56 protein-coding genes, 1 tRNA gene, 1 other RNA gene and 3 pseudogenes (2 of these 61 running past the window's edge) are annotated in these 57671 nt (G+C 47.3%); 40 read left to right on the forward strand and 21 right to left on the reverse strand.

The window, feature by feature from the left end; translation table 11 throughout:
* A protein-coding gene (locus tag IEW26_RS15105; protein WP_188593014.1) for an SDR family NAD(P)-dependent oxidoreductase crosses the window boundary here: on the reverse strand, positions 1 to 188 show its 5' end (the start). The gene continues 661 nt to the left of window position 1, outside the view; 188 of the gene's 849 nt are visible here — the first part of the coding sequence; the start codon lies at positions 186 to 188; its stop codon lies beyond the left edge, outside the window.
* A gap of 147 nt (positions 189 to 335) precedes the next feature.
* Between IEW26_RS15105 and IEW26_RS15110 the strand changes: the two genes are divergently transcribed.
* The 4 genes from IEW26_RS15110 to IEW26_RS15125 all read left to right on the forward strand — a co-directional run bounded on the left by IEW26_RS15110 (position 336) and on the right by IEW26_RS15125 (position 4290).
* Positions 336 to 770, forward strand: coding sequence for a MerR family transcriptional regulator (locus IEW26_RS15110; protein ID WP_229729877.1), 435 nt, complete (start codon positions 336 to 338; stop codon positions 768 to 770).
* Positions 771 to 789: 19 nt separating this feature from the next.
* On the forward strand, positions 790 to 1698 hold the full coding sequence (locus IEW26_RS15115) for a LysR family transcriptional regulator (protein ID WP_111273022.1): 909 nt from the start codon (positions 790 to 792) through the stop codon (positions 1696 to 1698).
* A gap of 45 nt (positions 1699 to 1743) precedes the next feature.
* The gene (locus IEW26_RS15120) at positions 1744 to 2478 is read left to right on the forward strand and encodes a spermidine synthase (protein ID WP_188593015.1); all 735 of its coding nucleotides are present in this window, start codon (positions 1744 to 1746) and stop codon (positions 2476 to 2478) included.
* A gap of 186 nt (positions 2479 to 2664) precedes the next feature.
* A complete protein-coding gene (locus IEW26_RS15125; protein ID WP_188593016.1) occupies positions 2665 to 4290 on the forward strand; it encodes a sensor domain-containing diguanylate cyclase in 1626 nt (541 codons plus the stop codon).
* Positions 4291 to 4518: 228 nt separating this feature from the next.
* Here the strand turns inward: IEW26_RS15125 and IEW26_RS15130 are convergent.
* A pseudogene (locus IEW26_RS15130) lies at positions 4519 to 4623 on the reverse strand (Gfo/Idh/MocA family protein); the annotation flags it as partial.
* Between the two features lie 232 nt (positions 4624 to 4855).
* Between IEW26_RS15130 and IEW26_RS15135 the strand changes: the two are divergent.
* Positions 4856 to 4940, forward strand: a tRNA-Leu gene (locus tag IEW26_RS15135).
* A gap of 520 nt (positions 4941 to 5460) precedes the next feature.
* Here the strand turns inward: IEW26_RS15135 and IEW26_RS15145 are convergent.
* Complete coding sequence (locus IEW26_RS15145; RefSeq protein ID WP_111273026.1) at positions 5461 to 6057, reverse strand: helix-turn-helix domain-containing protein; 597 nt, start codon at positions 6055 to 6057, stop codon at positions 5461 to 5463.
* Positions 6058 to 6525: 468 nt separating this feature from the next.
* Between IEW26_RS15145 and IEW26_RS15150 the strand changes: the two are divergent.
* The 11 genes and pseudogenes from IEW26_RS15150 to IEW26_RS15200 form a co-directional block, all read left to right on the forward strand.
* Positions 6526 to 6930, forward strand: a pseudogene (locus tag IEW26_RS15150) (phage holin family protein); the annotation flags it as partial.
* Positions 6931 to 7145: 215 nt separating this feature from the next.
* Entirely contained in the window at positions 7146 to 7433 is a 288-nt protein-coding gene (locus tag IEW26_RS15155; RefSeq protein ID WP_111273028.1) for a Dabb family protein, read from the forward strand.
* A 174-nt stretch (positions 7434 to 7607) separates the two neighbouring features.
* Positions 7608 to 8063, forward strand: a complete 456-nt coding sequence (locus IEW26_RS15160; RefSeq protein ID WP_111273029.1) for a DUF86 domain-containing protein — start codon at positions 7608 to 7610, stop codon at positions 8061 to 8063.
* A 17-nt stretch (positions 8064 to 8080) separates the two neighbouring features.
* Positions 8081 to 9004: a DUF4261 domain-containing protein gene (locus tag IEW26_RS15165; protein ID WP_188593017.1), complete on the forward strand. Its 924-nt coding sequence runs from the start codon at positions 8081 to 8083 to the stop codon at positions 9002 to 9004.
* Between the two features lie 185 nt (positions 9005 to 9189).
* Complete coding sequence (locus IEW26_RS15170; protein ID WP_145402917.1) at positions 9190 to 9639, forward strand: YtxH domain-containing protein; 450 nt, start codon at positions 9190 to 9192, stop codon at positions 9637 to 9639.
* A gap of 244 nt (positions 9640 to 9883) precedes the next feature.
* Positions 9884 to 10693 (forward strand): glutamate racemase, encoded by an 810-nt coding sequence (gene racE, locus IEW26_RS15175; RefSeq protein ID WP_145402916.1) that lies wholly within the window; start codon positions 9884 to 9886, stop codon positions 10691 to 10693.
* Between the two features lie 219 nt (positions 10694 to 10912).
* The gene (locus tag IEW26_RS15180; RefSeq protein WP_373288496.1) at positions 10913 to 12151 is read left to right on the forward strand and encodes a M14 family metallopeptidase; all 1239 of its coding nucleotides are present in this window, start codon (positions 10913 to 10915) and stop codon (positions 12149 to 12151) included.
* A 215-nt stretch (positions 12152 to 12366) separates the two neighbouring features.
* Entirely contained in the window at positions 12367 to 12669 is a 303-nt protein-coding gene (locus IEW26_RS15185) for a heme biosynthesis protein HemY (protein WP_090920458.1), read from the forward strand.
* A 21-nt stretch (positions 12670 to 12690) separates the two neighbouring features.
* Positions 12691 to 12912, forward strand: coding sequence for a YuzB family protein (locus IEW26_RS15190; protein ID WP_110893509.1), 222 nt, complete (start codon positions 12691 to 12693; stop codon positions 12910 to 12912).
* 82 nt (positions 12913 to 12994) lie between these two features.
* On the forward strand, positions 12995 to 13276 hold the full coding sequence (locus IEW26_RS15195; protein WP_111272767.1) for a hypothetical protein: 282 nt from the start codon (positions 12995 to 12997) through the stop codon (positions 13274 to 13276).
* Between the two features lie 131 nt (positions 13277 to 13407).
* Complete coding sequence (locus tag IEW26_RS15200; RefSeq protein WP_145402915.1) at positions 13408 to 14238, forward strand: aldo/keto reductase; 831 nt, start codon at positions 13408 to 13410, stop codon at positions 14236 to 14238.
* 219 nt (positions 14239 to 14457) lie between these two features.
* Here the strand turns inward: IEW26_RS15200 and IEW26_RS15205 are convergent, their stop codons facing one another.
* The 4 genes from IEW26_RS15205 to IEW26_RS15220 all read right to left on the reverse strand — a co-directional run bounded on the left by IEW26_RS15205 (position 14458) and on the right by IEW26_RS15220 (position 19154).
* Positions 14458 to 15189: a DsbA family oxidoreductase gene (locus IEW26_RS15205; RefSeq protein ID WP_188593018.1), complete on the reverse strand. Its 732-nt coding sequence runs from the start codon at positions 15187 to 15189 to the stop codon at positions 14458 to 14460.
* A 79-nt stretch (positions 15190 to 15268) separates the two neighbouring features.
* A complete protein-coding gene (locus IEW26_RS15210; protein WP_188593019.1) occupies positions 15269 to 15700 on the reverse strand; it encodes a cytidine deaminase in 432 nt (143 codons plus the stop codon).
* A 28-nt stretch (positions 15701 to 15728) separates the two neighbouring features.
* Positions 15729 to 17750, reverse strand: a complete 2022-nt coding sequence (locus IEW26_RS15215) for an LTA synthase family protein (RefSeq protein WP_188593020.1) — start codon at positions 17748 to 17750, stop codon at positions 15729 to 15731.
* Between the two features lie 252 nt (positions 17751 to 18002).
* Positions 18003 to 19154 carry a THUMP domain-containing class I SAM-dependent RNA methyltransferase gene (locus IEW26_RS15220; RefSeq protein WP_188593297.1) on the reverse strand — a complete coding sequence of 384 codons (1152 nt, stop codon included), beginning with the start codon at positions 19152 to 19154 and terminating at the stop codon, positions 18003 to 18005.
* A 290-nt stretch (positions 19155 to 19444) separates the two neighbouring features.
* Between IEW26_RS15220 and IEW26_RS15225 the strand changes: the two genes are divergently transcribed.
* Positions 19445 to 20077 (forward strand): O-methyltransferase, encoded by a 633-nt coding sequence (locus tag IEW26_RS15225; RefSeq protein ID WP_188593298.1) that lies wholly within the window; start codon positions 19445 to 19447, stop codon positions 20075 to 20077.
* A 187-nt stretch (positions 20078 to 20264) separates the two neighbouring features.
* Here the strand turns inward: IEW26_RS15225 and IEW26_RS15230 are convergent, their stop codons facing one another.
* A complete protein-coding gene (locus IEW26_RS15230; RefSeq protein WP_145402911.1) occupies positions 20265 to 21476 on the reverse strand; it encodes an asparaginase in 1212 nt (403 codons plus the stop codon).
* Between the two features lie 416 nt (positions 21477 to 21892).
* On the opposite strand from IEW26_RS15230, the pseudogene IEW26_RS15235 reads away from it, so the two are divergent.
* Positions 21893 to 23097 (forward strand): annotated as a pseudogene (locus IEW26_RS15235) (cytochrome P450).
* A gap of 150 nt (positions 23098 to 23247) precedes the next feature.
* On the opposite strand, the gene IEW26_RS15240 reads toward IEW26_RS15235, so the two are convergent.
* Entirely contained in the window at positions 23248 to 24456 is a 1209-nt protein-coding gene (locus IEW26_RS15240) for an MFS transporter (protein WP_145402909.1), read from the reverse strand.
* 309 nt (positions 24457 to 24765) lie between these two features.
* On the opposite strand from IEW26_RS15240, the gene hemE reads away from it, so the two are divergent.
* From hemE to IEW26_RS15270, 6 genes are all read left to right on the forward strand, one after another.
* The gene (gene hemE, locus IEW26_RS15245; RefSeq protein WP_145402908.1) at positions 24766 to 25830 is read left to right on the forward strand and encodes a uroporphyrinogen decarboxylase; all 1065 of its coding nucleotides are present in this window, start codon (positions 24766 to 24768) and stop codon (positions 25828 to 25830) included.
* Positions 25823 to 26773 (forward strand): ferrochelatase, encoded by a 951-nt coding sequence (gene hemH, locus IEW26_RS15250; protein ID WP_188593021.1) that lies wholly within the window; start codon positions 25823 to 25825, stop codon positions 26771 to 26773. The genes hemE and hemH overlap by 8 nt, the downstream gene beginning before the upstream one ends.
* Entirely contained in the window at positions 26773 to 28197 is a 1425-nt protein-coding gene (hemY, locus tag IEW26_RS15255; RefSeq protein WP_145402906.1) for a protoporphyrinogen oxidase, read from the forward strand. Before hemH ends, hemY begins: the two co-directional genes overlap by 1 nt.
* A gap of 210 nt (positions 28198 to 28407) precedes the next feature.
* Positions 28408 to 29811 carry a CapA family protein gene (locus IEW26_RS15260; protein WP_188593022.1) on the forward strand — a complete coding sequence of 468 codons (1404 nt, stop codon included), beginning with the start codon at positions 28408 to 28410 and terminating at the stop codon, positions 29809 to 29811.
* Between the two features lie 29 nt (positions 29812 to 29840).
* Positions 29841 to 30593 (forward strand): glycerophosphodiester phosphodiesterase, encoded by a 753-nt coding sequence (locus tag IEW26_RS15265; protein ID WP_145402904.1) that lies wholly within the window; start codon positions 29841 to 29843, stop codon positions 30591 to 30593.
* A gap of 59 nt (positions 30594 to 30652) precedes the next feature.
* Positions 30653 to 31285 (forward strand): fumarylacetoacetate hydrolase family protein, encoded by a 633-nt coding sequence (locus IEW26_RS15270; protein WP_188593023.1) that lies wholly within the window; start codon positions 30653 to 30655, stop codon positions 31283 to 31285.
* 116 nt (positions 31286 to 31401) lie between these two features.
* Here IEW26_RS15270 and IEW26_RS15275 read toward each other — a convergent pair whose 3' ends face one another.
* Positions 31402 to 31809 carry an SHOCT domain-containing protein gene (locus IEW26_RS15275; RefSeq protein ID WP_145402902.1) on the reverse strand — a complete coding sequence of 136 codons (408 nt, stop codon included), beginning with the start codon at positions 31807 to 31809 and terminating at the stop codon, positions 31402 to 31404.
* 354 nt (positions 31810 to 32163) lie between these two features.
* On the opposite strand from IEW26_RS15275, the gene IEW26_RS15280 reads away from it, so the two are divergent.
* From IEW26_RS15280 to IEW26_RS15315, 8 genes are all read left to right on the forward strand, one after another.
* Positions 32164 to 32721: a MarR family winged helix-turn-helix transcriptional regulator gene (locus IEW26_RS15280; protein WP_188593024.1), complete on the forward strand. Its 558-nt coding sequence runs from the start codon at positions 32164 to 32166 to the stop codon at positions 32719 to 32721.
* A gap of 73 nt (positions 32722 to 32794) precedes the next feature.
* Positions 32795 to 34243: an aryl-sulfate sulfotransferase gene (locus tag IEW26_RS15285; RefSeq protein ID WP_145402900.1), complete on the forward strand. Its 1449-nt coding sequence runs from the start codon at positions 32795 to 32797 to the stop codon at positions 34241 to 34243.
* Between the two features lie 72 nt (positions 34244 to 34315).
* The gene (locus tag IEW26_RS15290; RefSeq protein ID WP_188593299.1) at positions 34316 to 35311 is read left to right on the forward strand and encodes an ABC transporter substrate-binding protein; all 996 of its coding nucleotides are present in this window, start codon (positions 34316 to 34318) and stop codon (positions 35309 to 35311) included.
* A gap of 25 nt (positions 35312 to 35336) precedes the next feature.
* Positions 35337 to 36113 (forward strand): ABC transporter ATP-binding protein, encoded by a 777-nt coding sequence (locus IEW26_RS15295; protein ID WP_188593025.1) that lies wholly within the window; start codon positions 35337 to 35339, stop codon positions 36111 to 36113.
* Between the two features lie 17 nt (positions 36114 to 36130).
* Positions 36131 to 36904: an ABC transporter permease gene (locus IEW26_RS15300; RefSeq protein WP_145402898.1), complete on the forward strand. Its 774-nt coding sequence runs from the start codon at positions 36131 to 36133 to the stop codon at positions 36902 to 36904.
* A 224-nt stretch (positions 36905 to 37128) separates the two neighbouring features.
* Positions 37129 to 37938 (forward strand): DUF92 domain-containing protein, encoded by an 810-nt coding sequence (locus tag IEW26_RS15305; RefSeq protein ID WP_188593300.1) that lies wholly within the window; start codon positions 37129 to 37131, stop codon positions 37936 to 37938.
* A 13-nt stretch (positions 37939 to 37951) separates the two neighbouring features.
* Positions 37952 to 38530 (forward strand): TetR/AcrR family transcriptional regulator, encoded by a 579-nt coding sequence (locus IEW26_RS15310; protein WP_188593026.1) that lies wholly within the window; start codon positions 37952 to 37954, stop codon positions 38528 to 38530.
* Positions 38531 to 38610: 80 nt separating this feature from the next.
* Positions 38611 to 40554, forward strand: a complete 1944-nt coding sequence (locus IEW26_RS15315; RefSeq protein ID WP_188593027.1) for an ABC-F family ATP-binding cassette domain-containing protein — start codon at positions 38611 to 38613, stop codon at positions 40552 to 40554.
* A 158-nt stretch (positions 40555 to 40712) separates the two neighbouring features.
* On the opposite strand, the gene IEW26_RS15320 is transcribed toward IEW26_RS15315, so the two are convergent.
* The 5 genes from IEW26_RS15320 to IEW26_RS15340 form a co-directional block, all read right to left on the reverse strand.
* On the reverse strand, positions 40713 to 41756 hold the full coding sequence (locus tag IEW26_RS15320) for a M42 family metallopeptidase (RefSeq protein ID WP_188593028.1): 1044 nt from the start codon (positions 41754 to 41756) through the stop codon (positions 40713 to 40715).
* A 131-nt stretch (positions 41757 to 41887) separates the two neighbouring features.
* The gene (locus tag IEW26_RS15325; RefSeq protein ID WP_145402894.1) at positions 41888 to 42274 is read right to left on the reverse strand and encodes a LapA family protein; all 387 of its coding nucleotides are present in this window, start codon (positions 42272 to 42274) and stop codon (positions 41888 to 41890) included.
* 131 nt (positions 42275 to 42405) lie between these two features.
* The gene (gene pepF, locus IEW26_RS15330) at positions 42406 to 44196 is read right to left on the reverse strand and encodes an oligoendopeptidase F (RefSeq protein ID WP_188593029.1); all 1791 of its coding nucleotides are present in this window, start codon (positions 44194 to 44196) and stop codon (positions 42406 to 42408) included.
* 240 nt (positions 44197 to 44436) lie between these two features.
* Positions 44437 to 44622 carry a hypothetical protein gene (locus IEW26_RS15335; RefSeq protein ID WP_373288480.1) on the reverse strand — a complete coding sequence of 62 codons (186 nt, stop codon included), beginning with the start codon at positions 44620 to 44622 and terminating at the stop codon, positions 44437 to 44439.
* Between the two features lie 4 nt (positions 44623 to 44626).
* Positions 44627 to 44860, reverse strand: coding sequence for a hypothetical protein (locus IEW26_RS15340; protein WP_090924721.1), 234 nt, complete (start codon positions 44858 to 44860; stop codon positions 44627 to 44629).
* A gap of 163 nt (positions 44861 to 45023) precedes the next feature.
* Between IEW26_RS15340 and IEW26_RS15345 the strand changes: the two genes are divergently transcribed.
* Complete coding sequence (locus tag IEW26_RS15345) at positions 45024 to 45221, forward strand: cold shock domain-containing protein (protein ID WP_095288023.1); 198 nt, start codon at positions 45024 to 45026, stop codon at positions 45219 to 45221.
* A 135-nt stretch (positions 45222 to 45356) separates the two neighbouring features.
* Here the strand turns inward: IEW26_RS15345 and IEW26_RS15350 are convergent, their stop codons facing one another.
* Together IEW26_RS15350 and IEW26_RS15355 are read right to left on the reverse strand one after the other, a co-directional pair.
* Entirely contained in the window at positions 45357 to 46529 is a 1173-nt protein-coding gene (locus IEW26_RS15350; protein ID WP_145402892.1) for an MFS transporter, read from the reverse strand.
* A 34-nt stretch (positions 46530 to 46563) separates the two neighbouring features.
* Positions 46564 to 47898: a multi antimicrobial extrusion protein MatE gene (locus tag IEW26_RS15355; RefSeq protein WP_188593030.1), complete on the reverse strand. Its 1335-nt coding sequence runs from the start codon at positions 47896 to 47898 to the stop codon at positions 46564 to 46566.
* Positions 47899 to 48078: 180 nt separating this feature from the next.
* On the opposite strand from IEW26_RS15355, the gene IEW26_RS15360 reads away from it, so the two are divergent.
* Entirely contained in the window at positions 48079 to 49158 is a 1080-nt protein-coding gene (locus IEW26_RS15360; RefSeq protein WP_186322937.1) for a tetraprenyl-beta-curcumene synthase family protein, read from the forward strand.
* A 54-nt stretch (positions 49159 to 49212) separates the two neighbouring features.
* Positions 49213 to 50184 (forward strand): 6-phosphofructokinase, encoded by a 972-nt coding sequence (gene pfkA / locus IEW26_RS15365; RefSeq protein WP_111272739.1) that lies wholly within the window; start codon positions 49213 to 49215, stop codon positions 50182 to 50184.
* An 87-nt stretch (positions 50185 to 50271) separates the two neighbouring features.
* Here the strand turns inward: pfkA and IEW26_RS15370 are convergent, their stop codons facing one another.
* The 3 genes from IEW26_RS15370 to IEW26_RS15380 form a co-directional block, all read right to left on the reverse strand.
* Complete coding sequence (locus tag IEW26_RS15370) at positions 50272 to 51630, reverse strand: MATE family efflux transporter (RefSeq protein ID WP_188593301.1); 1359 nt, start codon at positions 51628 to 51630, stop codon at positions 50272 to 50274.
* 169 nt (positions 51631 to 51799) lie between these two features.
* A complete protein-coding gene (locus IEW26_RS15375; RefSeq protein ID WP_174812284.1) occupies positions 51800 to 51988 on the reverse strand; it encodes a hypothetical protein in 189 nt (62 codons plus the stop codon).
* A 172-nt stretch (positions 51989 to 52160) separates the two neighbouring features.
* A complete protein-coding gene (locus IEW26_RS15380) occupies positions 52161 to 52982 on the reverse strand; it encodes a YitT family protein (RefSeq protein WP_111273105.1) in 822 nt (273 codons plus the stop codon).
* A gap of 304 nt (positions 52983 to 53286) precedes the next feature.
* On the opposite strand from IEW26_RS15380, the gene cshA reads away from it, so the two are divergent.
* The 4 genes from cshA (at position 53287) to IEW26_RS15400 (ending at position 56735) form a co-directional block, all read left to right on the forward strand.
* Positions 53287 to 54861 carry a degradosome RNA helicase CshA gene (gene cshA / locus IEW26_RS15385; RefSeq protein WP_145402890.1) on the forward strand — a complete coding sequence of 525 codons (1575 nt, stop codon included), beginning with the start codon at positions 53287 to 53289 and terminating at the stop codon, positions 54859 to 54861.
* Positions 54862 to 55064: 203 nt separating this feature from the next.
* Positions 55065 to 55886 carry a YesL family protein gene (locus IEW26_RS15390; protein ID WP_145402889.1) on the forward strand — a complete coding sequence of 274 codons (822 nt, stop codon included), beginning with the start codon at positions 55065 to 55067 and terminating at the stop codon, positions 55884 to 55886.
* A gap of 51 nt (positions 55887 to 55937) precedes the next feature.
* Positions 55938 to 56128: non-coding RNA, 6S RNA (gene ssrS, locus IEW26_RS15395), on the forward strand.
* Positions 56129 to 56342: 214 nt separating this feature from the next.
* The gene (locus tag IEW26_RS15400) at positions 56343 to 56735 is read left to right on the forward strand and encodes a DUF1499 domain-containing protein (RefSeq protein WP_111273102.1); all 393 of its coding nucleotides are present in this window, start codon (positions 56343 to 56345) and stop codon (positions 56733 to 56735) included.
* A 75-nt stretch (positions 56736 to 56810) separates the two neighbouring features.
* On the opposite strand, the gene tpx is transcribed toward IEW26_RS15400, so the two are convergent.
* Positions 56811 to 57329 (reverse strand): thiol peroxidase, encoded by a 519-nt coding sequence (gene tpx / locus IEW26_RS15405; protein ID WP_188593031.1) that lies wholly within the window; start codon positions 57327 to 57329, stop codon positions 56811 to 56813.
* Between the two features lie 150 nt (positions 57330 to 57479).
* Between tpx and IEW26_RS15410 the strand changes: the two genes are divergently transcribed.
* Positions 57480 to 57671, forward strand: partial view of a rhomboid family intramembrane serine protease gene (locus IEW26_RS15410; protein WP_145403769.1) — the beginning only. The gene runs 435 nt beyond the window's last position; the window shows 192 of its 627 coding nt (coding positions 1–192); it begins with the start codon at positions 57480 to 57482; the stop codon falls past the right edge of the window.

Raw genomic sequence — 57671 nt, forward strand, 5'->3', positions numbered from 1 at the left:
TCGGATTGTACGGCGTACAGCTGGCCTGAGGCCAATGCGGCTTGAATGTCGGGGTGTTCAGGAAAGGCAGAGCGGTTCAGACCGATAACCTGCCACTGATCTGTTAGAAGCTTTCGTGTGAGCTCCAGGCCGATTCCTGATGTGGAGCCTGTAACAAGGGCTGTGCGTAACAAGTGAGTATTGTTCATAATAACCTCCATGAAGAATGTATTGTTATTTCGAAATACACTCTATAATTTGGAGTCGACTCCAAGTCAAGAGACAATTTTCGACTTGACTTGGAGCTGGCTCCAAATTGTATGATAGAGAGAACTATGTTTACAGGAGGGCTGATAATGAGTGGTCATATGATGTTTTCCATTCATGAGACGTCAGAACGATCGGGTTTATCCAAGGATACCATTCGTTATTATGAGAAGATCGGGCTTCTTCCCCGTGCCGAGCGGAAGGCCAGCCGTCACCGCGTCTATTCCGAGCAGGATATCCAGACGATGAGTCTGATTACTTGTCTGAAGAAAACAGGCATGTCACTGGAAGAGATGAAGCCATTTTTGCATATGTCGCTGGAGTCGAATCTTGATGATTTTCCGGATGAGCGGGAGATGCTGATCAATTATCAGCAAAAAGTAAAGGCACAGATCACATCGCTGCAGCAAGTGATTGATTTTATTGACGATAAGCTCGCTCAGCGCAGTATGTTCCCTGAAAAATGCGAGATTAATGATGAGCATCTGCTAACGGGATTGGAGAAAAAGAACACATTTTCTTAACTGAAAAAGGGGGCAGGCCATGACATTACAACAACTGAAGTATGTAATTGAAGTTGCTACACACGGTTCCATGAATGAAGCAGCCAAACGGCTCTTCATCTCTCAGCCCAGTTTATCCAATGCGATTCGCGATCTGGAGCAGGAGATGCGTATAACGATTTTTGAGCGCACGAATAAAGGCATTACCCTTTCCAAGGAGGGGGTAGAATTTCTGAGTTATGCACGACAGGTTGTAGAGCAGGCAGAGCTGCTGGAAAATAGATATTTGAATGCCAAGCCTTCACCTCAGCATTTCTCGGTATCTACACAGCATTATGCTTTTGCAGTGAATGCATTTGTACAGCTTGTTCAACAATACGGTCATGATGAATATGAGCTTGCCCTGCGCGAGACAAAAACGTATGAGATTATTCAGGATGTGAAAAGCCTTCGCAGCGAGATTGGCATTCTGTATCTCAATGAGTTCAATGCCAAGGTCATTAACAAATTGCTGAAGGACGCAGGTCTTGTTTTTACGAGCCTGTTTACAGCCAAGCCGCATATCTTCATCAGTGTCAACAATCCGCTTGCCAGACAGGCATCTGTCGCTATAGAACAGCTTCAGGATTATCCTTACCTGTCCTTCGATCAGGGGGAGTATAATTCTTTTCATTTTTCAGAGGAAATTCTAAGCACGTTATCACATCCAAAGAGCATTCAGGTGAATGATCGGGCAACATTGTTCAATCTGTTAATTGGTCTCAATGGATATACCATCTCCACAGGCGTGCTCAGTGCAGATCTGAACGGTAACGAGATTATCCCGGTTCCGCTTGAATGTGAGGAGTCTATTAATGTCGGCTGGATCAGTCATAAGAGCACTTCACTTTCCAATCTTGGTGTTGCTTATGTGCAGGCATTACATGAGGCTACCCGGTTACAGATATGATTCGCAAGTTACGTCAAATGGTTTGGATAGAAGGGGAGTTAGAGGTTGAAAGTATTATATCGGGATAAAAGTGAACAGCATGAGCTGACGGTATATGATACAAGGAGACTCTACGGGGAGCAGGGGAAGTTCCGTGTACTGCAGTTCTCGGACGACGCGGTTCAGGGAGCGCTTGATCTGGAGCGGCCTTCAAGAATTGTGCTGGAGTATCCGCGGGCGATGCTGCATCTGATGGAACGTAATGATCCGCAATATCATCGTGTTTTTGTGGTGGGGCACGGAATTGGCACCATCCCTGCTTATCTATCCGATCGACAGGTCAAGGTGGCTGAGCTTGATGCCGAGGTTGTCCGGCTGAGCCGACACTTTTTTGGCTATACAGGTCCGGATGTGCGAATCGGGGATGGTCGCGAGCTGCTGGAGCAGGAGGAGTCCGGAACATATGATTATATTGTCATTGATGCTTTTTCTGCAGCTGGCACACCAGAGCAGTTTACAAATCAATCCTTTTTTGCATTGGTGAAGGACAAGCTTGATGCAGATGGTGCTGTGCTGCTGAATGTGTTTGGCCGTTCCGGAAATGACAAGCTGGTCAATGCGATCTACACAACGCTAGGCACACAGTTTACCTATACTCGTGCCTTTGCACTTCCGGCGGAGCCGAATGACGTACAGAATCGCATTCTGATCGGCAGCCATCGTCCGATTGATGCTCATATAAAGCAAATGGCCGGTTTTGTAGAACAATGTCTTGAGGAAGGTTATATCATTGAGGGGTGAGTGATACTCTAGTCAGGGGTGAGCGAGTCTTGGTCATTGGTGAGACGCCCGGATTGTCTTTTGTCATGAAATTGTCAATCGTATAAATAATATGTGAAGATATCATATGTTCTTTATTGATTCTTAACAACTTTAATATAAGATAGAATGGATATGCCTTTTTATGAAAATCCGGGGGAAGCAAACATGATTGTGAACAAAACAATATCCAGATTAAGCAGAAAAGTCAAAAGATTCAAAAAAGTTAAAAAAATCAGTCTTACCGTTTTGATGAGCGGGCTCGTCACGATTTCGGTGTTGATGACGTTGACCATCATGGTGATTACGTCATATACCACTCAGAAACAGGCGCTGATTGACAGTACTCTTTCGCTGAATTATGCAAGTGCAGTGCAGATGAGTCAAACGTTAAACTCCTTGTTTGAATCTATGCAAAAGAGCTTGAAGCAGGGGGCAGACTATCTTAAAAATGTTGATTATACGGATAAGGAGCAATTAAACAACACATTGGATTTAATCCGCAAAAGCAGTGATTATTTCAACGCTGTTTCACTAATAGATGAGACTGGGCTGATGTTATCCATGTCACCGTACTCTCAGGTTAGTGTGGGTAAATATGTTAGCTCTGAAGCTGCTAAAGCGGCCGTTAAAGCAGAAGCCTCATACATATCAGATGCTTATCTGACACCACGTACGAAGCGGAGAATCGTCTTTCTCAGCGAACCAGTCTTTGAAAAGACAGGGAAATACCATGGCGTGCTTAGTGGAAGCATATATTTGCAGGAGAATAATATACTTGATTTATTGTTTGGAAGTCAACTGAAAACCAACAACGGATCATATTTCTTTATTGTTGATCATAGGGGAAACACGTTGTTTCATCCAAATATTAGCCGGATCGGAAAAAATGTTAGTGAAAACACAGTGGTCCGTAAACTCCTGCAAGGTCAGACCGGTAAGGAGCAGTATATAAATCTGGAGGGGGTTAGTTCTCTGGCCGGGTACTACAAAGTTCCTGCGACCGATTGGGGAGTAGTTATCGTATCGCCAACTCAAATGGTATATGATCAGTTGAATCGTCAGATCGGACTGATGCTGCTCTACACCGCTATACCGTTTGTATTTCTGGCTCTCCTTGTGCTGAGGGTTGGCCGCAAGCTTGTACAGCCTTTTGTGTTTCTGGCTGATCTGGTGCATCAGGTAGACAAGGGACAGACAGAATTGCCTGTTGTAAAGCCGCACTGGAACCGCGAGGCTGATTTGATTACCCGTGCCATGCTCGGAGCTATAGCTAACTTCAGAAATAAGACTGATCAGCTCGTGTATGACGCGAGAACGAACATGTTAACCGGTTTGAATAATCGGAGAACCTTCGAAGAGGTTATACAAAACTGGATTCATGAGCACATTTCATTTGCCATCGTTGTGCTGGATATTGATCGTTTTAAGTTAATTAATGATACCTTTGGTCATTCAACCGGAGATGAGGTTCTGAAACAGATCGCCAGACTGATCCAGCTGTCTGTTCGACCTGAGGATGTTTGTTCCCGCTTTGGCGGGGAAGAATTTGTAGTGCTGCTGCGGAATTATGATTCGAAGATGGCCTATGAGACAGCTGAACGCATCCGGATTTCTGTTGAAGAAAGTGTATTGGCAGTTGATCGCACCGTAACTATATCGGCAGGTATTGCTGAATTTCCGCTGCATGCCCAGTCTGAAGCCGAATTGTTCCACTTGGCGGATAATGCGTTGTATATAGCGAAGGAAGAGGGACGTAATCGTACGGTTGTGATTCAGTCGGTAGAAAAATAGATCACGGATAAGCAGGAAACAGAAATAGAAGCAGGCCCTTAAAGCAGGGTCTGCTTCTATTTGTAAACCTTCCTGACAAGAGTGGGCAAGAGCTTCAGATGAAAGAGGAGAGAATTCGATCACATAAAGCCATGGTACGCACATTATCCCGGGCACTGGAGAGAGGAGCGGACTTTGTCGACACCTTCACATGTTTCTCGTTCCAGCATGAGCCCTGCATCATCGTAGGCGTGTAGCTACAGCCTGGATGTATGCGCCTGCTTCAACTGCGACAGGGTATATATTTGTGGTGGCGTGAAAGCCGGCTCCGGCAAAGCAAAGTTGTGATTTCATCTCATGCAGGCCTCCTATCGGCTTTTAGAATAACTGTAAGTAAATCCAGTTGTACGTTCCTAAACATAGGCGGTTTGCAAAGAACAAAAAAGGGCAAATGTCCCAATAAGAAAGGAGTATAAAAAAGTTGTTGCAATCTATTTCTGGAACATGTATACTCTGAATTACGGTAAAACAAGGAATTGCTTCACCGGGTGCAAATTTTCATCGTTGATGAGAAGCTGCAATATATGCGGTCGTGGCGGAATTGGCAGACGCGCACGGTTCAGGTCCGTGTGGGCTAACCCCCCGTGGAGGTTCGAGTCCTCTCGACCGCATCAGATAAAAAAGGTTTGTACAATACCCTATGTGGTGGTGTACAAACCTTTTTTTGTTTTCATGACTTATGCTCCTGGATACGACTCTGCCGAATTATGGCGGTGAGCAAGCCGAATAACATTCCGACCACGCCGCATAAGGAAACACAGTACATCAGAGGCAACGGAGCGAAGCGAAACAGAAACGCAATACCGCTTCCGAATGTGGTACCTGCAAGAAAGCCGAGTGAGAGGCTGATCGGTTTGAGTGACTTCAATGGTTTCACCTGTTTCTTTGAATGAGAGTATACAGCAGCTGTACAATCTTCTGACTTATATGTGGAGATATGAAGAAAATGTAAGCAGAAAGTCGCTGTATGATATCATTTTGTGGTAGTTGGTGGGAAACTATGCATCGCTATATGTAAAATCTTTGAGATCAGGCAGGTTAATCTGTGGCTATTGGATTGTTTATATCTAAAAAGGCTTTGTCTTCCCTGGGGGAGACAAAGCCTTTTGGCTGTTCGGCTGTTTTAGTAAATTATTGGTTCCGGTGATCTTTCAAAATGACATCTGCGAACAAGATAGTTTTCGGGATGCGGAAAAATTGCTCCGCTTGTTCCTGAAACGCGGCAGAAGGCAGCGTTCCCTGATGCAGCCATTTGCGGAAAGTGCCGGGATGAACCCCGATCCAGTGGCTGACATCTGTCACCGACAAATCATGGACCATACACAAGCCAGTCAGAATACGGTTACTCACCGGGGAGCGGGTGACCGTTCGCTTCATAAAGCGAGATGGCTCGGGTTGACAGATAACAGGACTGTTACGCACAACTTCTTCATTGAAGAGAATATGGCGCGGATAGCCAAGCAACTGACAGGTTTTGTCCAGATTGGTGCTGCCGGGTATTCGCCCTTCATACACCCACGCGCTTACACTGCGTGAGGAGATCGAAAGATCTTCGGCGAGCTGAGACAATTTAATATCGTTGGCCATCAGCACGGCAAGAAGAACACGATTGCGGATTTGACAGCGTGTCGGTTTACGGAACCGCTTGACACGGACACCTTTTCCCAAATATTTACGGTTGATCAGAGACCACGCCTGGATGGAATGTTGTTCTGGTTGATTAGGCATATTTCCTCCGATTTTTTTTTAACCAAATACTACAATAAAAAAAGAGGCACTTCAAGTGTCCCCGTTACCTGATTTAAAACCGAAAGTGCGTGATGTCGGATGAAAGAGGGAACTATGAACTAGACTTCACGCTAAACGCATCCTAGTATATTCCTAGATTACAATGATTCACTAAAAATGATGGAATGATTTGTGCAGTATTCAAGAATAAATGATTCTAAAGAACTATTCATGGGTCTTTGGGACTTTTATGTGTTTTTTGCTGACATCACGCTATTTATGTCTCTGAACTCTCCTTTGTAGATCATTTTTTATTCATTTGAAATGAGTCTGATATGCGCAAATCTGAAATGATAAATCCGCATTCTCAGCAAGGCAGTTGAACTGTCACATTCTCTCATTCTCTCATATATTGTAGGGTACTCCAAGTGAAGCTGAAGGGTACTCGAAGAAAAAAACAAGGGAGAGGTGAGGAACGTGAGTCCAGCGGTGAGTACGTTTACTGCCATTTCAGGTGCGTTTGTAACATTTGCTTTTGGAGGCTGGGATCAGCTGCTTAGTTTGCTTGCAATCGCTATGGCTGTTGATTATGTTACAGGTCTGGCGGCGGCTGTGAGGACGGGAACGGGACTCAATAGCAATATTGGCTTCTGGGGGATCGCGCGTAAGGGATTGATGTTGACGGTTGTTCTGCTGGCTCACCGAATTGATCTGATTATGGGAACCGACATTATCAAAGGAGGGGCTATTTACTTTTATCTGGTGAATGAATTGATCTCGATAACTGAGAATTACGCCAAAATAGGATTGCCCCTGCCGAACAAGCTTAGACAGGCCATAGCTGTGCTAAAAAAACAGGAGGAAGAGGGGCGTTTGCCTGACCGAGAATGGGCCAAGCCGGGACCGTCTTCCACAAATACGTCTTCACATGCAGAAACGGGTACAGGACAGGTTATTGAAACACCCCCTGATGAAGGTGAGAAAACAGAGGCATCCTTTCGTATTAGAGAGTGATATGATATATTTTGGATACACGAAACATTGCAATAACATCCAACTATATCAAATCAAACGAGGTGTTTGGCCAGATGATTAAACATATTGTCCTTTTCAAAATGAAAGATCGCTCTGCGGAAAGTATTGAAGCTGCTGCTCAGGTTCTTCGTAATCTGGAAGGCAAGATCGATGTTCTGATCTCACTTGATGTAGGGATTGACGTCCTGCGCTCAGACAGATCATTCGACATTTCCTTAACTGCGGAGTTTGCTTCGCTGGAAGATCTTCAGGCGTACCAGGTTCACCCGCTTCATCAGGATGTAATCAAGTATATGAACGAGGTTAGAGAGCAATCCATTGCTGTTGATTATGAGTTCTGATCAGTTAGACATTTTACTACGGGTTTAAAGGGGAATCTGCATGAGCGATTTAAGAGACGTTATGGAATTTCTATATATTTTTATCGTTTTTCTGATCGCTTGCCCTGTTATGATCTTCTGGCTCAAGCGCAGAGGCAAACGAAATCGATAACTCACTGAACGGGAAGTGAATGAATGTATTATGTGAACAGGGAACAGATCGCTCGCCGGCTTCAGGCAGTACCGGAGGTGGCTGAAGGCCTCAGGCATGCTGTACAAGCTTGGGACGGTGGTCTGGTGTTAGGAATGGTACAGGAGCGCTGTCTGCATCTGGCTATCGAAATTGTGACCGATGTGGGCAGTTATCTCATTGACGGCTTCATTATGAGAGATGCGAGCAGTTATGATGATATCATTCAAATTAACTACGAAGAAAAGGTGTTTGATGAATCTGCGTATGAGGTTTTGCGCGAGCTTGTGTTATTGCGTAAACCGCTCGTACAAGATTACTTTAGCTGGCAGCGTGAAGTGCTGCATCCGCTAAGCGCAGTTTTGCCAGAAATTTTGGAACAATTTTCTGATCAGGTCAGCGTTTATGTGGAAAAAGAACTTGGCCCTTTTCAGGGGAATGAAGGCCAAGGGCCAGAGTAAGGAATGAGGGAAGCGCTATGGGAAATGAAGAATTCAAAGAATCCAAAGAAACTAAAGAAACCATTTCGGGCAATCGTGAAGGGGATGAGCTGTCTTCAGGTTTTCACCCCGTATACATGGTAGAATTGCTGTTCAGAGAGCAGCCGGAAATAAATCGGGATGTGCTTCAGGAGGCATTGATTAAACGCACGGGACAAGGACGACTGGATGTCAAGCAGGGGGAGAACGAGCAGGATTTGCAAGAGATGCTCCTCTTCTATCATCTGGACCATAAGGTTGCTTTTCAGGAAGGCAGCATTCCGGCTCAGACCTGTATTCTTCCGGCGCATGAGATTAAAGAGCGCAAGCGTTTTGCCGGGGCACTGCAGCAAGCCTGGCATTGGCCTGAGGCGGGACAAGCTGTAGCTTCTGCAAGATATGCCATTCGTATCCACGATCTGTTTACGGCTGCCATGCCGCACAAGAAACGTTTGGATCTGTTCCAGAAGGCGGTACTGGCTGTATTGGATACGTTAGATTGTGATGCGCTTTACTGGTATGGCAGCGACAAGCTCGTCGAGCCTGAAAGTTATGTCGAGTCGCAGGACCGTGAGGAGCACCTCTATGCAGCGATGAATGTGCGGATGTATCAGGCCGGGGGCACGGGGGAGCAGCGCGAACTAGTGATGGACACGGTAGGTTTATCGGCTCTCGGTGTGCCGGATGTACAGTGCCACTTCACGGGCCTTGAGCCGGATACAGTTGCTCAGACGCTTCTTGGCGCTGCGTATTACATATTTGATCAGGGAGATGTGCTTCAGGATGGCCAGACATTAGGCTCATCCGGTGGGCGTCGCTGGCGCTGTGAGCATCAGAGTGCTTTAATCGCACCGGGAAGATATGTCATTGATCTGAATCCGGGAGAAGAGCATGCTGTGCCTGTACAGCAGTCAGCCCGATAAAATGAAATAGCAATGGGCAGTCTAAGCCAAAGCAGGATAAGTTCACTTTTTTTCCTATTCGGAGTGTCAGATCAAGCCCTTCATGCTTATAATGCATCAACAGGGTAGGCATTAGCCCAGAGAAGCGGTACATCGTGCTGCTGTGCAGACCGATGCCTAAATCAAACTTTAAGGAGAGATGAATCATGAAGGATTCGAACAAAAGCTTGTTATGGGGTGCTTTGATTGGCTCGGTTGTCGGTTCAGTTACTGCACTGCTGCTTGCACCGAAAACAGGACGTGAGCTTCGCAAGGACATTACGGACGGCGCTCGTCAGGTATCGGATAAAGGGCAGGAGCTGGCTTACAAAGTTGGGGAGCAAAGCTCGCACCTCGTATCCAAAGTGAAGGAAACGGCAGATGTGGTTATCAAGGATATTCAATCCTGGCGCTGCTCTTCGGATGGCAAGGAAATCCGAATCTCAGCCACAATCACGGATACGGACAAAGTAGATGAGTTGGCTCAACCTCAGTCTGAGGAGAGTCAAGCTCAGGAACAAGCACAAAGTCTGGCTCCTGAAGCTGTATCGGAAGAGCGGGAAACAGGTAATGTTGTTCAGCTTCCTGCAGCTGATGAGTCCAAAACCGAGAAATAAGAAGCTTGATTGGATATGAACAGGCTTTCCCCACTGCGGAGGAAAGCCTGCTTTGTTATGTGCTGGCTGCCCCGCATGACAGCGGGCTGTGCGGATTGAAATTTGAACACGGCGATGAAATCGGGTAAGATGTAGGTACCTTTTTGCCGATAATTTCATAGACTAGTTTGTAGGCTTTTTGGTATGTGTAATAGAAGGATTTTTGGCATGTGTTGAATTTAATGAAGAAGGAAGCGGTGTGTTCGTGCAGCAAGCTATTGCTATATTAGACTCCGGTGTAGGGGGATTGACGGTTGCAAAGGAAGTGATGCGTCAGCTCCCGCGGGAAAAGATCATTTATTTTGGGGATACTGCCCGGACACCGTACGGACCCCGTTCGTCCGAACAAGTGAAACAATTTACGGAGCAAATCGTTGATTTTTTGATCCAGTTCGATCCGAAAGTGATCGTTATCGCCTGCAATACCGCGACAGCCGCCGCACTGGAATATATTCGGGCCAAGGTGAATGTGCCTGTAATTGGTGTGATCCATCCTGGGGCAAGAGCAGCCATTATGGCAACCCGAACCGGGCGAATTGGTGTAATTGGAACGGTAGGTACCATCGGAAGCGGAGCATATACATCGGCACTCAAGCAGCTGTCCCCATATGTGGATGTGGTCAGTCAGGCTTGTCCGGCGCTGGTGCCGCTGGTGGAGCAAGGTGAATTTCGTTCCGAACATACAACCCTTACGGTGGATCAGGCACTCGGAGATATTAAAAGGCAGCCTATCGACTGTCTGATTCTTGGCTGTACACATTATCCGTTTTTGATGGATACCATTCAGGATGTGATGGGGCAGGAAGTGAAGCTTATTAGCTCAGCGGATGAAACTGCGAGGGAAATCAGTACGATATTGTATGATAAACGCAAACTGGCCAGCGGGGATGAAACGCCTGTGCATCAATTTTTCTGTACAGGTGATCCACGGATGTTCCAGAACATTACGAAGCAATGGCTCGGGGAACAGATTTCCAAGACACCTGTCGTCTGGCAGGTTACGCAACTGTCATAATATATATTTGATACATGCTTCAGCTATTTTCGGACCTGTCTAGCAGGTCCGTTTTTTTTTGTTTTCAAGTGGTGCTCGTGTTTTCTAAGTTCGTAATGTCCCTAAAGAAGTCTGCGAACGATGTCACATGACGGACAACCGGGCGCGCATACGTATAATACAGAAACGGTCGGGCAAGAACCTAGCAGGGAGAATCAGGTCCGTGGGAAGGGGAACGATATGGAACTGCAATGGATTATCGTGAAAACAGGAGATACACTGCCGCGGATTGCTTCCGCATATCGGATGACCGAGGAATTGTTATGTGCGCTGAATCCTGAAGCTTCTGCTCAGCCCTATCTGCTTGCTGGTCAGATGCTGCGTGTGATGCCAGGGACGGGGCGCAGATATGCTGTGCCGCCAGGAGAGTCTGTGCACCAAACGGCGCAGCGTTTCGGGTTAACGGAGTATCAGCTGCGTGAGCAGAACCCCGAACTTGCTGGTATACAGGATTGGAGCGGCTGCTGCATCCATATTCCTGAAGCCGGGGGAGACAGAATTGTGAATATCAAGGGCGAATATGGATATCGCGAACTGATGAAAGACATACAGCGATTGGAGGCACGTTATTCCTGTATTCAATCAGGCTCAATTGGTACTAGTGTGATGGGAAAAGAGCTGCCTTATCTGCGAATCGGTAATGGCCCGCGTCACGTTCATGTGAATGCCTCCGTGCATGCCAATGAATGGTTGACTTCACCGGTGCTGATGAGATGTGTAGAAGAATATGCTGCTGCTTATCATTCAGATGAAATGTGGCATTCATCGGATCCGAAGCGCTGGATGCAGGAAACGACGTTGTGGGCCGTGCCTATGGTCAATCCGGATGGGGTGGAGCTGGTTCAGGAGGGTGTGGTGAATCATCATATGTATGCGTCCCGATTACTCGAATGGAACGGCGGCCGTGCGCACTTCACACATTGGAAGGCCAATATCCGCGGAGTGGATCTTAATGATCAGTTTCCGGCTTATTGGGAAGAGGAGGTTGCGCGCAGAGGGGTTGCCTCGCCTGGACCTCGGGATTATGCGGGTACTGCACCGCTAACGGAACCGGAGGCACAGGCGCTTGTGCAGTGGACACAGCAGCATGATTTTGCAGCTGTGGTTTCCCTGCATAGTCAGGGGCAGGAGATCTACTGGAATTACCGGGATCTGGAGCCGAGAGAGAGTGCGCCCCTGTCACGCAAGCTTGCCAAAGCCTCAGGTTATAAAGCTGTGAAGCTTGGCGGCAGTGATGCCGGGTATAAGGACTGGTTTATTCAGGCGTTTGGAAAGCCAGGTTTTACGGTAGAAGTAGGTCTCGGTGTGAATCCGCTGCCTGTGGAGCAGTTCGATGACATTTGTGTGGAAGTAGGCAGGCTGCTGACAGCCCTGTTATCCCATGGGTCACGTGAAGAAGGGAGCTCTGATAGGAGATGAGCGGAGAAAGAGATGTACTGCCTCGGACAGCAACGGACGCCGTGAACGGTGTTCGTTGTTTGTTTTTTATAATGAATGGAATTCTGTAGTTTATTCACAGCTATTCACATCAATGTTATTGCGATTAGCTGCAACTTTCTTTACAATAGATGCTGGAGTCTAAATGAATGCTGAAATTGTTGAAACCAGCAATGACAATATAGGAGATGAATCGAATGAACTGCAAAATTACTCGTAACGCAGCGAAAGTGTTGAAGCTCGAACTGGACAAGCCGGAGAACGAAGGTAAATTATTGCGTGTTGTAATTACACATGCACACGGAGATCACGCACACTACGGACTTGATCTGGATACGCCTGGAGATAACGATACCGTGGTATCTACAGATAAAGGCATTGACGTTATTTTGGAAAATGGTCAGCCTATGCTGGATGGCGTCAAAATTGATTACCTCTACTTGCCTCAGGAAGGGTTTGTGATCACAAATCCATCCAAAGGTAACCACGGCGACCACTAAGGGAGCAAAGAAGGGGAAATCATGGCTAACGATATCCGCGTATGCGAAAAATGTAATCATATTCGATTGAAGTCGATCGTGCCCAAGCTGGAGAAAATGGCGCCAGGCACAGAGATCAAGATCGGTTGTAAATCTTATTGCGGTCCGTGTGCGAAGCGTGCCTTTGTATTCATTAATGGCCGCTACATCAGTGCTCCTTCGGAAGAAGAGGTACTGGCGAAGGTCGCTAAATTTGTGAAGTAAGTTCTAAATAAGGAATATGGCTGGCATGTACTACCCATGCTAATGGGGTAACAGGAACAATGATTCCGAGGAGGAATAACTCATGCCAAAGCGTTATGATTCCAGTTTGCAGGCGGGTACGACCGTATCTCAGGCGCAAAATGCGGTGAACAAGCTTCACTATGCGGTTTCTCAGGCCATGTCACATCCGACACTGCAGACCATTGTACAGGCGGAGCAGCGCCTCGCGCATACCGAGCAGGCGATGCGTCAGGCAGAGCTCTCTCTGGGAGGGCAGGGTTTTGAGTTGGCACAGGAAATGTTCATTGAGGAGAAGAAGAGATTGAATTCTATCCAGAATCAGCACGGGCAAGGGAAAAAATAAACTGTTTCTGTTACAAGGAACCTGCAGGCTATTGGCCTGCAGGTTTTATTTTATTGGGGACACACGCTTAAAATTTTGTCAGAAGGTTAATAGAGCAGAGAGCAGGCAAAAATCAATACGGGAGGTACAGGATGACAAAACATATTACGGATTGTACAATTCTGAACAACGGAGTGACGATGCCATGGCTTGGAATCGGGACCTATAAGGCAAAGGGCAAGGAAGTTCAGCAGGCGGTAGAAACTGCGTTGGAGGTTGGCTATCGGAGTATTGATACTGCGTCGGTCTATGGGAATGAGGAGGAAGTGGGACAAGCTATTGCCAGCAGTGGCGTTGCCCGTAACGAGCTCTTTGTAACAACAAAGCTATGGAATGATGACCAGGGCTTCGATTCTACGCTTCGAGCTTTTGAAGCCAGCCAGAAGGCGCTTGGCCTGAATGTCATTGATTTGTATCTGATTCACTGGCCTGGGCGGGATCAGTACAAGGAGACGTGGAGAGCATTTGAACGTTTATATAGTGAAGGAAGTGTGCGTGCTATTGGTGTAAGTAATTTTCAGGTGCACCATCTGCGCGATCTGATAGATGAGGGCGGTACGGTGCCTGCAGTGAATCAGGTGGAATTGCATCCGGGTCTGATTCAGCAGGAATTACAGGATTTCTGCGGAGAACAGGGGATTCAGCTGGAGGCCTGGAGCCCGATTATGAAAGGCAAGCTGAATCAGGATTCGACACTCAAGGGTCTGGCCCAGAAGTATGGCAAAACACCAGCTCAAATCATTTTGCGCTGGGACATTCAGAATCAGATTGTGACCATTCCCAAATCGGTAACGCCTGAACGGATACGGGAGAATGCAGATATTTTTGATTTTGAGCTGACGCCGGATGAGCTGAGACAGATTGATGCGCTGGATGCAGACAAGCGTACAGGACCACACCCGGATCAGTTATTTTGGGATTAAGGAGCGAAGTTAATTATCCAATATGGATGGACATTGGTGGAGGTTCCGGGCACGAATCGTTCTTTCGATCGCTCTGCTTCTACAGAATCGATTTCGTTCCCTCCGCAGCAACGCTTCATCGGAGAGGCCCGTAAAGATTAAACTTCGACAGGTCAGGGGCGGTAACAAAAAAAAGCAGCAGGCTCTAGGGTTTGTTTCCCGGACCTGCTGCTTTTTTTGTTAGTTAGACGGTTTGTTTGGCGGGATTTCACAGCCCTCGTCTGTGCATACACCGCCATCTGCTGTGGTATCTGCAGATTCAACGATCGTGAATGGGGAGTGCTCATCCCATGCTTTCTGCAGCGCATTCAGGAACACTTCATCAGGCTGTGCGCCGGAAACGGCAAATTTGCGATCCAGTACGAAAAACGGGACACCCTGAATCCCGAGCTGTGCACCTTCTGCTTGATCAGCACGAACGTTTTCAGTGAACTCGTCACTGGACAAGACGGCAGCTGCGGCATCCCGATCCAGTCCCACCTCCTGAGCCAGATCAGCTAATACCTCATGGTCACCTGCGTGTTTTCCTTCAATAAATATGGCCTGGAACAAGCGTTCACTCAGTTCAAGTGCTTTGCCCTGCGTGTCCGCCCAATGAGTCAAGCGGTGAGCCGCAAAGGAGTTCGTAGGGATCATGGCATCAATGTTGTATTCAAGACCAGCAGTGCGGGCGTTGGCATTCATCTGTGCGTTCATTCCCCGAGCCTGCTCCTCGCTGATGTTGTACTTGGAGGAAAGGTACTCTGTGTTCGTTTTGCCGCTGTTCACTTCCGCGTTGGGATCAAGCTCAAAGCTTTTGAACTGCAGCTTCACTTTATCCCGGTGAGGGAATTGCTGCAGCACATTTTCCAGACGGCGTTTGCCAATATAACAGAAAGGGCACATAAAATCGGACCATACTTCAATATTCATTATATTTATAACCTCCATTATGTTCGAAAATGAAACAATTATAGTTACAATTATAAAGCGGCTTTCAACATTTCGCAAGTTAATCGTGTTTATTGCGATAAGCCTTGGACCAATGATCAGGCTGGAGTTCATTTAGTGTTTTGAAAATAAGCTGTCCGGCGGGATCGTATACGGCTGCTTTTACTTCCTCACCCCAGAAAAAGAGGCGCTCCTGACAGATACCGCAAGGTGTTAGTACCTTGAATGCGGAGTGTTCATCATCACGTGCAATGCAGAGGGAGTGAGTAACACGCTCATTTAATTTGTGAGCCTCCAGGTATGCTCCGGTTTCCATACATAGATGTACAGCATCATTAATGACTTCCGGTGCCACGCTGATCAGCAATGAACCGGCATCCGTGTATACAGCACCCGCTCCGCCCCATCCCTGGGGATAGCGCTGCTGAACAAATTCGGCGGCGGCATCAAACAGTTTCTGTTCTATTTCATGTGATTGGATATTGGATGTCATGTAGTGATATTCTCCTTTTTGGTGCGTATTAATGGCTTTCCTCGCGGAACTGTCGAATCAGGTCATAGGTAATCAGGGTGTCGGAAACATGCAGACGTTTCGTGGCTTGATCAAAACCGGCTTTGCAGGCATTGATATCCGTAGCTTCGTGTGTAGACAGATCATAACAGGTCCCGCTTGTGTAGATGTAATCATCTGAGGGAATGTAGAATACCTTGCCATCCGTGAACGAGCCGTTACGCAGAACGACCATGCGTTCCGAGCCATCGTATATGTTGTTCCCCATATGGTAATAGGATTCATCTGATATTCCAAGCAAATGCAGCACTGACGGTGTAATATCCAGCTGTCCGGCGGGCTGTTCGAACGTGCCTGCTTCCGCTCCGTCCGGTAAATGAACCAGCAGAGGCACTTCATTCATAATCTGGGCCATATCCAGATCATTCAGCTGGCGTCCGAAAAATTTTTCGTATAAAGGCTTGTCATTGATGGAGTTGTCGTGGTCACCGTAGAACATGAAGATGGTTTTCTCCCATAATCCGCGATTCTTCAAGTCCTCTACCATACCGCCGAGCGCCGCATCTACGTAATGAACGGACTGCAGATAATTCCCAAACATGGTACCTTGGAATTCACCCACATCAAGCTGCTGTTTATCCTTGGGAAGAGAGTAAGGATGATGACTGCTTAGCGTGATGAGGAACGAGTAAAAGGGCTCCTGGACCTCGCTGCTCATTTTCTCTACGGATTGACGAAAAAAGGATACATCCGATAAAGACCAGCCAAGCGGGTCGTCTTCAACAAAATCATTTTTACTGTAAAACTTGTCGTACTTCATATTCTGATACATTGTATATCGGTTCCAGAAGCTGCTCTCATAGGCGTGAAATGCGTTAGTGCTGTACCCCTGATCCTTCAAAATAGAAGGTAGCGAGTCATACGTATGATCCGCATAACGGACAAACGCAGATCCCGCCGAAAGAGGATACAGCGAGATGTTGGCACCAAAGTCAGCATCCGATGTTCTGCCCTGTCCGGTCTGATGATAGAAGTGACTGTAATATTGGCTTTCTTTCATCAATTCATTAAAATGCGGGGTAATCTCCTGACCGCCAATGCTTTGGCCGATCATGAAATTCATAAAGGCTTCGCCCTGCACAATAATGACATTGCTTTCTTTATATTTTCCAAACAAGGCCTGACTGTGCTGTGATTCATTTGACTTCTGTCGATCTGCAAAAAAAGCCTGCACCTGTTCGACATCGGCTGGATCAGCCTCAGAGCCGGAACCGAGATTGTTCTTGACATAAGAATATATATCATAGCCATGAAATGCGAGCAGTCCGGTTACATTGTACATGGATACATTCCACCATTGGTTATCAAACAGGCCTTTGGCCCAGGTTTTCCCGGAGTAATAGATGGGTCCTGCGCCAAGGCTCAGTCCCAATACAAGTGTTATGCTGCCTGCGAGCAGGCGGCGGTGAAGACGTTTCTTGCGAGAAGCAGAGGATGCATATGTTGCAGAAGAGTTGTCTCTATATCCTCCGTTATAGCTGCTCGTGTACATTCCTGAGTTTTGACTGGAACGACCGCGTTTGCTGAACAGCATGATGACTGCAAATGGAATAACGAGCAGAAGGTCGGCAAAAAACCAAACATCACGCGCATAGATCAATGTTGCGATACTATCGCCAAGGGAGTCCACCTGCCGTGCCTGTAACAACACCGGGACAGTAAGGAAATCCTGAAAGTAGCGATAATAGACCATATCGGCATAGATTAGAGCGGTGAGAAGCAGGTGAAGGATAGCAAGGGCTGCAATCATGCCTCTACGCGGCAGCCACCAGACCCAGAATGACAGGAGCAGAATGGATCCGATCGCAATGACTTTATCAAGCAGCCCCATCGTAATGTTGTAGGCGTGCAGATTATGATGCAGCAGCATCAGTTTAAGCAGAATGAGTATGGTGAAGATGACATATAACGTCAATGGATGACGCAGAAGCCCGCGCGTTCCGGAGCTGCGCATCGGCCGAGTAACAACCATGTTATTTCCCCCTTGAGTAGATAGGATAAGTGGATTGAGTAAGTTGATAGGATGATGCCGGGTGAAAATGAAAAAAGAAAAAGGAAAACTTGCTCGCTTGTTTTGTTAACGCAGTGTAAAACAGGACTTCATATATTATAGCGTGACCGCCTGGCATTTCAACTAGGCTTGTCATAACCGCCGCCTTTTCACGAACAAAGCAAAAAACGCCCGGGCCGACAAAGGCCTGAGCGTTTCGACATATAGTTTGTTCTAGGCTTGGGTTGTTTTGTTGCGCGGAGGCAATGGACCCAGGTATTGATAATATTGGGTTTCGATCCGTCCGTTAAACAGCTTGCGGCGCTTGTCCGCTTTGTGTCCGAAGTATTCTTCAAATGCTTTGGTGGAAGTGATTGCAAAAAATGACCATGTCGGCATTTCCAGATAAGTACGTCCGAGGGAACGGAGCAGCTTCTGTACTTCCTTTTCTTCACTCAAACGTTCGCCATAAGGCGGGTTGGTAATAATAACGCCATACTCTCCCTGAGGTCTGGCCCGGTGTGCAGGCAGTACGCTGACTTCAATATCTTTGGCAAAGCCTGCACTTTTGATTGCGGCCTGCGCAATCTCAATAGCTTCAGGATCAATGTCACTGCCAGCGATCTGAAGTGGAACGTCGTCACGAACGGCATCAAATGCTTCTTCCCGTGCTTGTTCCCACAGCTCCGCAGGAATGATGTCCCAGTTCTCCGAATTGAAGGTGCGGCGAAGACCTGGTGCGATGTTCCACCCAATCATAGCTGCTTCAATCAACATAGTACCTGAACCGCAGCATGGATCGTAGAACGGGCGGGACACATTCCAGCGGCTGAGCTGAATTAATGCTGCTGCGAGCGTTTCTTTCAGCGGAGCTTCTGTAACGAGTTTGCGGTATCCGCGTTTGTGAAGTCCCGGCCCTGTCGTGTCCAGCGTGATGAGCGCGCGATCATTCAGCAGAATGACCTCGACGACATAACGTGCACCATTTTCAGGAAACCATTCCGTGTGATGTGTCAGCTTGAGCTTCTCGACAATCGCTTTTTTGACGATACCTTGAGATGCAGGTACACTGCTCAGCTGGGACTTCTGTGAGCGTCCTTCCACCGGGAATTCACCGTTCGCGGGAATCCATTCTTCCCAAGGCAGTGCTTTGGTACCCTCAAACAATTCATCGAAGGTGGTTGCAGGGAATTCACCCATATTGACTAATACGCGGTCCGAGCTTCTCAGCCACAGGTTACAGCGGCAAATATCAATGTAGTCCCCTGTGAAAAATACCCGGCCGTTATCAACCTTGACATCGTCATACCCCAGCTGCTTCAATTCTCGGGCAACAACGGCCTCAAGTCCCATCGCAGAGGTTGCAATCAATTGCAATCGAGCCATGTAATTATTCAACTCCATTTCGCGCCGCAGCGGGCTTACCCTCTGGCAGCGATATAGTAACGGTGCGGCCTTGCCGCTTTCCGTGAAAAAACTTACAATGAGTAATGCGGTCTGTGCCGCATCCATTTCAATGCAGGTGATGCAGTGTTCATTATTCTGTGTTGGATAACAAACATACATTATAAAACATTGGCAACCATATGAAAAGCAGTACCAAGGTATTTATATAAACAACAGTACCGGCGTATTGATATGGAAAGCTGTCCAAGTATCCAAGGAGGAACTTCGTGGTGAATCTGACCCCTGACGAATATGTAAATCAATTATTTCAAGAGGATGAGCTTTTATTAAAAGTAAAAGAAGCCATTCGGGCGAATGGCATGCCGGAGGTTTCCGTTGCGGCGGCTTACGGTCGTCTGTTAACCTTCCTGGCCAAAACCTCGAAGGCTGAAGCCGTGCTCGAAATTGGTGTGCTGGGCGGGTACAGCGGCATCTGCCTGGCTCGCGGATTAAGTGATGGAGGAACCCTGACCTCTCTCGAACTGAAAGAAGAGTACGCAGCGATGGCTCACGGACATCTGGAGGAGGGAGGCTTCGGTGACAAGGTGGAGTACCGGATCGGGCCTGCAGCAGACAGTCTGGAGCAATTGGCACAGGAGGGACGCACCTTCGATTTCTTCTTTATTGATGCAGATAAAGAAAATTATCCGGTGTATCTGGATTACGCGATTCGGCTTGCACGTCCAGGTGCAGTCATTGTAGGGGACAACTGCTTCCTGCGTGGTCGCACGCTCAACCCGGACAAGCAGGGTCCGGCCGTGCTTGCTGTTCGCCGATTCAACGAGCAGATGGCGAGTGATTCACGTCTTATCACGACTATGCTGCCTGACTATGATGGCTTGGCACTCGCTTGGGTGAAGTAGAACGATTGAACTTAGTTAAAGGTTCAATAAAGGTTGAGTGTGCAGGATAAAAGCTGTCTCACCCCAATAGGGAACGTGACCAGGTAACATGCGTAAAAAGTAAAAAAAAGCAAAAAAACAAAAAGCCGAGACGGGATGAATATCTGTCTCGGCTTTTTTGCGTATTCCTAACGATGGTTTAGCTGGCTTACACCTGTGGTGTGCCGTAGGTCTCAAACCATTTTTTAATCGTATCAAAATCATCACTGAAGGAGAGTCCGAGCATCAACAGGATGCGTGCTTGCTGAGGGCTGAGGTTATCCCCGGCAATGATGCCTTTACCGCCGCCATAGACGCTGCCTGAGCCTGTCCGGGTTGTCGTTACGAAAATAACCCCTTCTTCAATCGCTTTGGTCCGGGCTTGTCCCATGGCTCTGGAGATGCCGCCTGCGCCTGTGCCGGAGGTAACAATGCCCTTCGCTCCGCTATTGACAAAGCCTTCAATGGCTCCCCCGCCTGCTTCCTGATAAGAGATTGCAATCTCCACCTTGGCAAGATCAGCTTTGTTAATTTTGCTAAGATCGAATACAGGCTTCGCTGTGCCCTCCGGTTTCATGGCACGTGCAGGAGCGCGATAGATTCGAATGTTTTCTTCATCAATGTAACCGACAGCGCCTAGCATTGGTGTTTCAAAGGTATCTGTGCGGTAGTCATTTGTCTTGGTTACGCCGCGCGCAAGCTGAATCGTATCATTGAGCATCAGCACGGTGCCAAAGGATGTGGTCCGGCCGCTGCCTGCAAGTTTGATGGCATTGTACAGGTTGGCTTGGGCATCCGAGCCGATAACCGTCCATGGGCGCATGGAGCCTGTAATGACAACAGGCTTGTCACTTTGAACCGTCATATCCAGGAAGTAGGCAATCTCCTCCATCGTATCTGTACCTGTCGTTACAACAACGCTGTCATATTGGGACAGTGCCTTATCTACTGTTTGAGACAAGTCGTAGAGGTCGGCCATCGAGTAGGAGCCTGAACCGGAGTTGCCGAATTGCAACGTGCTGACGTCAGCGATTTTTTGCTTGTCCGGCAAATCTTTGACCATGTCCGCAATGAGCAGTGTGCCTGCCTTGTAATTTTGGAAGCTGGTGGCGTCTTCGGATTGCCCTGCAATCGTACCACCTGTACCGATAACAAGCACATTAGGGAGAGAAGACTGCTTGGAGGATTCCGGCACAGCCGGGATGGTTGTGTTTCTTGCCGGTGTAGTTGATACAGGCTGAACAGCGCCTGTCGTGCCCTTCACTTCTACGGTAGCAGCCTGGGCGGCATGCGTTCCTACAGGGGAGAGGGACAGGGTGAGGGCTGTTAGTGCGGCGGTGCTCCAAACGGCCCAAGGACGAAGGTAAGATGATTTTTTCATGCTGACACGCTCCTTCAAGTGAAATGTGTGTGAGGTATTCTCTTTTTTTATGTAAATAGATTGAGATGATCATAGTTTATGTTAAGTAATATGACAACTTTAAAATTTAATAGAGATAACGATTACATTCAAAGATTTAAGGAGTATATATGTTATTTTTAAAGGAAAACGGATGGTTTTAATTTTGTGTAAATCTTTTTCAAAAGAGTATAAGCTTCAAAAACACTAGAATTTGAATTTTATATGTAATTAAATATGACATTTGTCGTATTGTAACAGTATGAGGGTAGTTTGGAGCAGAAGGTGGGCCAGGAGGCTTATTTACGCCACTTTACTGGAATTAGAATCCAGTTGTGTATATAATGGTATAGAGCATATATGTAAATAAATATATAATATTGATTGGAGGAAACACGATGAAACAAGCGCCCCGAAAATATGCCAACTATATCCCGATTCGGGAATTGCACAGCAAGGAGCGGCAGTTATCCCCCTTCCAGGTGTATGCAGAGCTTCGTGAGAACACTCCAGTCCGTTATGATGAGCATCGAGAATGCTGGGATGTGTTTCGTTATGAAGATGTGCATTATGTACTGAAAAATCCAAAGCTGTTTTCTTCCGAACGTAACCGTGCGGGTTCCAGTTTGCTGACCACAGACCCGCCCAAGCACAAGCAGCTTCGTGATCTGGTTAATCAGGCGTTTACGCCCAAGGCCATTGAAGCGCTGGCGCCGCGAATTCAGGAGATTACGGATGAGTTGCTGGCCCCGCATCTTTCGGGTGAGAAAATGAATCTGATTGATGACCTGGCAGCGCCGCTGCCCGTCATTGTTATTGCTGAACTGATCGGTGTTCCGGCTTCGGATCGCCGGGAATTCAAGCTTTGGTCCGATGTACTCGTGAAGGGTGCGCGCGATGACAGTGAAGAGGCCTTTCAGGAGCTGGCCCAAGAGAAGCAGCAGAATATCCAGGAGTTATATATCTATTTCACTGAAATTTTAGAACAGCGCCGTTTAGAACCGAAGGATGACCTCGTCTCCTTGCTGCTTGCTGCAGAGATTGAAGGGCAGAAGCTGACGGTGGAGGAGGTTGTTAATTTCTGTATTCTCCTGCTGGTCGCAGGGAATGAAACCACAACCAATCTGATTGCCAACGCGGTGCGTATCCTCTCTGAACAACCTGAATTGCAGAACGAGTTACGTGAGCATCCGGATCTTGTGGCGAGTGCTGTGGAAGAAACGTTGCGGTATTATCCGCCATTGTAGCGATAGGGCGTGTAGCAAGAGAAACAGTGGAATTAAGCGGACAAACCATTCAGGCGGGAGATCAGGTGATTTCCTGGGTGGGGGCTGCCAATAGGGACCATGCTCAGTTTGAACGTGCAGATGAATTCATATCGGATCGGAAGCCGAACAGGCATATGGGATTCGGGTTTGGCATTCACTTCTGCCTTGGTGCACCTCTGGCTCGCTTGGAGGCGAGAGTTGTATTGCACACGCTTCTTCAACGTATGGAGCACATAAAGCTGGCTCCTGAAGCGGAGCTGGAACCGATCCAGAGTGCCTTTGTCTTTGGTGTGAAGGAATACCCCATTCAATTCAACGAACGACAAGCAGATTAGCGCCGAGTATCAGCTCTGCTTACAGAAAGAAAGCCGCTCTCAGACCCTACAGGGCTGAAGCGGCTTTTTGTTCATGTTATAACCGTATGTTATCCCTGAAGGTGAGTGATGTCAGCGTTTCGACCTATTTCAGCCTAACCCCTGTTATCTTCACGGTTCAACGCGCACAGGTCTTTTGTACAGCTTGAGCCGGACCCAAACCATATTAAGCAGCAGCAGTGACCCGGAAACGATAAACAGTCCCTCAATGCCGATAAACCCGGCCAGAAATCCGCCGATGATAGCTCCCAGCATGTTGCCAAGCGCCAGAGTACTGGTATTAAAGCTGAATGCCCGGCTGATCATGCTGTCAGGTGTATATCCCCGAATCAACGCGTTTACACTTGGAAGCAAGCCGCCCATAAATACACCCATGACGAAACGCACCAGAATGAGCTGCCACACGGTTTGAACAAAAGCCTGCGGGATCAGCATAAGGCCGGTACCGATCAAGGAGAAGGTAAGCACCTTATGAGGGCCTATTCGGTCACTCAGCTTTCCGAGTACAGGCGACATTGCCATATTGGACAACCCTGTGACTGCACCAACCATTCCGGCCCAGAAGGCTACGTCTACTGCGGTCCCGTGCAGTTTTTGCACATATAAAGGCAATAGTGACATCGGACTGATCATTGCAAACTGCAGCAGGAACGTTACAGCGAACAGTGCTGGCAGCTGGGGTGATTTGCTAAGCTCCTTCAGACCGGATAAAACGGATTGATCCGGGAGCTTTGCTGCTTTTTGACGGTCGAATTTCTCCCGCACCAGGAACATGGCCAGCAAGGAAGCCGTGAAGATAAGTCCACCTGTAATATAAAAAATAGGACGAAATCCGACTGCATCCGCCAGCAGTCCGCCAATCAGAGGTCCCAGAATGGTGCCTGCCACCTGCCCGGACTGACTGATGCCCATGGCGAAGCCCATGCGATCTTTCGGCGTTGTACCCGAGATCAGAGCTACCGCTGCCGGATTGAAACCGGAGATGGTGCCGTTCAGCAGCCGCAACAGGAGGAGCTGCCACGGATTCTGCACAAAGCCCATTAGTGCAATAACGATGGCCATGCCGAATCCGGAACGAAGCAGCATAATTTTGCGTCCGTATTTATCAGACAGCTTGCCCCAGAGAGGTTGAAATATAAAAGAGGTAAGGAAATTGGCTGCAAATATAAATCCGGCCCAGATGCCAATTTCATGCTCTCCTACGACGCCTAGATCTCTGGCGAGAAATAGCGAAAGAAACGGTGTAATCATGGTCATGCCTGCATTAACCAGAAACTGTCCGAACCAAAGCACAATGAGGTTGACTTTCCATGTTTTCAATGTGCTTTCACTTCCTTTCAAATTTTCTGCAACTCTCGCTGCAAAGATTTTTTCAAAACACTTGATACGAGGATTTTTGCAAGTGTTTTCTGTAACTCTCAAAAAAGCCATTCTTTTATTATATCACAATTGGCATATTAAAGATGGGTTATTGAATGCATCGAAAGCTGGCTAAACCAAAGTATGAAATAGGGTGTAACGAATGTCATAGTATTGTCACTTGGAACACATCCCCAAATGGTTGTTACGGCTGTTTAAAAAGGGCATAATGGTAGTTATGAGTCCAAAAACTATTGGAGGCTTCTTAATATGAGCTATAATGATCGTTTGATTCGGGCAAGTTTCAAACAGCAGGTAGATCGTGTGCCGGTTTGGTACATGCGTCAGGCTGGGCGTTACGATCCTGAATATCGCAAAATCAAAGAAAAGTACTCCTTGCTTGAAATATGCCGGCAGCCTGAGCTCGCGGCTGAAGTTACACTCATGCCCGTACGGAAGCTGGGCGTGGATGCGGCTATTTTGTATTCCGATATTATGAATCCGGTTGCTTCACTCGGTATAGATTTTGATATTGTCAAAAATATTGGACCGGTGATTGATAATCCCATTCGTTCCGCAGCAGACGTAGACCGCCTGCGTCCTATTGATGTCGAGGGGGATCTGTCACACATTCTGGAAACGATTCGTATTCTGGACAAGCAGCTCGACGTTCCGCTGATCACGTTTGCGGGGGCTCCTTTTACGATTGCAAGTTATCTGATTGAAGGCCAGCCTTCCAAAGGGTATATCCGAACCAAAACGATGATGTACAGCGAGCCGGAAGTGTGGCATAAACTGATGCAGAAGCTTGGTGATATGGTCATTACATATATCCGTGCCCATATCGCGAATGGCGGTAAGGCATTTCAGTTGTTTGACAGCTGGGTAGGAGCACTCTCTCCCAAAGATTTCAAAACGTATGTACTGCCTACGATTACCCGTATTTTTACCGAATTATCCGATTTGAATGTACCGAAAATTTATTTTCCTGGTGTAGCCTCTGGCGAACTGCTGCCAACCCTGCAGGAACTGCAGGCTAATGTGATCGGGCTGGACTGGAGAGTTTCCGTCTCGGAAGGTCGCAGACGACTGGGGGGCAAATTTGCAGTACAGGGCAATCTTGATCCGTATATCCTTACGGCGCCAATGGAGGTAATCAAGGAACAGGCCAAAGCCATTATTGATGAAGGAGTCAAGGAGCCGGGATACATTTTCAATCTTGGACATGGGCTGTTCCCTGAAGCTTCCCTAGATAAATTAAAAGAACTAACCGATTATATACACGAATATTCAGCAGAAGCTTTGAAGATGGGAGTGACGGCAAACAATGACTAAGACCGTAGGTGTACTGGTGATGTCGTATGGCACGCCTGAAAATATGGAAAGTATTGAAGCGTATTACACGCATATCCGCAGAGGGCGGCCGCCTGAGCCGGAACAATTGAAGGAATTGACAGATCGCTACGAAGCGATTGTTGGCGGTGTATTTCCGCTCCGTGAGAACACGGACAATCAGGTGAGAACACTGCAGGAGACGTTACAGCAGGACGAGCGCCGGAACGGCACCGAGTTTCGCTGTTATCAGGGACTCAAGCATGCGTACCCGTTTATTGAGGACGGCGTGGAGCAGATGGCAAAGGACGGCATTCAGACTGCGATCGGCATCGTGCTGGCTCCGCACTTCTCGACGATGAGCGTAGGCAGCTATATCAAGCGTGCACGGGAAAAAGCGGAAGAGCATGGCATTCGTATGTCCTTTATTGAAAGCTATCATTTGCACCCGAAGCTTATTCAGGCACTTGCTGCACGTGTAAGCGCAAAGCTGGATGCTTTTGAGGAAGCAGGAGCCAAGCGCGGGGACGTGAAGGTGCTGTTCAGCGCACACAGTCTGCCTGCGCGAATTGTAGACATGGGTGATCCATATCCGGATCAACTGCTGGAAACCTCCGAAGCGATTGCTTCCCGCGTGGGCATTTCCAACTGGCAGTTTACTTGGCAAAGTGCAGGACGCACCGCCGAGCCATGGCTGGGTCCTGACATCCTGGACACACTGCAGGAGCTTTCCCGTGAGCAGGTGGAGGATGTGCTTGTGGCGCCGATTGGCTTCGTATCCGATCACCTGGAAGTGCTGTACGATCTGGACATCGAAGCCAAAGCGATTGCGAAGGAAATGGATATGCGCCTGATGCGCATCGACTCGCTTAATAGTGATCCTCTGTACATGGAAACATTAAGCGACTCTATTATAAGCCAATGGCAGCAAGGGTCTGATAACTGATGGAAGACAAGAAACGACGCGTCGTTATTGTCGGCGGAGGCCTTACGGGTCTCAGCTCGGCATTTTATATTCGCAAGCATTACCGGGCGGCAGGTGTTGAGCCAGCGATTACCCTGCTGGAGAAAAGCTCATCCATGGGCGGCATCATTGAAACGCTGCATCGGGACGGATTCGTGATTGAGAAGGGTCCTGACTCCTTCCTGGCTCGTAAAACAGCCATGATTGATCTGGCGAAGGAACTGGAGATGGATCATGAACTGGTCAGTCAAAATCCGGAGTCGAAAAAAACGTACATCATGCAGCGTGGCAAGCTTCATCCGATGCCGGCAGGACTGGTTCTCGGGATTCCGACAGAGCTGAGACCTTTCCTGAGAAGTGGACTTGTCTCTCCCGCGGGCAAACTGCGGGCGCTGATGGACTTTATTATTCCGCCCAAGCGTACGACAGAGGATGAATCACTTGGTTATATGATTGAGCGAAGACTGGGATCGGAAGTGCTGGAGAACCTGACGGAGCCGCTTCTGGCAGGGATTTACGCAGGAGATATGCGTAAGCTGAGCCTGCAAGCTACCTTTCCGCAGTTTGGAGAGGTAGAGCGGGATTATGGCAGCCTGATTCGAGGTATGATGACGGGGCGTAAACCGACCGAGACACATACTGGCACGAAGCGAAGTGCTTTTCTGAACTTCCGTCAGGGGCTGCAAAGTCTGGTGCATGCTCTGGTGCATGAACTGGATGATGTGGACCAGCGTTTGAATACTGCCGCGATATCCTTACAGAGATCGGAACAGCAGGACGCAAGATATCGTGTTGAGCTGCATAATGGCGAATGGCTGGATGCGGATGACGTTGTCATTACCGTTCCAACTTATGTTGCATCATCTCTGCTAAAACCTCATGTAGATACCTCGGCGCTGGATGCCATCAATTATGTTTCGGTGGCGAATGTTGTTCTCGCTTTTGAGAAAAAAGAGATTCAACATGTGTTTGACGGTTCCGGATTTCTTGTGCCCCGCAAGGAGGGGCGCAATATTACGGCCTGCACATGGACATCCACCAAATGGCTTCACACCAGTCCGGAGGACAAAGTGCTGCTTCGCTGTTATGTTGGCCGTTCCGGAGATGAGCAGAATGTAGATCTTCCTGATGAGGCGCTTACGGAACTTGTCATGAAGGATTTAAGGGAAACGATGGGCATTGAAGCGAGTCCCATCTTCTCCGAGATAACAAGAATGCACAGAGCGATGCCGCAGTATCCTGTCGGTCATCTCCAGCATCTTGCCGATCTTCGCAAAGAGCTTGGAGCTAAAGTTCCGGGCGTATATATTGCTGGCGCTGGTTATGAAGGGGTAGGTCTGCCAGACTGTATCCGTCAAGCCAAAGAGATGTCTATGCAGGCAGCGACACAGCTTGCTGCGAATTAAAGGCAGTCCATTTTACTTTAATACCCGTATACATCTTGCCGTCTCTACTGTAGCAGAATCTACAGTAGAGACGGCTTTTTTGTATAAATGTTCTTAAAGTGAAACCGTTTTAGATGTGTAGAGAAACATTAAAAAGGAAGGATGCATATCCAGAATATGCTTGTTATAATGGTATGCATATGGATTGTTTGTAAAGAAGAGGAGTGGCTTATGTATCCCCCAAGATCGCAGCGAAGCTCAGTAAAGAAAAAAGCAAGACGTACACGTAATGTCAAGATCAGAATTGTCAATCTTATGCTTATTGCAGCGATTGGTCTGATCGGTGTGTATTATATCCTCAATACACGTGAACAGCAGTCAGGGCAGCCGGTTCCTCAAGAGGCAGCACAGCAGGACCCGTCTCCAGCAACGGACAATCAGAGCGGCGGTGCAGTCAATGAGCCTGATGCTGATCCGGCCGAAACACCGAATGAGGATGCTGCTCCTGTAGATGGGAAACCGGATGCAGAGATTGACAGTACAGATGATTCTGCATCATCTGGAGCTGGGGCAAGTGATCCGACAGAGAATAGCGGTGGAAAAAAAGACACAGGCACAAAGACTTCGGATTCGGATCAAGGCAATTCAGGCAAAGTCGAAAACAGTGGGAGCACCAAGGCTCCTGACCCGGCAAATGACGTTATCATTCATTTTGTGGGCGATATTCAATTTTCCGGTAAAGTTGCGGAGCTCTTGGAGAAGAACGGTTATAACTATCCTTTCGCCAAGCTTGGCAGCATGTTCAAGGATGACGATTTAACCATTGGTAATCTGGAGACACCGGTAACTCACGGAGGTACCAGTGCAGAAGACAAGTCGTTTGTATACAAATCTTCGCCAAAGGCTCTGCAAGCTATGGCAGCAGCCGGATTTGATGCGGTTAATCTGGCAAACAATCATATCCTGGACCAGGGTGTGGAAGGTTTGGTGGATACGCTGACGTATCTTGAGCAATATGGCATTGCTCATGCCGGTGCAGGCATGAATGGCACGGAGGCATACGAGCCGGCATATTTCGAACGTAAAGGCATGAAGATTGCCTTGCTTGGTTTCAGCCGGGTTGTTCCTGTAGCGAGCTGGAAGGCAGATGGAAATCGGGCGGGGGTGGCGGAAGCTTATGATTCCACAAGAGCGGTTGAAGCGATTAAGACGGCCCGGAAGAAGGCTGATCTGGTCATCGTTGTAGCCCATTGGGGAGAAGAGCGTGTCAGTACCCCGAACGCAGATCAAACACGACTGGCACATGAGTTTGTGGATGCCGGAGCCGATCTGATTGTTGGTGGTCATCCTCATGTTTTACAAGGTCTCGAAAACTATAAGGGGAAATGGATTGCATACAGTACGGGCAATTTTATTTTCACAAGATCTACTACGGAAGAAACCTGGAAGACAGCTGTGTTTCAGGCTAGCTGCAGCAGGGATGCGAAATGCAGTATGAAAGTGATCCCGTATGAAGCAGCTCTGGGGCAGGCTGTACCAATGCTTGATGATGCAAACCGGCTCCTGCTGGAGCAGATGGCAAAAATGTCGCCAGGTATCCGCATTAACACGAGTGGAGTTGCTACGCTTAACTAAACCAGCCTGCTGCTGAGGAGAGATAAACTATGAATAATCTGTGTGTAGCCCATCGTGGATTCTCATCACTTGCACCCGAGAACACGATGGCAGCCTTTAATATGGCAATGGAAAGACCGGAAGTTCAATGGATGGAGCTGGATGTGCAGCTGTCGCGAGATGGTGTGCCAGTAGTCATTCATGACTTCACGCTGGAGCGAACCACCAACGGCAAGGGGCGAGTCAAGGACACGGATTGGGCTGCCCTTAAACTGCTGGATGCAGGATCATGGAAGGGCAACAATTACACAGGCGAGCGTATTCCTTCACTTCGTGAGGTTTTGGATCGTTGTTGCGGCAAGGTTCGATTAAACATCGAGTTGAAGACACAAGGGGATATGTATCCGGGCTTGCCCGCAGCGGTCATTTACGAAATTAGAAAAAGACATATGCAGCATGATGTGGTTATTACTTCCTTTGAACCGGCTGCGCTGGTTGAAGTGAAGAAACTTGCTCCGGAATTGCAAACGGGTCTGATTATTGATGCCAAACCGGGGGATTTGCTTGCTGCGTTGCAGCAGATGCATTGTACTTTTCTATCGATCGGCTACACCAATGTAGATAAAGCATTAATGAGACAAATGCATGGGGCGGGCATTCAAGTGATGGCATGGACGGTGGATGACAAGGCTTCGATGAAAAAGCTTGCTGCCATTGATTCTGATGTGATGATCTGTACCAATCGGCCGGATGTGTGGGAAGAGGCCTTTGAGGAAACAAGCAGCCGTTTCTTCAGACCATAAAGATCTATATACCAAGATGATAATCGGAGCAATGAATCCAGCAAAGGTGGTTACAACTCATGTTAACGAATATCTGTAATGTATACTGTGTAGGACGCAATTATAAACTTCATGCCGAGGAGCTTGGCAATGCGATTCCGGATGAACCGATGATTTTTATGAAACCTTCCCATGCTGTTGTGCCTCTGAATGTGGAAGCGCTAGAGCTACCAGCTTCCAAGGGAGAGGTTCATTATGAGGCTGAGTTGGTTATCCGAATTGGTCGGAATTATGAGCCGGGAGTGCGCGTAGATGAGCTGGTGAATGCCTATGCCTTCGGGATTGATTTTACACTGCGTGATGTGCAGACCGTAATCAAGAAAAAGGGACATCCATGGACTGCGGCTAAAGGATTCAAAAATTCCGCGCCTGTAAGTGATTTTCAGTCCTTTTCAGGCAAGGAAGCATTGCTAGAAAAGGACTTTACGCTGACCAAAAATGGCGTTGAAGTGCAACGAGGCAACATTCGCAACATGATTTTTGACCTTCAACACGTTGTTGATTATGTAGGATATCATTATGGTCTTGGCGCAGGAGATATTATCTTCACCGGAACACCGGAGGGTGTGGGACCAGCCGCAGAGGGAGATGTGCTTGAGCTCGCCTGGGATGGTCAATCCGTCGGGAAATGTACTATTGCAGCAGCGAAATAATCCTGTAAATTCCGTATGAATTATAATGGTACAGTCATGCATTCAGGGGCGGGAAATCGCTCCTTTTTGACGTGATCATAGAAAATAAGTGAACACGCAACTCTAAACATTTAAGTTTAAGCCCATTCATAAGAGGTACGGGCGCTTTCAAGAACAATTTGTTCGAGTTCCGCATGTTGTGCCTCATATTGCTCTTGAGTGATGCTTCCCTTTGCCAGACGATCATTCAGCTGCTGCCTCAGTTGATTGACCTGCAGAGCCACGACCTCACTGAAATCTCCGTTATTCTCGTCCGTAATGGTTTTAAGTGATTTGCCTGCGTACAGATCCTGATACAGATCTTCCTCGGAGGAGAGGTTAAGTGCACTCAGCAGCTCATCCTTGTTATCATCTTTGGAATTTAAACTTACGATGGACCACTCCGTTAAGGGAATCGGTGAAATGGCCGATTTGCTCCAGGCGGTTCCTGCAAAAGACATGGTTACAATCATCGTACCCACAAACATTACACGTTTTATATTCATTCTTGTAATCCTCCTTCTGTCTTTAAGTACGAAGGGAATCGTAGCTTAATCTTGTTGTTTGATCTGAGATTAGTTTAACCGGCGAAGCTGAAGTGAAACTTAAAATGGCATAAATAATTCCTGACAGGCAAAAAAAGAATAAATAACTTTTAATTCTTACTTGACAGGTTGGGTTAGTTGGTTATATGATAGACTAAATTATTTTAACGATAATTAAATGAACAGTGAAATAAATTCGAATATGAATGCGGGCTGATTGGACCACCAAAGGCTCCCGGGACTACTCCATATGGAATGTCCTCGGGAGCTTTTTTGCGTACTTGCTAACGTTTCGGTTGAATAGGAGGGAATGAAATGAACGAGAGAGATTGGGAAGCATTGGAGAAAACGGATTGGCTCTTTCGCAAAATGGTCAGACGATTCGTCAAGGAGCGGGATCGGATAACGGTGGAAGGCATTAGTCTGCCGGGAATGCTAATCTTGCATAAAATCATTCGTGAAGGAGAACAACGACTCGGGGACCTGGCCGATCAATTGGACTTCACTTCCGGCGCCATTACTGCACTTACTGACAAGCTTGAGAAAAAGGGATTAACGATCCGCAGACGCAAGGAAGACGATCGCCGTACCGTCCTGCTTGATATAACCGCCAAAGGTAGGGAGATGTATGCCCGCAATAGCAATATCGGTGCCCGATGTATCACGCTTCTGTTTGAGGGATTTACCACTGCGGAACTGGAGCAGCAAAGCCAATTTTATGAGCGGGTGATCGTGAATCTGGAGGGGTTCTCAAATACACTGCTGGAGCTTGCCGAGAGCAATATGAGAGATAAGAGAGAGCCGTCCGTGGACAACGACCTTGAACAGAAGCGAAAGGGGAATTCCGGAAAGAACAATTATCTCAGTTATTAAATGCTTGTATCGCAGTTATTAATGCTTGAACGATCGTGAATGAATTTGACAATCCAAGGGAGAGATGAGAACGATGGGACACTCAACAATTTATCCAACGGGAGCAACGCTGTATAATCCGGAAAAAGCCTGGGGTGGCTACACCGTGTATCAGGCAGGAGAAGAAGGCGTTGTATTAATTGATATGAACGGTAAGGAAGTTCACCTCTGGAAAGGACTGCTCGGATTTCCTGCCAAGATTTTCCCCGGAGGTTATGTGCTGGGAAGCACGGGCAGAAGAGACCCGAAATTCGGTATTCAGGATAATGTGGACCTGGTTCAGGTGGACTGGGATGGCAACATCGTGTGGAAATACAATAGCTACGAACATATTGAAGATCCGGGATACGAATCATTGTGGTACGCCCGCCAGCACCATGATTATCAGCGTGAGGGCAACCCGGTAGGGTATTATGCTCCTGGTCTGGCTCCGAAAACACAGGGTGGCAAGACTTTGATTCTGGCGCACAAAAACGTAAGCAATCCGCAAATCTCGGATAAACCTTTGCTTGATGATGCCATTATTGAAGTGGATTGGGAAGGCAATGTGTTGTGGGAATGGCTTCCGAACGAGCATTTTGAAGAACTGGGCTTTGACGAGGCAGCACGCAATGTATTGTACCGTGACCCGAATACGCGTTCATTTGGTCACCTTGGTGGGGGTGTAGGTGATTGGCTGCATATTAACTCAGCTTCCTATGTTGGCCCCAACCGCTTCTATGAAGCGGGAGACGAGCGCTTTAACCCGGATAACATCATATGGGATGCCAGAGAAGCCAATATTATTGCCATTACGGACAGACAGAGCGGCAAAATTGTTTGGAAACTCGGGCCGGATTATTCCTCTCCTGAAGCGAAGCATATCGGCACCATTATCGGACAGCATCATGCACATATCATTCCTCAAGGACTGCCGGGCGAGGGCAATCTTCTCGTGTTTGATAATGGAGGATGGGCAGGTTATGGTCTTCCGAATCCGGCTTCTCCATATGGCTTGAAACATGCGGTCCGTGATCATTCGCGCGTACTTGAGATTGACCCGTTGACACTGGAGATTGTGTGGCAGTATACCTCTGCCGAAGCAGGCTTTTCCGTTCCAACCGATTCGTATAAATTTTACAGCCCGTATATTAGCTCGGCCCAGCGCTTGCCTAACGGTAATACGTTGATCACCGAAGGCTCCAATGGCCGATTGTTTGAAGTTACAGCAGAGCACGAGCTGGTGTGGGAGTATATTTCTCCATACAAAGACGGGCGTAATACCAATATGGTTTACCGTTCGTATCGGGTTCCATATCAATGGGTTCCTCAACTGGAGAAGCCAGAAGAGGTGGCGATCGAAGCCATTGATGTATCGGTCTACAGAGTGCCGGGAGCAGCAGCCAAAGGCTCTGATTCGGTAGTTAATGTAGAGACAACACTGCCGTTTGTTGAGGGAGCAGCTTGCGTAGCAACATCGGATGAGGGAAAACAAGGCAGTTAACGGTAGCCGATAATACATGGATTGAACGGGGTGTATGTTGTGAAAAAAACAACCATTTTAAAGGGAGCATTCATGCTGCTCCTCTCCTTAACGATTATAATCTCCGGATGTTCTTCAAACGGAGCAAAGTCCGAAGTGAAAGGCAGCTCCGCAAGTGGTGCCACCAAGGTAAAGATCCGCATAGCGGATACGAGCACAAACCCGACGTTCAGGGTAGCCGTTGCCAAAGGGTTCTTTGAAAGCCAAGGCATTGATGCAGAGATTGTCACGTTTGGTTCTCCGGCAGAAGGCGTGAATGCACTGTTTATCAAGCAGGTGGATATTGCCTACGGTGCTGACTTCCCGGTGTTGAACGCTTTGGCCAAAGGAGATTATTCGATCATCGCTTCTGCGGGTCAGACAACGGATGAAGCAGCAGCTGCATGGAAGCTGTATGCCAGGGAGGAGATCCGGACGGGTGCAGACTTGAAGGGCAAGAGCGTGAGCTTTATTCGAGGCACATTTATTCCGTATCTGTGGGATGAATATTTGAAGGCTCAGGGGCTTACGCTTGGGGATGTGAAGCAGATTGGGCAAGGGGCCTTCGATGAGTCCTATATTGCATTGAAGCAAGGAGAACTGGATGCCGCCTGGGTTATCGGCTCTGCATTAACCGACAAGTTCGATAAGCTTGGAGGCGTGCATCAGCTGACAGATATGTCCCAGACTCCAGTGAGGCTTGGCATGGGGCTGGTCGCAAGTAATGAGTTCATCGAGGCTAATCCGGACACGATAAAGGGTTTTCTTGTAGCCCTCGATGAAGCTTCAACATATGCCCAGGCTCATCCTGATGAGGTAGCGGATCTGATGTATAAGGAGACAAAACAACCTAAGGAAGCAACCTTGAAGGATCTTCCCATCAATCCGTGGGTCGTTGGATTTACCCGGGAAGCGTATGAAAGTTTGGCGGGACAGAAGCAATACATGGTGGATAACGGAATCATTGAGCAGGATTTTGATCTCAAAGGCAAGTTAAACCTCAAACCTCTGAAAGAGGCATTGCCGGAAAAAGTAACATATACCGAATAACCCAAAACGTACTGGAGGTGTCTCTATGTCCTTACCCGCAGATCGTCACACGATTCATATTGAACAGCTTCGAAAAACCTACAACGTTCCCGCAAATGGAGAAGTGCATTACATTATCAAGGATGTTGATCTGGTAATCAGGGGTGGCGAATTTTTTGTTCTGCTCGGTCCCAGCGGCTGCGGAAAATCAACGTTACTTAACATGATCGCGGGTTTTATCTCCAAGTCGGGCGGGCAGCTTAAAGTGAATAACAAAGAGATCGACAGACCTGGAAGGGATCGTGCAATGGTGTTCCAACAGGCGGATTCCTCGCTTTTTCCATGGCTTACCGTAAGGGAAAACGTTGAATTCGGGCTTCGAATGTCCAAGGTGCCCAAATCTGAACGCCGTACGATTTCGGACCGTTACATTCAGCTCGTGGGTTTGGGAGGACATGAAGGGAAGTATCCGAAGGAACTGTCTGGAGGCATGAAGCAGCGGGTCCAACTGGCACGAGTGCTGGCTAATGATTCGGCGATTCTTCTCATGGATGAACCTTTCGGTGCGCTGGATGCCATGACTCGAAGAGTCATGCAGAAGGAACTGGTGAATATCTGGAGGGAAACGAATAAGACGGTTATATTTGTTACCCATGACATTCAGGAGGCGTTATTGCTTGGTGAACGGATCGGAATCATGTCGGTGGGGCCTTCGTCGAATATAACGGATATTTATCATAACATTCAGTCTTATCCGAGAAATATTGCTTCGGCTGAATTTAATTCCCTATACGATCAGATTCAAAGTCATTTTGAAGAATAACCGAGGTGATCCGGATCATGAAATGGTTGGAGAAAAAATGGGTGTCTGTACCACTGCTATGGGTTACAGTCATTCTGATATGGCAGCTTGGTGCATTGCTCTACGGGCCGGACGTGATTCCTGGTCCATGGGATACTGTGCAGGGGGCTCGCGAATTAATTGCTGATGGCACGCTCATGCATTATATCGGGATCAGCTTCTCGCGTGTACTGGCCGGATGGGTACTGGGAAGTGTCATTGCCATTCCGGTAGGACTTCTCATCGGCAAGGTTCACATCATTCGTCTGTTTGCCGAACCCTTTCTTCATTTTATTCGATTTATACCGCCGATTGCTTTCATAACATTATTCCTGGTCTGGTTCGGCATCGGGGAACAGTCCAAGATTGCACTGATCATGTATGCGACATTTTTCATCGTTGTACTGAATACACTGACGGGGGTCTTGTCCATTGAAGAGGATAAAATTCGTTCAGCCCGCAGTATGGGTGCGAATGAGTGGCAGATTTTATTGCATGTGGTTGTCCCTGCTACGACCCCGTACATTTTCACAGGTGTTCGATTGGCGATGGGAACTTCCTATATGGCTATTATCGGCGCAGAGATGATTGCCTCGAATGAAGGCGTGGGTTATCTGATCTGGAATTCACGGCTGTTTTTCCGAACGGACTGGATTTTTGTTGGACTAATCTCCTTGGGATTTATGGGTTTTCTCACGGATCGTTTGTTCAATTGGTTTGGTCGTCGTGTGTTGTATCGTTATGGCGTCATCGGCGGAATCAAGCGAGGCTGACATTGAACGGAGCGAATGACGCGATGTTTAGTTGTAAAAGGGCAGTTTAGTCCATATATTTCATCCAGCAGACCTGGTTCGCAGCTTTCTAAGCTGCCGGATCAGGTTTTTGTCATGCCTGCCACGGGAGTTTCGGCATTGGGCTCAAACCGTGGTATAATTGAATTTCAAAAATAACATAAACGTCATGTGGACCATAGATGCTGCCACATGCAGGAGAGATTATGGACTGGATTATCGGCGCGGTATGCGCTTTTATTGTGGCGGGTGCAGCCTACGCGAAGAAGTCGCTGACCCTGTCCGGTTGTTTGGCAGCTGTGTTGATGGGAACGATCTATTACGGGGCAGGCAATCTGTTTTGGTTTGGCACACTGTTGTTGTTTTTCATAACTTCAACCCTGTTGTCCAAGTATCGTAAGGAACGAAAGCAGGAGCTGGAGAAATCGTATGCCAAAACAGGCAATCGGGATGCTGGGCAAGTGTTTGCCAACGGCGGGATGGGCATGCTTCTATGTTTGGGATACTGGATATTTCCACATCAGGTCTGGATCTATGCTTTCATCGGTGTCATGGCAACGGTAACATCCGATACCTGGGCTACCGAACTTGGCAGCCTGAGCCGTAAGCCGCCGCGTTCTGTGGTGAATTGGAAGGTGCTGACTCCGGGCGCTTCCGGTGGTGTGTCGTTACTTGGAACAACAGCCGCGGCAATAGGTGGAGCTTTGATTGGAGCGGGGGCATTTATTTTTTCTTGGGTCGCAGACTTTGAGACGCTGGGATTTTTGAATTGGATGTGTGTTGGTCTTGCAGGTGGAGTGGCTGGAGCATTTGCCGATTCCTATCTGGGAGCAACCGTCCAGTTGATGTATCGCTGCACCGAATGCGGTCGTGAAGTAGAGGTCAGTGAACATTGTGGACACAAGACTGTTCGTGCACGAGGTTGGACGTGGATGAGCAACGATCTGGTCAATGTGCTGAGCTCGGTGATTGGAGGCTGTGTGGCGATCGGTTTGGGGAAAATTTTGGCGTTGTAGGGAGGGAGTGCAGATGAGCACTGTGCAGGGAGACAAGTCGGAGGCTATTTTGGATGCGGCTTATGGCATTTTTGGATCAAAAGGGTTCTATGAAACCAAAATGTCCGATATTGCTGACGAAGCTGGCATTGCAAAAGGCACCATTTATTTATATTTCAAGAGCAAGGAGCAGCTATTTGTTGCTGTGTCCATGCGGGATTGTAACAGCTTTATAAGTCGATTGGAATACGCATTGCAGGCAAACGACAATACCGGTGACAAGCTTGCAGCTATTGCAAAGACACATTTGACGTATTATTATGAGCGCCGCAATCATACCAAGTTATTTTTTATGGCACCGAATAATGACCCGGACCTGATGAAATTTATGAAAGCCTTTATGAATGAATACATGAGCATCGTGCGCAGTGTTCTTGAGAGTGCCGGAGTGCCTGAGCCAGTGCTGCTGGCCGAAGCATATATCGGTATTCTGGACCGTCTCAAAATGGATATAATGCTGAATCCGTCATTTAATGAGACCGATCTGAATAAACGAATTTCATTTGCAGCGGCGTTGTTTCTGGACGGATGTCGCTCCTTTTTGCAAGTATAGGCAGCTATGGGAGCGCGCATAAAACACGTAATAATAGAGGGTAGAGCATTTCAAACTATAGAGAAGTGTGGGTAACGGGCATGAACATAATGACAGTAGAACAAATTGCAAAAAGTTATGGCGAGAAAATTTTGTTCAAGGATGCTTCCTTCGGGATGGAGGATCAGGATAAAATCGGCGTCGTCGGTGTGAACGGCACCGGGAAATCTACGTTTTTGCGAGTGATTGCAGGTTTGGAGCCGGCAGATGAGGGTCAGATCGCCATCGGGAATGATGTACGTGTGCAGTTTCTGGCCCAGAATCCGGAGTTTAATCCGAATAAAACGGTGTTGCAGCAGGTGTTTGAAGGTGAAGGCTCCGAGATGAGAACGGTACGGGAGTATACAGAAACGATGGAGCTGCTGGAGTTGAATCCATCAGATACCGAGCTGACTGAGCGACTGTTGCGTCTGAATCAACAGATGGAGCAGCTTCAGCTCTGGCAGATGGAGAGTGAAGCCAAAAGCATTTTGTCCAAGCTGGGTATACAGCAATTCGATGCACTAATGGGCACTTTGTCAGGTGGACAGCGGAAACGGGTTGCTCTGGCGGCAGCGTTAATTCATCCTTGCGAGCTGCTCATTCTGGACGAGCCGACGAACCATATTGATAATGATTCGGTTGTATGGTTAGAGCAGTATCTGCAGAAGCGGCGCGGCGCATTGCTTATGATTACGCATGATCGCTATTTCCTCGATCGGGTAGCCAATGTCATGCTGGAGCTTGATCATGGACGCTTGTTCCGATATGAGGCGAATTATACACGTTTTCTGGAGCTGAAGGCGGAACGGGAGGAACGAGAGGCTGCTTCAGAACAGAAACGTCAAAATCTGCTGCGTACCGAGCTTGCCTGGATTCGCCGTGGTGCGAAGGCGCGTACAACGAAGCAGAAGGCGCGGATTGATCGTTTTGAACAGTTGAAAGACCAGCAGGGAGTACAGCGTTCCAGTTCGCTTGAGGTGTCTGTCGGTTCCACACGTCTGGGCAAAAAAATACTGGAAATCGAGCATCTCTCCAAGTCTGCTGGTGACCGCAAGCTGATTGAAGATCTGAGCTACATCGCCGTTCCGGGTGATCGTGTAGGCATTGTTGGTCCGAATGGCAGTGGTAAATCCACCCTGCTGCAGATGATTTCGGGCAGATTGCAGCCGGATGCCGGAGAGGTTGTGCTTGGACCAACCGTCAATCTGGGTTACTTCACGCAGGAGCATCAGGAAATGGACGAGACGATGCGTGTCATTGAATATATCAAGGAAGTAGCCGAAAATATTAAAACGTCTGACGGATCGCTTATTACAGCTTCACAGATGCTTGAGCGCTTTTTATTCAATCCAACCGCACAATGGACGCCAATAGCCCGCTTGTCCGGGGGAGAGAAACGGCGGCTCTACCTGCTTCGAATTCTGATGGCGGCTCCCAATGTACTGCTGCTGGATGAGCCAACGAATGATCTGGACATTCAGACGCTTGCAGTGTTGGAAGACTATCTGGATGATTTCCCGGGGGTTGTGTTTGTCGTATCGCATGATCGCTATTTCCTGGATCGTACGGTAGATAAGGTACTTGCGTTCGAAGGCGATGGGGCTATCCGTGTGCACGTAGGTGATTACAGCGAATATGCGGAATGGATGCTGAAAAATGCGCCTGTCAATCAGCAGAGTGGTGCTGGAACTGCCGCCAAAAAACAGGCGAGTGAAAAAACGTCCGAGGCCGCTGTCCCTGCCTCCGCTGTCTCGGCGAAGCCTAAACTGAAATTCAGTTTTAAGGAGCAGCGTGAATTTGATCAGATTGATGAGAACATTGAGAAGGCCGAAGCGAATCTTGCCCGGATTAACCAAGAGATGGAAGCCGCCTTCAGTGATTCTGCTCGTTTGCAGGAGTTAATGGCCGAACAGGCAGAGGCCGAGCGTCATCTGGATGAATTGATGGAGCGCTGGACTGTACTGAATGAGCTCGCTGAGCAGATTGAACAAAATAAATCCTGAATGACACAATTATATGGCTTCGCTGAGGAGCCTGAATAACAAAGGACACATCTTCAAGCACAGATCATGTGCTGGATAGATGTGTCCTTTTGTCCTGCAATGAGCAGAGATCAGTACATAGCTAATAGACTTGCAGATTTAGATGTAGAGGTAGTGACTTATTCCTGTGTTGTAATGTATGCAGCAAGCAGACGTGCTGTATTGATTACCGCTTTGGTGTGAGTGCGTTCCATGGAGTGAGAAGCGTGTACACCAGGGCCGATTAAAGCCGCACGAATGTTGTTGCCCCCGCGTAAGGCTGCACTGCCGTCCGAGCCATACTGCGGGTAAATGTCCACGACATAATCCATGCCATCTTGTTTAGCCAGCTCAATGAGGCGGCTTGTCATATCGTAGTCGTAAGGACCAGAAGAGTCTTTGGCACATATGGATACATCGGTTTCTTTGCAGCTGAGATCATCTCCCATAGCTCCCATATCTACAGCAATCAGTTCACTGATATCGGCCGGGATGTAAGCTGCTCCGTGTCCAACCTCTTCGTAGTTTGAGATGAGCAGGGTGACGTTATGTACCGGTTTCCAGCCTTCCCGATGTGCAGATTCGAGAATGCCAAACAGGGCGGCTACGCTGGCTTTATCATCGAGATGACGTGATTTGATATAACCGCTAGGTGTAATGACAGCACGTGCATCAAACGAGATAAAGTCCCCGACACTGATTCCGAGCTTCAAAACATCCTCTTTGGAAGAAACAAGCTCATCAATGCGAACCTCCATATGGTTTTCTGATCGTTCAAACGTGCGGGCATCAGGATAGACATGCACAGAAGGATGCAGGGACAGAATGGTTCCTGTGTAGACCTTGCCATCTCGTGTATGAATGGAGCAGTATTCGTTCTCAATGCTGTGCATCGTAAAACCGCCGACAGAGGTCAGTTTCAGCGTACCATAGGGTGTAATTGAACGTACCATCGCACCAAGTGTGTCTACATGTGCACTAAGGGCGATTGTTTTGGAGGAGTCCTGGCCGGGCCAAGTGAGCACAGCACCGCCTTTGTTGTTCAGCTCCCAGGAGACGTTCAGGGATTCTGCTTCCTGGCAGATCATCTCCATGATCTGGCGGGTGTACCCGCTCGGGCTCGGGGTATCCAGTAATTTTTTGAGAAAAGACAGAACGTAGGATTCATTAATAGTAAAGCTCATGTGATCTTCCTCCTTAATTATGCTGCTTGCCGGCATGGCTTCAATAATATAATGGCTTCAGTAAAAGAATACAGCCTGACTGGAAAGGAATGCGTGTCCATTCCTTAATCGCCAGCAGGCTGTTTCTGGTTTTACAATGTCCCTGGAGAATTTCCTTTATGCTGACTGCCAATGGAATCATTGTGCAGCTGGTCATCAGGCTCAGGTTCATTAGAATGAAGAGAATCGATACTGTCGTACGAAACAGGTACAGCAGTGCTGGCTGCAGAAGCTTCCAGTTCAGTAATGCGCAATTTCAGACGTTTGTTTTCGCGCTGCAATCGGTATTGACGATAGATTCCGTAAGAGCCGACGATTATTCCACCAATCAGCGTACAGCCTAGAATGAGTAGAATCAACGGCACACGAACGGTATTAAACAGCAGGTTAACTTGTACGGAATCGACATTAATGACTGCGAAGATGCCTGTAAGCAGTGCAAAAACAAGACCCGCTATAAGTGCCCATTGCATTTTCATGATGCTGCCTCCTTGTTGAACGTATGCGAACTAGAAATGCATTACCCTTTTTGAAGCGAACTGCATCTTGCTTGATTATAAAATCCCTTGCCCGCCTGGACAAGGGATATAGATCACAGGGAAACATATCCTTATTTGGTTAATTGCTCCATCTGTTCGATCAAATCCTTAAATACACTCATAGCTTCACGAATCGGCTGAGGTGTAGACATATCGACTCCGGCTTTTTTCAAAATATTGATGGAGTAATCACTTCCACCGCTTTTCAGGAAGCCAATATAGCGATCCACGGCTGGCTGACCTTCCTCCAGAATTTGCTTGGAGAAGCTGGTTGCTGCCGAGAAGCCTGTAGCGTATTTATATACATAGAAGCTGTTATAGAAGTGGGGAATACGCGCCCATTCCATCTCGATATCTTTGTCAACGACCATGTTTTTGCCATGATACTGCACATTCAGGTCATAATAAATTTCAGATAGCAGTTGTGGCGTAAGGGCTTCGCCCTGTTCGGCACGCTCATGAATAATTTTCTCGAACTCGGCAAACATCGTTTGACGGAATACGGTGGTGCGGAACTGATCCGCATAATACGTAAGCAGGTACAGCTTTTCCTTCGGATCCGTAGACTTGTTCAGCATATAGTCCATAAGCAAGGCTTCATTAGTAGTCGAAGCAACCTCGGCCAGGAAAATAGTATACTGTGCATCCCGATATGAAAGTGCTGTATCCGAATAATGTGAATGCAACGCATGACCCATCTCATGGGCGAGTGTGAACATGCTGTTCAGATTATCCTTATGGTTAAGCAAAACATACGGGTGAGTGCCGTAAGCGCCCCAGGCATATGCGCCAGAGCGTTTATTTTCATTTTCATATACGTCGATCCAGCGGTTGTCATAACCAGACTGAAGTGCTTCTGCATAATCTTTGCCAAGTGGTTCCAATCCTTCTTTTACCGTCTGCTTGGCTTCTTCGTACGTGATGTCCATTTTGTATTCATCCACAAGTGGAGCGAACAGGTCATACATATGCAGTTGATCTACGCCAAGCAATTTTTTTCGAAGATCCATGTAGCGGTGCAGCAAAGGAAGGCTTTCATGAATCGTATCCACCAGATTGTTATACACATCAGTCGGAATGTTGTCGCCATACAGGTTCATTTCCATGACAGAGGGATATTTCCGGACATTTGCATAGAACATATTTTTCGTTACATTCGCATTCAGCGCTGCTGCAATCGTATTTTTTTGTTTGGCGTACGTCTCGTAAACAGCTTTGAAGGCACGCTCGCGAACCTCGCGATTAGGATTTTCCAGAAATTGAATGTAGCTGCCATGGGTCAGTTCAATCTCGTTGCCATTCTCATCCTTGATTCGTGGAAACTTGAGATCGGCATTGTTCAGCATGCCAAAAATTGTTTGGGGAGCCTGGGACAGATTGCCCACCTGTGCGAGCAGTGCTTCCTCGGCTTGGCTTAACACATGGGCCTTCTCGCGTTTCATCTCTTCCAGTGTGAAGGTATAAGCGGCGAGTTTTTCGTTTTTAATAAAAGCATCCAGTTCCGCATCTGGCAAAGACAGAATTTCAGGTGTAACATAAGAGAGTGCTTCACCTACGTTTACACCCAGCTTTTGTGCTTTTTGGGAAAGGCTTTGATATGTAGGATTAGCTGTGTCTTCATCCTGATGCATACGAGCATATACGAAAAGTCGTTCAAGCTTGAGACCGATTTCGTCTTCAAATTCGAAGCAGGCTTTAAGTGTGTCAGGCTGATTCAGTTTACCTTGGAATTCGGAGGCTTTTTTCATCATAGAAGATACTTCTTCATATTCCTGATCCCAGGCCTTCTGATCGGCAAATAAATCTTCCAGTTTCCATGTATGCTCGGTTGGCACTTCGGAACGTTTCAATAGTTTACTCATGGGAATCCTCCTTTGATTGTGTGCTGAAAAAATGGGCATAGCCGTCTTCGTCTCCTGTGCATGAGCGGCAGGAGACGAAGGGAGCAGGCTAAGAGCCAGTAGAATGGATAAGGTCTTCCGATATTTCAACAGCCTTCCTCCTTGCTATACGAATCACTTCATATAGTATGGCCTGAGCACAGTTGAAATATTTGAGAGCCATGATTCATGTGAATGCGCAAGCAAGCACAGTTGTCTGCTTCAGGCTCCCATATTAAAGAGGTAATAGACGATTAAAAAAAAGGCGAAACAGATCATCAGGGTAGCGATCAGGGCCATTCCTCGTCTCAGTCGGTCCGGGATGGAGTTGCGTCCCAAAATCAAAACGATCCCGAGTGAGAAGGCCAGGATGATAAAAATAACGACATTGCCTGAATCCAGCTGCATCGTTCTATACTCCCTTGAAGGCTGCCATCAATGCACGCCATTCCTCTTCGCGATTCTCGAAATCCTCCTTCGGAAAACGACGCTCGGCCCAATGCATCAAAGCAGGGCGGCTTAGGAAGGTGTGGCATTCTTCGCCCCACTCTTCAGAAATTTCCCGCAGGACGAGGTATTTTCCTTGTACTTCTACAGTCATCATATTCCACTTGTCTGTTTTGTATATTTCGTGTTTTTTTATCATAGGTAGTCTCCAAACTAACGGTTTTGGTAAAATGATACCGTACCCTACGTTGCAAAGCAAATTTTTTCTATATTAATGGAAAAGATAAATTGCAAATTGGAAGCCCATACAGTATAATAAGGGTATTCGCCATAGATGGCGATATTTTTAGGAGGTTGTTCATTTGAAAGGTACAGTTAAATGGTTTAACGCAGAAAAAGGCTATGGCTTTATTTCAGTTGAAGGCGGCGAGGACGTATTCGTACATTTCTCCGCGATCCAAGGCGACGGCTTCAAAACATTGGAAGAAGGTCAAGCGGTAGAATTCGAAATCACTGACGGAAACCGTGGTCCTCAAGCAGCTAACGTAATTAAATTGTAAGATTTTTCCGTTCTGTACGGACTTCTTATAAATGATTGTTTATAGCTGAATACAAACAACACAAGCACAGTCCCCTTGCGGAGACTGTGCTTTTTTTGGTTCTGTATAGGAGTCAGGCAGAATGCAGATTGCTGCTCAGGATGAACGGCTGGCAAGGCTGCCAAGCAGCTTGATGCCAAATCCGATTAGACCCGCCAAAGCAAAGGCCATCGCTGTAAGATAAAACGACTGACGTCCAGTATGCTCAAGCAGCAGTCCGCCTAAAGTTCCGCTCAGCAGCCCGGAAGCGCTGGACCATACAATGGTGAACAGAGCCATGCCTGTTGCCCGATAACTATCAGGTACCAATCTTGTTATATATCGAACAGCAGTGACATAGAAGATGCCAAAGGTGACGCTGTGCATCGTTTGAATAACTACAACTGCAGCAGGTGTATCAGAGAACGACATGAACAGAAGACGAATGGTATACATCAAGGCCGCCAGGGTGAGAAGCGGCAGCTCCTTGTATCGATTTCCATACTTGCTGAGCAGTAAAAATATCGGGATTTCACTCACAGAAGAGATCAGCAGGGACCAGCCAATCAAACCTTCGCTTGCCCCCAAGTCCTTCAGTGTGATGGTCAAAAACGCTTCATTCATCCGATGCCCCATAGCAAGCAGAAATACACATCCGAAGAAGGTGAACACCTCTCGGCGTTTGAGAATATCCCACACCCCGGATAATTGCATCTTTCCTCCACCGCCGGAAGGCTGATCTTTCAGCTGAAAGCTGATGAGCAAAGTTACAGCAGCAAGACTGATGCAAATGCCCATCGTCCATCCGGGACCAAACGAACCAAGCACATATCCGATGCTGAGCGCAAAGAATGCATATCCGATCGAGCCGAAGACCCGAATCGACGTGAAGTTACGGCCATATTTACTTGCGGTTGTAATAGCCATCGTATCCGAAAGCGGATAGACCGGATAATAGAAAAAGTAAAATAAGGTCACAAGAACAAATACTTCTCCAAAGGTGGTTGCATTAGCCAGCAGCACCCCTGTAATCAGCTGGCCGCCCAGAAGTATGATCATTATTTTTCGCACCGTTTTGTATTTGTCGCTCGCCATACTCCAGAACATATTGGAGAATACAGAGATGAGTGGACCGATGCCGTACAGATAACCAATTTCGGCTGCACTGAAGCCGAGGTGACTGAAATAAAGCTGGAAGTAGGATACGACCAGGGCGGTCGAACCAAAGATGGTGAACATAAGTGCCCGAAGCCAGTTCTGATCTGGACGGGCGGTAAGACTTAATTTCATGATGTGATACTCCATTCTTGAATCAATTTCATTTTTATAGAGACGCCGACCCGCGGGTTGGGGGAACAGTCATCGTTGGTTCTTTTTGCGTGCGCCGGATGACCATCCAGACAATAATAAGTTCTGCAAGCAATCCCAGAGACTGTGCGGCTGCTCCAATCATGCCATTCCAAGCCGGGAATATGCTGACCAGAATCAGCAGAACGATAACGGTGCAGATGGCGTTCGCGCTTTGCGAGCGAAACATCGTCTTGGTCTGTCCGCGAAGCAGAATGAGACCGTTACTGAAATCGAGAAACGGAGAGATTAGCGGAAACAGCACGAAGGCACGAAGAGTCCAGAGGCTTTGCTCCAGCAGCTGGCCTTGAACACTCATCACGTTCTCAAATACCCAGGGACCGAGAGGGGTATATGCGATAGATACCGTCATGGCAAATGGAATGAAGCCGGTAACCAGAGCGAATTTCTTGACGAGCTTGGCATCAATCAGATAGAAGTTGAGCACAATCTGATGAATATAGGTGAAAAAGCTTAACATGAGCTGCATCAGACTGCTTGCTACAGCAAACGAAGAGATGGCGAGAGCAATCCCGGTTGTTTTGCCGAGCACAATGTTGATTACAGGACCTATGAAAAGCGCCACAAAGCTGGATAAAAGCAGTGGCTTGTAAAAACGAAACACATCCCCCTTGCTTTCTACAGGATGCTCCTCAAGCTTGGCTGGCATCTTTCGCATAATACTTCTGCCTTCCAAGTAGCTGACAAGAGCTTCGATCATCATTCCCGCTGCAAATATGATAGCGCCTACACGACCACTGTTAATGGAGTCGGTATAGATGAAATATAGAGATAGGCCATACATACCTGCCAGCCTGAAAATCATGCCGATGGTAAGCCATTTGGTTCGGTTGTTTGTAATAATAATGCCCTGATATATGTTTCGAATGACCGAAAAAATACTGACGTACATCAGGATCTCGTAAACGTCGATCACTTTGCTTAACAAATCCGGGCTTACTCCAAATAGATATTTGAACACTCCGGTGCCGACGGGAGAATATACGATGAGGAATCCAATCAGCAGCACACAGGCCAGAAATATTTTGGTAACAAACGTCAATGCCTGAAAAGAGAGCCGGTCACGTACCAGTGCAGAGCAGGTTTGGCGAAGCAGCGTAGAAGGACGCTCCGTGAGGGTAAGCAGGCTTCCCGCAATAGCATAGCTTGCAATCACCGTCTCAGGGTGGGCAGAGCGGGCAAGTGTACTGTTGATAATTACGTGTGATATCGTGACGAGAGAGGCGGAAATGCCCAGCGGCACAAAAAAAGAAAATAACCGGCTCCACGAAAGTGGTTCACCTGACGACATGTCAACGACTCCTTTGATGGATAGAAATATGCATAGTATAACATAAACCATCAGCGGGAGATGCGATATTTTATGCGGTTTGTGCGGCAGATCATTTGTACAATTAAGGGGATCATATTATAATAGGAATGGTTAAAAACAGCTCTATTACGTATTCAACCAAGTGGAGGCACATTTATTTTGAGCCAATCAAATCGAAAACGTCATCAGTACCCGCGTGGACCGCTGGCATTGATGAGAGGGGTGTATAAATACACCATTCCGGAAACGCGCAATGCATTGAATGGATGGCGTGCTCAGGCCGAAGCGATTCCTGATGAAGAATTGCGAACACAGGCACTTGACAGCATAAGAGATAAGCAATTTCATTGTGAAGGTGGAACTGTTTACGCTTTGGCTGACCTGCCAAACCGCCATATTCTGATTCCGTTAATTGTTTCTTATCAAACCATAAGTGATTATTTGGACAATCTGTGTGACCGCAGCACTTCGATGGACCCGGATGATTTCCGTCTGCTCCATCAATCCATGCTTGATGCGGTAGATCCGGAGGCTGTTCCTGTCAACTATTATGCTCTTCGCGAGGAGCAGGATGATGGCGGATATCTTCGGAATCTGGTGACAACTTGTCAGGAGCTGACCCGTCAGCTGCCGGGATATGCGTCAGCCAAGCGCCAAATACAGGATCTGGCAGGCCTATACACGGACCTGCAGGTATATAAGCACATCAAACCGGAACTGAGAGAAACGGCCTTGCTCGAATGGTGGTCGGAGCATCGCCACCGCACACCTCAGTTCCGCTGGAATGAATTTGCCGCGGCTACTGGCTCTACTCTGGGTGTATTTATGCTGTTCCTTGCTGCAAGTGACGAACAGTTGACCGAAGAGCAGGCGGCTTCAATTCATAAGGCCTATTTCCCGCACGTATGCGCATTACACATCATGCTCGATTATTTGATTGATCAGGGTGAGGATCGTGTCGAAGGGGATCTCAACTTCTGCAACTACTACGAAAATGTAGAGACGATGCTGGGCCGAATTGCGTTTATTGTGGAGATGGCTCGTAGTGATGTGCAGAAGATTCCGGGAACTGCGTTTCACCGGATGATTATTGAAGGACTAATAGCCATTTACCTGTCTGATCCCAAAGTCAGCGAACAGCAGGAGGTTCGCGATGTGTCCAAACGACTGATGAAGAAAAGCCCGATTACACGTGTGTTTTTCTTCATATTCAGCCGCTGGATACGCAAGCATATGTAAGTCAGGTGTGTTGTTGCGGGAGCCTGAAGTGAAACCAGAGGAGGAAGAAACATCATGACAGCAGTAAAGAAAATTGCAGTGTTAACGAGCGGTGGTGATTCACAGGGGATGAACGCGGCTGTTCGTGCGGTTGTTCGCAGCGGACTATATCACGGATTGGAAGTTTTCGGTATTCAACGCGGATACCAAGGGCTTTTGAACAATGACATTTTCCCAATGGATCTGCGGAGTGTCGGAGATATTATCCAGCGCGGGGGCACCGTTCTGCAATCTGCACGTTGTAAAGAATTTTATACCGCCGAAGGCCAACAAAGAGGCGCAGATATTTTGCGCGCACGCGGTATTGACGGTCTCATTGTGATCGGGGGAGACGGTTCATATAATGGTGCGAACAAACTGAGCAAGCTCGGCATTAACACGATGGGGCTGCCAGGCACGATTGATAATGATATTTCGTTTACGGATTACACCATTGGATTTGATACCTCGGTAAGCGTTGTGGTGGATGCGGTAAACAAGCTGCGTGACACGATGTCTTCCCATGAGCGTTCTTCCATCGTTGAGGTTATGGGCCGTCACTGCGGTGATATCGCGCTGCATGCCGGACTTGCTTCGGGAGCAGAAACGATCCTGGTGCCGGAAGTTCCGTTTGACATGGATGAAGTGGCTGAACGGATGAAAGCCAACTTTGCACATGGCAAACGCCACAGTATCATCATCGTCGCTGAAGGCGTAGGTAAAGGTGAAGATGTAGCCAAAGAACTGATGGAACGTTGCCCGACATATGAGCCGCGTGTTACCGTTCTTGGACACATTCAGCGTGGCGGTACGCCGACACCGTTTGACCGCAACCTGGCAAGCCGCCTCGGTGACTTCGCAGTGCGTAGTCTGATTGCAGGCGAAACGGATAAAGGCTGCGGAATTATCAAAGGTGAGCTGGTTCTTACGGACATCGACAAAGTGGTAAATACAAAAAAAGCATTTGATATGGAAACATATGAGTTGGCGCAACGTTTGTCCCAATAATAGATGTTTAATCAAGAAAGAGCACAGTTCCGTTGATACGGACTGTGCTCTTTTTTTAGTGTTCTAATGTAATTTACATTGAATAGCTCAATCTGATGAAGGTCGAAGGGCAGCCTGCTGCTGCACTCGGAAAAGTCTCCATAGAAGTGTAGCTGCGCCTACGGCCAATCCGGCAATAAGACCGATCCAATATCCAAACGCGCCTAGTGAAGTATAGGTAGCTGTGATATATCCTGTAGGTAGACCGATAATCCAGTAAGCAACAAAAGTAATGATCAAGGCCGGGTTCACATCTTTATATCCGCGCAGCGCCCCTTGAGTCGGGGTAGCTATCGCGTCTGAAATCTGGAAGAAAATCGCATAGATCAGGAAATGCTGAGTCAAAGTAATAACTTCACGTTCATTGGAGTAAACACCAGCGATCTGTTCCCCGAACAACAGCAGGATAACGGCTGTAATCAAGGAAAGAGCAACAGCACCTCCGATGCCGAGCACACTGTACTGCTTGGCATCTTTCAATCGTCCGGCTCCGTTCTCGAACCCGACCAGAATTGTGAGGGCCATACAGATGCTCACAGGCAGCATATAAAGTGTGGAAGCAAAATTCAGCGCTGCCTGATGGGCTGCAATGGTGACGGTATCAAATCGGCTCATCAGCAGCGTAACGGCAGCAAAAATAGACGTTTCAAAAAAGGTTGCAAATCCAATCGGCACACCGATGAGCAGCAGCTCTTTCCATTTGCGGAAGGACACAGATGACCACTGGCGGAAAATGCCGTATTGGGCGAAAGGTTCAATGCGATGAACAAAAAACAAACTGATCAGGAAAATAAGCCAGTATGTACAAGCTGTGGCTACGCCAGCGCCAACCCCGCCCAATTGCGGAAATCCCCAGCGTCCGAAGATCAGCACATAGTTAAGTAAAATATTTACTGGCAGGGAGACCAGGGTAATCAGCATTGTGATTCTTGTCTGTCCAAGAGCGTCCATGAAGCTGCGCAGCACGGTGTACCCGAACAGCGGCATGATACCGAACGCAAGTGCACATAGAAAATAAAAAGCAACATTGGCGACATGCGGCTCCAGCGGCATTCCGTTCAAGACAGGGCTTAGCAGCAGTGCGCCTGCACCCAGCACCACAAGGCCTACGGCTATGCCGAGATATAAGGCTTGAATGACGCTGTGGCCAATCTGATCATGGCGACGAGAGCCGAGCAGATGAGAAACGACAGGGGTGATGCCCATCAGAATGCCGCTAAGACCGGTTTGCACCGGCATCCACAGGCTTGTGCCGATGGCAACACCTGCAAGGTCAGCGGGGGAGAACTTTCCAGACATGTTGGTATCAAAGAAGGACATGGCTGAGAGAGCGATCTGTGTCGTGAAGATCGGCAGAAATATAATCAAAAACTGTTTAATTTTTTGTGAAAAGCTCGTTGTGTTCATATTCACCTGAAGTTGCCTCGCGATCTGTAAAGTTATCATGATGATGTCATATCAGACAGCTATTTATTGTAGAGGATTTTGGTTGGTTTGAACAGTATATAGTAAAAAACCGCTTCCTGACGTAGGTTCTCCTCGTCAAGAAGCGGCGTGATCCATCTGCAAAAAGATTTTATTGAATATACACATCGTTCTGATGCTCGCAAATACTGTACTGAATGATTTCCATTGCATCTCCCTGTTCCAGGATGCCCAGCCCATCCCGGAGCACAATCAGCGAGTCGAGTTCATTCGGTTTCAAGAAAGGGAGCATTTCCGGGCACCATTTGTTGACAATTTCAAACAGTTTTACCGTTTCCATATCCACAATAATCACCCTTTCCTACTCGAATTCCAAAATGGTAAGTCATTCGGCGCGAATCGGGAAAGCATATGGCTTGTGAAAAGTAAAGGTCAGAACCTGCTTACAACATATTTAAGAGCGGTGCACCATTATTATACCACAAACTTGTGAATTGTTAACGGGCATATGCCTAACTGCGACGGAAGGAGCCCATAACGCCGACCGTTTCTACAATGTTAACAAATGCCTTAGGGTCGGTTTCCTTGATGATGCGTTTAATCTCGACCAGTTCATAACGTGTTGTCACAGTCATTAACATATCCTTATCAATGTCGGTATATGCCCCTTGCGTTTTAATTTTTGTAACCCCGCGCGGACGAACCAGCAGCTTTTTCAGCATCGCTTCGGTTTCATTCGTAATAATGTACAGCGTGACCTTGACGTGACTGATATGAATGAGATCCAGCACTTTACCTGTAACATAGATGGAAACCATGGAGGCAAGAGCGATGTTCCAGTTATTGTTCAGATAACCTGCTAGCAGAATAATTGCCCCGTTCATGCCTGCCATTACGGTACCGATCGGAAAATCGCGATTTCGGGTGAAAATCGAACCTATAATATCCAATCCTCCCGTGGAACCGCCAACTCTGAATGAAAAACCAGTACCGATTCCAACGAGCACACCGCCAAACACACAGCTTAACAGCGGATCAGTGGCGACAGCAGAAACAGGCAGCAGGGCGATGAACCAGGAGGTGGCTGCTACCGAAACAATGCTCAATATAATGAAACGACGTCCGAGAATAAACCAACCTGCAACAAGCAGGGGAATGTTAAGAACGAAATACATTACACTAAGGTTCAGATTTGTAAAATAACCCAGAAGCATGGAAATACCGGATACCCCGCCGCTTAGCAGCTGATGGGGGACCAAAAACCAGTTAAAGCCGCAAGCAATTGCTGCAGCACCCAAAATGATCACTAAAGAGTGCCAAATTATTTTGGGCAATTTAATCACCTCATTTTTATTTAAAACCAGATTGCTGGTAATCTTGAATAGTTTTATGATATAATGATTTGTGGATATTCTTGAGTAGGAAACTTTTCCCAAATCGAAAGCTAAAATTTGAAATGTTTCAAACGCATGATTGTAGTTTTAGTCTTATGTTGGGGACCCATTCATGGAATTATGTTCGTTCGTGAAAATAATTCGTCCCGTTGGGATACCCTATAAATATTAACGCTACTTAAGAATACAGACAACAAAGTGGATTGTCCACCATGTCCACCATATAAAAGGAGTATGAATAATTTTGACAAATTTAAATTTCTCAGATTTCAATCTTGAACCACTGGTGCTGCAAGCCATCACTGAGCTCGGGTTTGAAGAAGCAACACCGATCCAATCCAAGTCGATTCCGATCGCTCTTGAAGGCAAAGACTTGATTGGTCAAGCTCAAACGGGTACAGGTAAAACTGCAGCATTCGGTATTCCGTTGATTAGTAAAATCTCCAAAACGGATGATAAAATCCGCGCCCTCATTATGGCACCTACACGTGAACTTGCGATCCAAGTCGCTGAAGAAATCGAAAAACTTACTCGCTTCAAAGGTCTGCGCTCCCTGCCAATCTACGGCGGACAAGATATCGTACGCCAGATTCGTGCACTGAAAAGAAAACCACAGATTATCATCGGTACACCAGGACGTCTCCTTGACCACATCAACCGCAAAACCATCAAACTTGATGATGTACAAACTGTTGTACTGGACGAAGCAGATGAAATGCTCGACATGGGCTTCATGGAGGATATTCAATCCATCCTGAAACAGGTTCCAGACGATCGTCAAACGATGCTGTTCTCTGCAACAATGCCTCCTAACATTCAAAAACTGGCTCAACAATTTTTGACTAATCCAGAACACGTTTCTGTTATTCCTAAACAAGTCAGCGCTCCGTTGATTGACCAGGCGTATATTGAAGTACCTGAGCGTCAAAAATTCGAAGCACTTAGCCGTTTGCTGGATATGGAATCTCCTGAACTGGCGATTGTATTCGGACGTACGAAGCGTCGTGTAGACGAGTTGGCGGAAGCTTTGCAAAAACGCGGATATTCTGCTGACGGCTTGCATGGCGACTTGTCCCAAAACCAACGTGATACCGTAATGCGTAAGTTCCGTGACGGCAGCATTGATGTACTCGTTGCAACAGACGTAGCCGCTCGTGGCCTCGATGTATCCGGCGTAACACACGTAGTGAACTTCGACCTTCCGCAAGACCCTGAGAGTTATGTTCACCGTATTGGTCGTACTGGCCGTGCGGGTAAAGAGGGTGCTGCATGGTCTTTCGTTACACCGCGTGAGATTGATCACCTGCACTTCATCGAGCGTGTAACTCGTCACCGTATTCCGCGTAAACCACTGCCAACGATGGCTGAAGCGGTTGAAGGAAAACAACGTGTAACTGCTGAACGTCTCCTGGAGATTGTTCAATCCGGTGAACTGAACGAGTACAAAGGCATCGCAATTCAAATGCTTGAGCAGTATGACTCCGTTCAATTGCTGTCCGCAGCTTTGAAACTTCTGACAGGCGACAAAAAAGATGCTCAGGTTGATCTGACTCCTGAAGATCCAATCCGTGCAAAACGTCGCAGACCGGATGTTCGCTCCGGCGGACGTAAGCCATCAGGTTACAGCGGTAATCGTAGCGGTGGCGGCGGTGGTTACAACCGCGATCGCAACAGCAATGGTGGTGGACGTGGCGGTTACAACCGTGACCGTAACAGCGGCGGAAGTGGAAGCAGAGAAGGCGGCTACAACCGTGATCGCAAACCGCGCCCAAGCAACAATGAAGGACGTCGTCCAGCAAGAGACAGCTCTTTCGAATAAGCATACGAGTTAATGAGGATGGAGCAGGAAGCTGCTCCATCCTTTTTTGCTTTTGTAAATGTTCATAAACTTTCCATTTATTAACGAGTTACATATTATCGAAAGTGATCTTCTTTCGGGAAGTGCTGGCTTTTCCTATATATAATAAGGTATATTAATATTAGACTTGAGGTTATAGGCAAGGTACGGAGGGGGAGAATTGTTTGGAGTTTAAAGGAGCTATGGGCGGGATATACCGGCTGACAGAGTGGATTACGAGACTGGCTGCAACCAATCTATTGTGGGCGATCTGTTCGTCACCATTCCTGTTTTTCATGATCATGAAACTGCTAGTGATGCAGCAGAATCTCGCCAATGAATCATTACAAATGAACTGGGCTATAGCCATTGTGGCACCGCTTACACTTTTTCCGGCTACAGCGGCGTTGTTCACGGTCGTTCGTAAATGGAATATGGGAGACACCGATGTGCCGATCTTCCGTACATTCTTCGCAGGTTACAAGGAAAACTACAAGCAGAGTTTAATCGGGGGTATTTTCTACACACTGCTGTTTGCTATTATGTACCTGGATTATACAGTGTATATGACGCAGTTCCGCAACATGCAGCTTGTTGGTATCATTATGCTTGTGCTGCTCCTGTTGCTGTTTGTGTCCTTGTTTAACTTCTTCTCAATGGTTGTACACTATCATATGTCCATTGGGCTTATTATCAAAAATGCCGTGCTTCTGACGCTGATTCGGCCTTTCCGCGTATTCTCCACATTGTTGGGCAGCGGATTGCTGTTCTATATCGGACTGCGTTATCCGGTACTGTTTATCTTTTTCATTATGAGCATTATAGCCTGGTTTGCGTTCTTTAATTTCTATGCGACCTACAACAAAATGCAGGAGCAGATGCAGAAGCTTCAATTGCAAAAGGAAGAAGAGGAGGCTGCTGCGCTGGCTGAGAAGTCAGATGATGCTAATGAAGAGGTTAAGGGTGCTGAAGCGGCTGACCAAAAGGATTTTACACAGTCTAAATAAAACGTGGTGCTGTGGCATTTACTTTTTACACAGTTAGGGATATAATAATTGTACATCCTGCGATGTACGTTTCGGTTATTCGTTGTTTTGAACCAATGATGATGTCTTTGGGAGATTAACACAAAATGTTGCTGAAAAGCCCTGTCTATACGACAAGGGGACTTCAAACGCATTTTTGCAGTCACCCACCTGCCAAGCAGGTTCATAAGACAATGTAGCCGGACGGCATAGGCGGGTTCCTAATGTTACAATGTACAGCACCCTGACTTCTCCTTCATCGAAGGAAGCCGGGGTGTTTTTATGTTGTTTTACTGGCTTATATGATGAATAATTAAGCCTGGCAGGCAGTCTGGGTTATATTTTTGTTAAATATGATGCTTACCCTTTTGTTACTACAAGAACAATGTTACACTAGAATACATAAATGGAACGGTTACACTTAAAGGAGGAAGGGTCTTGACCTTAAAGAGAACGCTCGTCGGTATCATCCGCAGCATGGAGGGAACCAGCGATCGAGCCAAGGATCCCAAATTAAAAACGCGTTATTACAATCTATCTAAGGATAAGGCCTGGGAAGAGATTTCTTCAACACTCAAAAAAATTCCGGGTTACAAAGTGCTGCATGAAGTGCACTCGGTAGGTGAGATCATACTGGAGAAGCGTACAACTTTCGGGCGCACGATGGATATTACAGTTTCCATTATTTCGGTAAGTCCTGTGCGCAGCGCAGTGGATATGTACTCGGCTTCCCGTGGTTCAATGGGGGACTTGGGCTCAAATTATCGTACAATTATGAACTTGTTCTCTGTATTGGATAAAAAGCTGAGCAAATATAAGGTGAACGAGTAAACATAAAGGATGGCATACAAAAAGCGAGAGAAGGCGGACCTTCCTCGCTTTTATTCTGCACCTATGAAACCTGTTTTACAGCAAAGCTTTTACAGCAGCAATGGCTTGCTCGAAGTTAGGGGAGTCTGTCATCTCAGGCAGGTACTCCACATATGTAATTTTGTCTTCGGCATCCACTACAAAAATAGAGCGCATGTCGAGCTGGAATTCCTTGATCAGAACGCCATAGTTCTCGCCGAAAGAACGCGTTTTATAGTCAGAGAGGGTTACTACGCGGTCAATGCCCGCTGCACCGCACCAACGTTCCTGTGCGAATGGAAGGTCAACGCTGACAGTCAGAACAACAACGTTCTCTCCGAGATCTGCTGCTTCCACATTGAAGCGGCGAGTCTGTGCATCACATACGCCAGTGTCCAGAGAAGGAACAACGCTGATTAATTTGATTTTGCCTGCGAAGTCTTTCAGAGATGCGTCTTCAAGCAGGTTTTTGCTTACAGTGAAGTCTGGAGCTTGATCTCCTACTTTCAATTCAGGTCCGATCAAGGTAATAGGGTTGCCTTTAAATGTGGCTGCGCCTGTACGTTCTTGTGTCATAAATAATGTTCCTCCTTATAAATTGGTGATCCGTGCCAAAATCCATTATAATCTTTTATGAAAGGCATTGTCCAATCCGGGCGTGCGCATTACGATGGATCTGAGAAAGTGTGTCTGATCTTGACAGGGTGGAGTGAAAGCAAAAAGTCTATGATATTTATCCGTTATGAAAATTGGAAAAGCTATTTGAAGTTCTTTCCTTTGACATCACTGCTATTAATTGCGAATGTAATTATGTTTCTTGTGTTAACATTTAATGGGGGTTCGACGAACAGTCTGGTGCTGCTGCAGTATGGAGCACTGACAAATTATGAATTGTTAGCCCATGAATGGTGGCGTTAT

It is taken from the genome of Paenibacillus silvae, from assembly GCF_014639235.1.
Taxonomy (GTDB): Bacteria; Bacillota; Bacilli; order Paenibacillales; family Paenibacillaceae; genus Paenibacillus; species Paenibacillus silvae.

Coding starts and splice junctions, on each gene's coding strand:
- IEW26_RS15165 (WP_188593017.1), top strand. CDS start 8,081: ATGGGAAATGAAGAATTCAAAGAATCCAAAGAAACTAAAGAAACCATT.
- pfkA (WP_111272739.1), top strand. CDS start 49,213: ATGACAGCAGTAAAGAAAATTGCAGTGTTAACGAGCGGTGGTGATTCA.
- IEW26_RS15350 (WP_145402892.1), bottom strand. CDS start 46,529: ATGAAATTAAGTCTTACCGCCCGTCCAGATCAGAACTGGCTTCGGGCA.
- IEW26_RS15220 (WP_188593297.1), bottom strand. CDS start 19,154: ATGGCTCGATTGCAATTGATTGCAACCTCTGCGATGGGACTTGAGGCC.
- IEW26_RS15300 (WP_145402898.1), top strand. CDS start 36,131: ATGAAATGGTTGGAGAAAAAATGGGTGTCTGTACCACTGCTATGGGTT.
- IEW26_RS15115 (WP_111273022.1), top strand. CDS start 790: ATGACATTACAACAACTGAAGTATGTAATTGAAGTTGCTACACACGGT.
- IEW26_RS15170 (WP_145402917.1), top strand. CDS start 9,190: ATGAAGGATTCGAACAAAAGCTTGTTATGGGGTGCTTTGATTGGCTCG.
- IEW26_RS15335 (WP_373288480.1), bottom strand. CDS start 44,622: ATGCAGCTGGATTCAGGCAATGTCGTTATTTTTATCATCCTGGCCTTC.
- IEW26_RS15160 (WP_111273029.1), top strand. CDS start 7,608: ATGTATTATGTGAACAGGGAACAGATCGCTCGCCGGCTTCAGGCAGTA.
- IEW26_RS15340 (WP_090924721.1), bottom strand. CDS start 44,860: ATGATAAAAAAACACGAAATATACAAAACAGACAAGTGGAATATGATG.
- IEW26_RS15370 (WP_188593301.1), bottom strand. CDS start 51,630: ATGAACACAACGAGCTTTTCACAAAAAATTAAACAGTTTTTGATTATA.
- IEW26_RS15305 (WP_188593300.1), top strand. CDS start 37,129: ATGGACTGGATTATCGGCGCGGTATGCGCTTTTATTGTGGCGGGTGCA.
- IEW26_RS15355 (WP_188593030.1), bottom strand. CDS start 47,898: ATGTCGTCAGGTGAACCACTTTCGTGGAGCCGGTTATTTTCTTTTTTT.
- IEW26_RS15310 (WP_188593026.1), top strand. CDS start 37,952: ATGAGCACTGTGCAGGGAGACAAGTCGGAGGCTATTTTGGATGCGGCT.
- IEW26_RS15315 (WP_188593027.1), top strand. CDS start 38,611: ATGAACATAATGACAGTAGAACAAATTGCAAAAAGTTATGGCGAGAAA.
- IEW26_RS15280 (WP_188593024.1), top strand. CDS start 32,164: ATGAACGAGAGAGATTGGGAAGCATTGGAGAAAACGGATTGGCTCTTT.
- IEW26_RS15325 (WP_145402894.1), bottom strand. CDS start 42,274: ATGAAAATGCAATGGGCACTTATAGCGGGTCTTGTTTTTGCACTGCTT.
- pepF (WP_188593029.1), bottom strand. CDS start 44,196: ATGAGTAAACTATTGAAACGTTCCGAAGTGCCAACCGAGCATACATGG.
- IEW26_RS15270 (WP_188593023.1), top strand. CDS start 30,653: ATGTTAACGAATATCTGTAATGTATACTGTGTAGGACGCAATTATAAA.
- IEW26_RS15375 (WP_174812284.1), bottom strand. CDS start 51,988: ATGGAAACGGTAAAACTGTTTGAAATTGTCAACAAATGGTGCCCGGAA.
- IEW26_RS15155 (WP_111273028.1), top strand. CDS start 7,146: ATGATTAAACATATTGTCCTTTTCAAAATGAAAGATCGCTCTGCGGAA.
- IEW26_RS15185 (WP_090920458.1), top strand. CDS start 12,367: ATGAACTGCAAAATTACTCGTAACGCAGCGAAAGTGTTGAAGCTCGAA.
- IEW26_RS15210 (WP_188593019.1), bottom strand. CDS start 15,700: ATGACATCCAATATCCAATCACATGAAATAGAACAGAAACTGTTTGAT.
- IEW26_RS15200 (WP_145402915.1), top strand. CDS start 13,408: ATGACAAAACATATTACGGATTGTACAATTCTGAACAACGGAGTGACG.
- IEW26_RS15110 (WP_229729877.1), top strand. CDS start 336: ATGAGTGGTCATATGATGTTTTCCATTCATGAGACGTCAGAACGATCG.
- IEW26_RS15275 (WP_145402902.1), bottom strand. CDS start 31,809: ATGAATATAAAACGTGTAATGTTTGTGGGTACGATGATTGTAACCATG.
- IEW26_RS15230 (WP_145402911.1), bottom strand. CDS start 21,476: ATGAAAAAATCATCTTACCTTCGTCCTTGGGCCGTTTGGAGCACCGCC.
- IEW26_RS15295 (WP_188593025.1), top strand. CDS start 35,337: ATGTCCTTACCCGCAGATCGTCACACGATTCATATTGAACAGCTTCGA.
- hemH (WP_188593021.1), top strand. CDS start 25,823: ATGACTAAGACCGTAGGTGTACTGGTGATGTCGTATGGCACGCCTGAA.
- IEW26_RS15260 (WP_188593022.1), top strand. CDS start 28,408: ATGTATCCCCCAAGATCGCAGCGAAGCTCAGTAAAGAAAAAAGCAAGA.
- tpx (WP_188593031.1), bottom strand. CDS start 57,329: ATGACACAAGAACGTACAGGCGCAGCCACATTTAAAGGCAACCCTATT.
- IEW26_RS15290 (WP_188593299.1), top strand. CDS start 34,316: ATGCTGCTCCTCTCCTTAACGATTATAATCTCCGGATGTTCTTCAAAC.
- IEW26_RS15320 (WP_188593028.1), bottom strand. CDS start 41,756: ATGAGCTTTACTATTAATGAATCCTACGTTCTGTCTTTTCTCAAAAAA.
- IEW26_RS15195 (WP_111272767.1), top strand. CDS start 12,995: ATGCCAAAGCGTTATGATTCCAGTTTGCAGGCGGGTACGACCGTATCT.
- IEW26_RS15180 (WP_373288496.1), top strand. CDS start 10,913: ATGGAACTGCAATGGATTATCGTGAAAACAGGAGATACACTGCCGCGG.
- IEW26_RS15145 (WP_111273026.1), bottom strand. CDS start 6,057: ATGCCTAATCAACCAGAACAACATTCCATCCAGGCGTGGTCTCTGATC.
- hemE (WP_145402908.1), top strand. CDS start 24,766: ATGAGCTATAATGATCGTTTGATTCGGGCAAGTTTCAAACAGCAGGTA.
- IEW26_RS15265 (WP_145402904.1), top strand. CDS start 29,841: ATGAATAATCTGTGTGTAGCCCATCGTGGATTCTCATCACTTGCACCC.
- hemY (WP_145402906.1), top strand. CDS start 26,773: ATGGAAGACAAGAAACGACGCGTCGTTATTGTCGGCGGAGGCCTTACG.
- IEW26_RS15125 (WP_188593016.1), top strand. CDS start 2,665: ATGATTGTGAACAAAACAATATCCAGATTAAGCAGAAAAGTCAAAAGA.
- IEW26_RS15205 (WP_188593018.1), bottom strand. CDS start 15,189: ATGAATATTGAAGTATGGTCCGATTTTATGTGCCCTTTCTGTTATATT.
- IEW26_RS15285 (WP_145402900.1), top strand. CDS start 32,795: ATGGGACACTCAACAATTTATCCAACGGGAGCAACGCTGTATAATCCG.
- IEW26_RS15215 (WP_188593020.1), bottom strand. CDS start 17,750: ATGGTTGTTACTCGGCCGATGCGCAGCTCCGGAACGCGCGGGCTTCTG.
- IEW26_RS15190 (WP_110893509.1), top strand. CDS start 12,691: ATGGCTAACGATATCCGCGTATGCGAAAAATGTAATCATATTCGATTG.